Source organism: Velazquezella soli, from assembly GCF_977018685.1.
In genome coordinates, this window is the sequence record NZ_CDRNXF010000003.1 from 1 (window position 1) to 45,212 (window position 45,212).

The 45,212-nt window shown below is 57.0% G+C and carries 52 protein-coding genes; 18 read left to right on the forward strand and 34 right to left on the reverse strand.

Annotated features, from left to right (window positions below; genetic code table 11):
* Positions 1-230 precede the first annotated feature (230 nt).
* A complete protein-coding gene (locus AC0JZ8_RS03325; RefSeq protein ID WP_471891784.1) occupies positions 231-1,403 on the reverse strand; it encodes a CDP-glycerol glycerophosphotransferase family protein in 1,173 nt (390 codons plus the stop codon).
* A 4-nt stretch (positions 1,404-1,407) separates the two neighbouring features.
* The gene (locus tag AC0JZ8_RS03330) at positions 1,408-1,806 is read right to left on the reverse strand and encodes an FAD synthase family protein (protein ID WP_471891785.1); all 399 of its coding nucleotides are present in this window, start codon (positions 1,804-1,806) and stop codon (positions 1,408-1,410) included.
* Between the two features lie 692 nt (positions 1,807-2,498).
* On the opposite strand from AC0JZ8_RS03330, the gene AC0JZ8_RS03335 reads away from it, so the two are divergent.
* A complete protein-coding gene (locus tag AC0JZ8_RS03335; RefSeq protein ID WP_471891786.1) occupies positions 2,499-3,272 on the forward strand; it encodes an ABC transporter permease in 774 nt (257 codons plus the stop codon).
* 31 nt (positions 3,273-3,303) lie between these two features.
* Here AC0JZ8_RS03335 and AC0JZ8_RS03340 read toward each other — a convergent pair whose 3' ends face one another.
* On the reverse strand, positions 3,304-3,915 hold the full coding sequence (locus AC0JZ8_RS03340) for a hypothetical protein (RefSeq protein WP_471891787.1): 612 nt from the start codon (positions 3,913-3,915) through the stop codon (positions 3,304-3,306).
* 431 nt (positions 3,916-4,346) lie between these two features.
* Between AC0JZ8_RS03340 and AC0JZ8_RS03345 the strand changes: the two genes are divergently transcribed.
* Positions 4,347-4,550, forward strand: coding sequence for a hypothetical protein (locus AC0JZ8_RS03345; protein WP_430244935.1), 204 nt, complete (start codon positions 4,347-4,349; stop codon positions 4,548-4,550).
* Positions 4,551-5,614: 1,064 nt separating this feature from the next.
* Here the strand turns inward: AC0JZ8_RS03345 and AC0JZ8_RS03350 are convergent.
* The 3 genes from AC0JZ8_RS03350 to AC0JZ8_RS03360 form a co-directional block, all read right to left on the reverse strand.
* Positions 5,615-5,839 (reverse strand): hypothetical protein, encoded by a 225-nt coding sequence (locus AC0JZ8_RS03350; protein WP_471891788.1) that lies wholly within the window; start codon positions 5,837-5,839, stop codon positions 5,615-5,617.
* Positions 5,839-6,717 (reverse strand): lysozyme, encoded by an 879-nt coding sequence (locus AC0JZ8_RS03355; protein WP_471891789.1) that lies wholly within the window; start codon positions 6,715-6,717, stop codon positions 5,839-5,841. Before AC0JZ8_RS03355 ends, AC0JZ8_RS03350 begins: the two co-directional genes overlap by 1 nt.
* 278 nt (positions 6,718-6,995) lie before the next feature.
* Entirely contained in the window at positions 6,996-7,982 is a 987-nt protein-coding gene (locus AC0JZ8_RS03360) for a phage baseplate protein (protein ID WP_471891790.1), read from the reverse strand.
* A 913-nt stretch (positions 7,983-8,895) separates the two neighbouring features.
* On the opposite strand from AC0JZ8_RS03360, the gene AC0JZ8_RS03365 reads away from it, so the two are divergent.
* Complete coding sequence (locus AC0JZ8_RS03365; protein ID WP_471891791.1) at positions 8,896-9,870, forward strand: glycosyltransferase family 32 protein; 975 nt, start codon at positions 8,896-8,898, stop codon at positions 9,868-9,870.
* Positions 9,871-9,878: 8 nt separating this feature from the next.
* Positions 9,879-12,038 carry a bifunctional glycosyltransferase/CDP-glycerol:glycerophosphate glycerophosphotransferase gene (locus AC0JZ8_RS03370; RefSeq protein ID WP_471891792.1) on the forward strand — a complete coding sequence of 720 codons (2,160 nt, stop codon included), beginning with the start codon at positions 9,879-9,881 and terminating at the stop codon, positions 12,036-12,038.
* 271 nt (positions 12,039-12,309) lie between these two features.
* On the opposite strand, the gene AC0JZ8_RS03375 is transcribed toward AC0JZ8_RS03370, so the two are convergent.
* From AC0JZ8_RS03375 to AC0JZ8_RS03390, 4 genes are read right to left on the reverse strand one after another with little or no spacing between them, the layout of a single operon-like run.
* Positions 12,310-14,352, reverse strand: coding sequence for a hypothetical protein (locus tag AC0JZ8_RS03375; RefSeq protein ID WP_471891793.1), 2,043 nt, complete (start codon positions 14,350-14,352; stop codon positions 12,310-12,312).
* Positions 14,353-14,388: 36 nt separating this feature from the next.
* Positions 14,389-14,781 carry a hypothetical protein gene (locus AC0JZ8_RS03380; RefSeq protein ID WP_471891794.1) on the reverse strand — a complete coding sequence of 131 codons (393 nt, stop codon included), beginning with the start codon at positions 14,779-14,781 and terminating at the stop codon, positions 14,389-14,391.
* A gap of 2 nt (positions 14,782-14,783) precedes the next feature.
* Positions 14,784-16,868, reverse strand: coding sequence for a phage tail protein (locus AC0JZ8_RS03385; protein ID WP_471891795.1), 2,085 nt, complete (start codon positions 16,866-16,868; stop codon positions 14,784-14,786).
* Entirely contained in the window at positions 16,869-17,318 is a 450-nt protein-coding gene (locus tag AC0JZ8_RS03390) for a DUF6950 family protein (protein WP_471891796.1), read from the reverse strand.
* Positions 17,319-17,349: 31 nt separating this feature from the next.
* Here AC0JZ8_RS03390 and AC0JZ8_RS03395 point away from each other — a divergent pair, with 31 nt between their 5' ends.
* Positions 17,350-17,625: a hypothetical protein gene (locus tag AC0JZ8_RS03395; RefSeq protein WP_471891797.1), complete on the forward strand. Its 276-nt coding sequence runs from the start codon at positions 17,350-17,352 to the stop codon at positions 17,623-17,625.
* A 69-nt stretch (positions 17,626-17,694) separates the two neighbouring features.
* Here AC0JZ8_RS03395 and AC0JZ8_RS03400 read toward each other — a convergent pair whose 3' ends face one another.
* The 23 genes from AC0JZ8_RS03400 to AC0JZ8_RS03510 form a co-directional block, all read right to left on the reverse strand.
* Entirely contained in the window at positions 17,695-18,270 is a 576-nt protein-coding gene (locus tag AC0JZ8_RS03400; protein ID WP_471891798.1) for a hypothetical protein, read from the reverse strand.
* Between the two features lies 1 nt (position 18,271).
* The gene (locus tag AC0JZ8_RS03405) at positions 18,272-18,994 is read right to left on the reverse strand and encodes a hypothetical protein (RefSeq protein WP_471891799.1); all 723 of its coding nucleotides are present in this window, start codon (positions 18,992-18,994) and stop codon (positions 18,272-18,274) included.
* Entirely contained in the window at positions 18,994-21,150 is a 2,157-nt protein-coding gene (locus AC0JZ8_RS03410; RefSeq protein WP_471891800.1) for a tape measure protein, read from the reverse strand. Before AC0JZ8_RS03410 ends, AC0JZ8_RS03405 begins: the two co-directional genes overlap by 1 nt.
* Before the next feature lie 115 nt (positions 21,151-21,265).
* Positions 21,266-21,694, reverse strand: coding sequence for a gene transfer agent family protein (locus AC0JZ8_RS03415; protein WP_471891801.1), 429 nt, complete (start codon positions 21,692-21,694; stop codon positions 21,266-21,268).
* Positions 21,694-22,152, reverse strand: a complete 459-nt coding sequence (locus AC0JZ8_RS03420) for a phage tail tube protein (protein WP_471891802.1) — start codon at positions 22,150-22,152, stop codon at positions 21,694-21,696. Before AC0JZ8_RS03420 ends, AC0JZ8_RS03415 begins: the two co-directional genes overlap by 1 nt.
* A gap of 274 nt (positions 22,153-22,426) precedes the next feature.
* Positions 22,427-22,882 carry an HK97-gp10 family putative phage morphogenesis protein gene (locus tag AC0JZ8_RS03425; protein ID WP_471891803.1) on the reverse strand — a complete coding sequence of 152 codons (456 nt, stop codon included), beginning with the start codon at positions 22,880-22,882 and terminating at the stop codon, positions 22,427-22,429.
* Positions 22,879-23,286, reverse strand: coding sequence for a DUF3168 domain-containing protein (locus AC0JZ8_RS03430; RefSeq protein WP_471891804.1), 408 nt, complete (start codon positions 23,284-23,286; stop codon positions 22,879-22,881). The genes AC0JZ8_RS03425 and AC0JZ8_RS03430 overlap by 4 nt, the downstream gene beginning before the upstream one ends.
* On the reverse strand, positions 23,283-23,624 hold the full coding sequence (locus AC0JZ8_RS03435) for a head-tail adaptor protein (RefSeq protein WP_471891805.1): 342 nt from the start codon (positions 23,622-23,624) through the stop codon (positions 23,283-23,285). Before AC0JZ8_RS03435 ends, AC0JZ8_RS03430 begins: the two co-directional genes overlap by 4 nt.
* Entirely contained in the window at positions 23,621-23,926 is a 306-nt protein-coding gene (locus AC0JZ8_RS03440; RefSeq protein ID WP_471891806.1) for a head-tail connector protein, read from the reverse strand. The genes AC0JZ8_RS03435 and AC0JZ8_RS03440 overlap by 4 nt, the downstream gene beginning before the upstream one ends.
* A 1-nt stretch (position 23,927) precedes the next feature.
* Positions 23,928-24,788 (reverse strand): hypothetical protein, encoded by an 861-nt coding sequence (locus AC0JZ8_RS03445; protein ID WP_471891807.1) that lies wholly within the window; start codon positions 24,786-24,788, stop codon positions 23,928-23,930.
* The gene (locus AC0JZ8_RS03450; RefSeq protein ID WP_471891808.1) at positions 24,788-26,134 is read right to left on the reverse strand and encodes a phage portal protein; all 1,347 of its coding nucleotides are present in this window, start codon (positions 26,132-26,134) and stop codon (positions 24,788-24,790) included. Before AC0JZ8_RS03450 ends, AC0JZ8_RS03445 begins: the two co-directional genes overlap by 1 nt.
* A gap of 2 nt (positions 26,135-26,136) precedes the next feature.
* The gene (locus tag AC0JZ8_RS03455) at positions 26,137-26,412 is read right to left on the reverse strand and encodes a hypothetical protein (protein WP_471891809.1); all 276 of its coding nucleotides are present in this window, start codon (positions 26,410-26,412) and stop codon (positions 26,137-26,139) included.
* A gap of 60 nt (positions 26,413-26,472) precedes the next feature.
* Positions 26,473-28,485, reverse strand: a complete 2,013-nt coding sequence (locus AC0JZ8_RS03460; protein WP_471891810.1) for a phage major capsid protein — start codon at positions 28,483-28,485, stop codon at positions 26,473-26,475.
* 33 nt (positions 28,486-28,518) lie between these two features.
* The gene (locus AC0JZ8_RS03465; protein ID WP_471891811.1) at positions 28,519-30,219 is read right to left on the reverse strand and encodes a terminase large subunit domain-containing protein; all 1,701 of its coding nucleotides are present in this window, start codon (positions 30,217-30,219) and stop codon (positions 28,519-28,521) included.
* Entirely contained in the window at positions 30,206-30,694 is a 489-nt protein-coding gene (locus AC0JZ8_RS03470; RefSeq protein ID WP_471891812.1) for a hypothetical protein, read from the reverse strand. The genes AC0JZ8_RS03465 and AC0JZ8_RS03470 overlap by 14 nt, the downstream gene beginning before the upstream one ends.
* A 195-nt stretch (positions 30,695-30,889) precedes the next feature.
* The gene (locus AC0JZ8_RS03475) at positions 30,890-31,219 is read right to left on the reverse strand and encodes an HNH endonuclease (RefSeq protein ID WP_471891813.1); all 330 of its coding nucleotides are present in this window, start codon (positions 31,217-31,219) and stop codon (positions 30,890-30,892) included.
* 245 nt (positions 31,220-31,464) lie between these two features.
* Positions 31,465-32,142 (reverse strand): transcription termination/antitermination protein NusG, encoded by a 678-nt coding sequence (nusG, locus tag AC0JZ8_RS03480; protein WP_471891814.1) that lies wholly within the window; start codon positions 32,140-32,142, stop codon positions 31,465-31,467.
* Positions 32,126-33,343: a helix-turn-helix domain-containing protein gene (locus AC0JZ8_RS03485; protein ID WP_471891815.1), complete on the reverse strand. Its 1,218-nt coding sequence runs from the start codon at positions 33,341-33,343 to the stop codon at positions 32,126-32,128. Before AC0JZ8_RS03485 ends, nusG begins: the two co-directional genes overlap by 17 nt.
* Positions 33,340-33,642 carry a hypothetical protein gene (locus tag AC0JZ8_RS03490; RefSeq protein ID WP_113110252.1) on the reverse strand — a complete coding sequence of 101 codons (303 nt, stop codon included), beginning with the start codon at positions 33,640-33,642 and terminating at the stop codon, positions 33,340-33,342. Before AC0JZ8_RS03490 ends, AC0JZ8_RS03485 begins: the two co-directional genes overlap by 4 nt.
* Positions 33,639-35,186, reverse strand: a complete 1,548-nt coding sequence (locus tag AC0JZ8_RS03495; RefSeq protein ID WP_471891816.1) for an MT-A70 family methyltransferase — start codon at positions 35,184-35,186, stop codon at positions 33,639-33,641. The genes AC0JZ8_RS03490 and AC0JZ8_RS03495 overlap by 4 nt, the downstream gene beginning before the upstream one ends.
* Entirely contained in the window at positions 35,183-35,377 is a 195-nt protein-coding gene (locus tag AC0JZ8_RS03500) for a DUF6525 family protein (RefSeq protein WP_471891817.1), read from the reverse strand. Before AC0JZ8_RS03500 ends, AC0JZ8_RS03495 begins: the two co-directional genes overlap by 4 nt.
* A 4-nt stretch (positions 35,378-35,381) precedes the next feature.
* A complete protein-coding gene (locus AC0JZ8_RS03505; protein WP_471891818.1) occupies positions 35,382-35,888 on the reverse strand; it encodes a phage regulatory CII family protein in 507 nt (168 codons plus the stop codon).
* A gap of 266 nt (positions 35,889-36,154) precedes the next feature.
* The gene (locus tag AC0JZ8_RS03510) at positions 36,155-36,340 is read right to left on the reverse strand and encodes a helix-turn-helix domain-containing protein (protein WP_430259828.1); all 186 of its coding nucleotides are present in this window, start codon (positions 36,338-36,340) and stop codon (positions 36,155-36,157) included.
* 67 nt (positions 36,341-36,407) lie between these two features.
* On the opposite strand from AC0JZ8_RS03510, the gene AC0JZ8_RS03515 reads away from it, so the two are divergent.
* The 10 genes from AC0JZ8_RS03515 (at position 36,408) to AC0JZ8_RS03560 (ending at position 43,233) form a co-directional block, all read left to right on the forward strand.
* Positions 36,408-37,034 (forward strand): S24 family peptidase, encoded by a 627-nt coding sequence (locus AC0JZ8_RS03515; RefSeq protein ID WP_113110255.1) that lies wholly within the window; start codon positions 36,408-36,410, stop codon positions 37,032-37,034.
* A gap of 183 nt (positions 37,035-37,217) precedes the next feature.
* The gene (locus AC0JZ8_RS03520; protein ID WP_471891819.1) at positions 37,218-37,454 is read left to right on the forward strand and encodes a hypothetical protein; all 237 of its coding nucleotides are present in this window, start codon (positions 37,218-37,220) and stop codon (positions 37,452-37,454) included.
* Positions 37,455-37,525: 71 nt separating this feature from the next.
* Positions 37,526-37,690, forward strand: coding sequence for a hypothetical protein (locus tag AC0JZ8_RS03525; protein ID WP_471891820.1), 165 nt, complete (start codon positions 37,526-37,528; stop codon positions 37,688-37,690).
* Positions 37,690-37,932 (forward strand): hypothetical protein, encoded by a 243-nt coding sequence (locus AC0JZ8_RS03530; RefSeq protein ID WP_471891821.1) that lies wholly within the window; start codon positions 37,690-37,692, stop codon positions 37,930-37,932. Before AC0JZ8_RS03525 ends, AC0JZ8_RS03530 begins: the two co-directional genes overlap by 1 nt.
* Positions 37,922-38,125 carry a hypothetical protein gene (locus tag AC0JZ8_RS03535; RefSeq protein WP_471891822.1) on the forward strand — a complete coding sequence of 68 codons (204 nt, stop codon included), beginning with the start codon at positions 37,922-37,924 and terminating at the stop codon, positions 38,123-38,125. The genes AC0JZ8_RS03530 and AC0JZ8_RS03535 overlap by 11 nt, the downstream gene beginning before the upstream one ends.
* Positions 38,118-39,242, forward strand: coding sequence for a DNA polymerase III subunit beta (dnaN, locus tag AC0JZ8_RS03540; protein ID WP_471891823.1), 1,125 nt, complete (start codon positions 38,118-38,120; stop codon positions 39,240-39,242). The genes AC0JZ8_RS03535 and dnaN overlap by 8 nt, the downstream gene beginning before the upstream one ends.
* On the forward strand, positions 39,242-39,754 hold the full coding sequence (locus AC0JZ8_RS03545) for a hypothetical protein (protein WP_471891824.1): 513 nt from the start codon (positions 39,242-39,244) through the stop codon (positions 39,752-39,754). Before dnaN ends, AC0JZ8_RS03545 begins: the two co-directional genes overlap by 1 nt.
* Positions 39,751-40,374, forward strand: coding sequence for a hypothetical protein (locus AC0JZ8_RS03550; RefSeq protein WP_471891825.1), 624 nt, complete (start codon positions 39,751-39,753; stop codon positions 40,372-40,374). The genes AC0JZ8_RS03545 and AC0JZ8_RS03550 overlap by 4 nt, the downstream gene beginning before the upstream one ends.
* The gene (locus AC0JZ8_RS03555) at positions 40,367-41,116 is read left to right on the forward strand and encodes a DUF5131 family protein (RefSeq protein ID WP_471891826.1); all 750 of its coding nucleotides are present in this window, start codon (positions 40,367-40,369) and stop codon (positions 41,114-41,116) included. Before AC0JZ8_RS03550 ends, AC0JZ8_RS03555 begins: the two co-directional genes overlap by 8 nt.
* Positions 41,113-43,233: a hypothetical protein gene (locus AC0JZ8_RS03560; RefSeq protein ID WP_471891827.1), complete on the forward strand. Its 2,121-nt coding sequence runs from the start codon at positions 41,113-41,115 to the stop codon at positions 43,231-43,233. Before AC0JZ8_RS03555 ends, AC0JZ8_RS03560 begins: the two co-directional genes overlap by 4 nt.
* Positions 43,234-43,238: 5 nt before the next feature.
* Here AC0JZ8_RS03560 and AC0JZ8_RS03565 read toward each other — a convergent pair whose 3' ends face one another.
* Positions 43,239-43,418 carry a hypothetical protein gene (locus tag AC0JZ8_RS03565; protein WP_471891828.1) on the reverse strand — a complete coding sequence of 60 codons (180 nt, stop codon included), beginning with the start codon at positions 43,416-43,418 and terminating at the stop codon, positions 43,239-43,241.
* 36 nt (positions 43,419-43,454) lie between these two features.
* Between AC0JZ8_RS03565 and AC0JZ8_RS03570 the strand changes: the two genes are divergently transcribed.
* The 3 genes from AC0JZ8_RS03570 to AC0JZ8_RS03580 all read left to right on the forward strand — a co-directional run bounded on the left by AC0JZ8_RS03570 (position 43,455) and on the right by AC0JZ8_RS03580 (position 45,175).
* Complete coding sequence (locus AC0JZ8_RS03570; RefSeq protein WP_471891829.1) at positions 43,455-43,802, forward strand: hypothetical protein; 348 nt, start codon at positions 43,455-43,457, stop codon at positions 43,800-43,802.
* A 1-nt stretch (position 43,803) separates the two neighbouring features.
* Entirely contained in the window at positions 43,804-44,022 is a 219-nt protein-coding gene (locus tag AC0JZ8_RS03575) for a hypothetical protein (protein ID WP_471891830.1), read from the forward strand.
* A gap of 202 nt (positions 44,023-44,224) precedes the next feature.
* A complete protein-coding gene (locus AC0JZ8_RS03580) occupies positions 44,225-45,175 on the forward strand; it encodes a hypothetical protein (RefSeq protein ID WP_471891831.1) in 951 nt (316 codons plus the stop codon).
* Positions 45,176-45,212 lie beyond the last annotated feature (37 nt).

The window sequence follows — 45,212 nt, forward strand, 5'->3', positions numbered from 1 at the left end:
TTCGAGAACAATCAGGAAAATCAAGCCAGCGTTTCACGAGGCGGAGACCCCGTTGACTTCTAGTCAGCGGGGTTTTCGACCCTGCCGGCGTTCTCGCTCACGACAATCGCAGGCACTCGAAGCTCGCAAGCCCACCAGGCGCGCTAGCAGTTTTGCCAGTCGATCGCATTTCGCTTCACCGCTATGGTTCATCGCGAAAGGGAGACAACGATGCATGACCGCGGCCGAAATTAGGGTAGGAAGACACGTTGCCAAAACGGTCTTTTCAGCTGTTTCTCCGCTACGGTTAAACGTCTTTCCGTAGTGCGCTGCTGTTTTACTAGTTCACGCACGTAAAGCTGCGTACGAGACATAGGTTCTGACCTTCCAGTGAGAAGGTTGTCTACCGCCTGGCGGGCGGAACCCACGGGGTCCACAGCCCGACAATCGATCATAAGTTCTCTGCGAATAACATCGAGTTCGGCGGCCTCCAGATGCATCTTTTGCTGCGCAACTTCAACAGCCGCTGCTAATGCATCTGGAGTTTCACAGACGATGCCGAGCTCGTGCCGACGCCTGTACTCGATGGAATCAAGATCAAAGTTCTGGGTACCGACAAGCTGTTCAGCGCCCTCTTGGTAAATCACTAAGGGCTTTTTTGCGTAGAGGGCGTCGAAGATCGCGCCGGAGAAGTCACTGATAACCACATCAGATACGGTGAGCAGGTCAGCTTGGTTAGCGTCTGCGCCGAATAGGTGGTCAAAACCCAGGGATTTGGCGTATAACCTCCAGTCGAAATTACCGTCCGACTCTTGGTTGTGGTGCATTTTTATCACGACATTATAAGTCGCCATCAAATGCGAAAGCGGTCTAATTATTCGCTCAAACGAGCCGAGCTCCCGGTACGTCGGCATATAAAGAAGAGTTCGCTTTCCAGGATGGAGGCCAATTTTAAGAGCAAGCTCATTCTTGGCATTCGGCTCAAGAAACAGGTCTACGCCAGCGAACTTTAGATTGCCGACGGCGACTGCGGGAGAGAAATGAGAGACGAATTGTGCCGAGTACGGTCCATACATCAAGTTCAAGTCAGCAAGTGACCGCCAAACGCCGTAGTTATGGCGTTCTTTCGCAAGCCCATATTGAACGCTGATAAGCCGACTCTTGTTGAATTCTTCTATCAGCGGGAACGGCGTTTGGAAGAAGATGGCATCGTAGCTCCCGTCAAGCTTAACAGCGTTCCGGTAGTTTATTTTTCTGAAGCGATGTCTTACGGGCGCGTCTTGGCGAGCAAGAAACCCATCCCAGTCTGCCATGGAGCCCAAAAGCAAAACGTGAGCATCAGTGTAACTCCTCCAGAGCTTCTCGACCTGGAGGAACATAAACTCATTACGAGCAACAAAGGCAAGTCTGGCTTCGGATGCCATATGATTAGGAGGCTACTGCTCTAATTTCCTGGAGAAGCTGAGTTGTTGAGATACCCTCGGTACGCGGCAGATAAATCACCTCGCATAGAGATTTCCACTCGTCAAACCGCCCAGCCCAATCGTCGCCCATCACTAAGATGTCGGACTGGTGCTCGATAATGTACTCGCCTTTCTCCTCAAGCGAGTTTTCGAAGAACACGTGGTCTACACCAGCTATGGCTTTGACGATCTCAGCTCGGTCATACTGGGAATATACAGTCTTCTTCTGCTTCTTCGACCAGTTCAAGGCGTCAGTCGATACGCCAACCGTTAGATGACCGCCAAGCAGTCTGGCACGCTGCAGTATCCTGACATGCCCGATATGCAAGACGTCAAACGTTCCAAACGTGATAATACGCTTCATAGACCGACCCTTTTCGATAGAGCGAAGCGAGACTTATGAAGCGTTTACGACAATGAGGCAATAGACAATGCCCGTCGCGCTCGCAGCACGTGCAAGATCGAGTTGGGGTTAAGTTTCACAACAATTTGGCGATTGACTTGGGATGGCTCGCGGGAGCCATGCACCGTCACGTTCAACAGTCATACAGATTTCACAGAAGTGTGCCATAGAATGCAAATAGATTTTGGAGCCATTATGATGGAAACGAAAATGACAGCAATCGCCTCTATCCTCGAGAACTACTTTCCCATGGCACAGGAGGAAACCCTCCACGAGATTGCGGAGGAGATTTACGGCGCCCTTCGGGAGAATGCGCCGTCCATTCAGCGACACATGCGTGGTAAAATTGAAAGTATTGCGGGTAAGCCGCGGAACGCTCTGTCAGCAGTAAGCCGATAGAACAGAGGGAACGGCGACAACTTTGCGAAACCCACCTTCTCTGGGCTAAGAACAGTCCTTTGATCCGTGTATGCTCTTGCCGTACGACGTCATTCCGTCCGCAATCGGTCGTGATCAAAAATTGTTCTTCTCATCGAGACCACTTAAGCTCCGGCGATCAATGAGCACCCCCTCGACGTTGACCATTGGGGCTTCCAGGCCTCGATGGATCGGTGTAATCGTGCCGCTCTGTTTTAGAGCTTGTGGATCAACACGTGAACGCTATCCAAGTACACCTTCGAGTTGTTTGCGCTTTCATAATCCGTGAAACCGCTACACGTTACGGAACGAATGCCGGTGGCTATATCTGGGCGTTCGTACAACCAATCGCGTTCATTGCAATTATGGCCGCGCTCATGGGGTCTTCAGGACGAATGCCCGCACTAGGCGATAGCTATCTGCTCTTCTACTCCACCGGTTACATAGCATTCAACATGTTTCGCGCCATGGAAGGCTACCTTACTTCATCCATAAGCGCCAACCGCGCCCTGCTAACTTATCCAACTGTCGCGCCGATTGATGCTGTAGTTGGGAGGTTCGCTTTAGAAGCTTTGACGTCAATTTTAGTGGCCGCGATAATTATCGGATCAGCTTTCCATTATGCGAAGCATACATCGCCCATCGTTTGGTCTGACGTTTTTGGGGCGATCATAACTGCCTGGATGCTCGCAATTGGCATCGCAATGATCAACATGGTTCTCTTTTTCCATTATCCGCTTTACGCGAAGCTCTACGCGATTGTGACCCGGCCGCTGTTTCTACTGTCTGGTGTTTTTTACGTCCCGTCTGCGATGCCTGGCCCGATCGGCAACTACCTGCTCTACAATCCCGTTACGCACATTGTTATTTTGTTTCGAGAAGGCTTCTACGGGGAGTCGCCTGTAGACGGCCTCGACATGAGATTTCTTATAGAAACGTCGGGTACAGCACTTGGGGTCGGGTTCATCCTCTTTACGTTCTTCAACGTGTCTAGACTGCGCGAAAAGTGAGAGTAGACAGCGTTGACCGCTGTATGGTTATTCAAGGTTGACCGATCCGCTCCCGCTCGACGCGATCGAGCCGCTGCCTGAGATCCATGATGACATCACGGGCGCCATAGACACTCCCCTGCGCCTGCTTCAGCTCATCGACCTGCCGCTGCTGATCCTGAAAGCGCTGATCATAGTTTGCCCAGACGCGCTCATGTTCTGCCCGCGGCACTAGCCCGTCGCGAATATCCTTAATGGCTGTCTCGGTTCGCTGGCGGTCCTCTTGTCCACGTGCGGTACGCCACTCCATTTCTTTCTGCGTCACCATGGCGGAAACGATAGTCGACAGGCTGTCCTTCGTCTCGATCGACCGCATGCGCATGTCCTCGCGCATCGTCGTGATGTTGTCCTTGATCGGCTGCAGCGCCATGAAGCCAAGACCGCCGAGAACCGTAATGGTCACCGAGCAAAACCCGATGATGATCGGCCACTGCGTTTTCGAGCCGCCCCTGATGTCATCGACCAGCGAGCGGATCTGGGAGGCAATTTCCGAGAAGCCCTTGCCCATCCTGTTGTCGAGGTCGCCTATCTGGCGCGATTGGTTCTCGACGCGTTCGCCGAGCTGCGCATACTTCGCCTCTGGATCAAAGCCGCCGTTTGGCATGTCGTTTCTCCCAGTCATTCGTTTCTAGCCCTCTGGCATTTTCGCGCGATGGCGGGTGTTGACTCATGTCAAAGATTGAGAACATAGTAAGAACGAATACGCCGCATGACGTCGGCATCACCATCCTTATCGAAGGCGAACACGTGCACCGTGCGCGAGCGAGAACCCGTGTCCGAAAGACAGACGAAACCTGCTATGCCGCTTCCAACGCTCCAAGACTATCGCGCCGAGACGATTGAGATGGTTTGCACCCCCTGCGCTCGCCAAGGCGTTTTTAGCCACAAGAGCCTGGTCAAGAAATTCGGAGCGAACGCGGAGTTCGTTCAGATCCGGCGCGTGCTGGCGATGGGATGCGAGCACGCCGGAACTGAGAAATGTCGCGCAAGGTTCCCCTGCCTTCTGCAAGCACACGTCCTGTGGGAGCCACGCCAATGAGCGACGAGACCAGGACAGTCTTGAACGGACCGACGAAGCTTTACGTCCATTGGTGCAGCGTCCCCTCATGCCGGGAGTGGGGCGGCTTTGGCTTTTCGAATAATCGCGGAGAGCCGCAATGGTGGTGCTGGGAGCATTACCCGCACAAACCGAACCAGGCGCGCAGCGAAGCGGCCGAGATTGCAGAGATGCTGCGTTGAGTGTCGGCGACTAAGACCTACAGAGTGAGTGAGAGTACCATGCCGAAATCGGATACAAATGCAGGCTTCAATGCATGGTGGGACTTGCTTCCAGACGAAACCAAGAAGGGGATCGATCGGCGCGTGGCGTGGATGGCATTCGTAGCAGGATCTAGACACCGGATGTATCCCCCGAAAAACACTTATCGGTTTCGGGCCGGTCGGTGGATCGTCACAGTGACGGCCGACTCTTATGAAGACGCCCGGGCAAAGGCTGCGGAGAAGCTGGACCAGCGCGCGGAAAAGCTAGGGGCAACGCCACCGCCAAGCGGCCGGCCCCTAATGAAGATCGCAGGTTCGGCATGAAAGATGCGATGGCGTAGTATTGTAGCACACTAACGTTCATGCTTAAGTCGCGACCAGCAAGAACCAAGGTCGCTCTCATTGTCAGTTCTGAAGTTTATATTGTCAGCCTGGAGAACTCCTGTTCCAGGTGATGCTTTTTCATGGCATCAATGTGTAGTGCCTCCATTCAGAAGGCCTCGATTGATAAACGGCAAGAGAGCAACCACGCACGGTCAACTCTGGCGCCGAAGGTCTAACGATGGGCGCTGGGAGTATCGACAGGACCCAGAAAGCTCTGATTCGTACGAGCAGCGGCAGTGGTAGCGACTCGGTCCGGTTCATTCAAACGCAGCGTTATTTGCCGCTGGCTGTCTTATGCTGCCATCAGATCTTGGTGGATTATGCTAATTACGTTTGCGATAGCGCTGATTCTTCTGAGCGCAATCGCCTTGGCTGCGTTCGGCCCACTGCACAAGTTGAGCAGCCGCTGCCTCAGCGGCCTCATCCGCAATTAGAGGCTTTTGCTTAGCGCGAATCCCCTTCGACTGCGGCGCTTTCCTCCGGGAGGCTGACCTCATTGCAGTTAGTCATGGTGCGCCTGGATGGCTTTGTCGTGCTGTCGGCATTGATCCTTGCTCCAGACGGACGCTGCGCAGAGAGAGGCCACGGTACGGCCAATGTTGCGCTTATCCTTGGTCGTCAGCCCGCGTGTGCCGATCAGGTCCGTGCCGACAACCCTCTTAAGGCCGTCTGCACTTGCCGGAGCTGCTGTCGAACACCCCGCCAGCGTCGAAGCACTCATCAAAGCTGCTGCGAGCACGATCAGATGCATTGCCTGCTTCATTGTTCTGCCTTTCGATTGAGTTGAGAGTGCCAGCGCCGCCGGCGTTGTAGAGCCACGTCGCCGCGCCAATGGTGGCGGTGACGATCGCGAAGATGATGATGATGCGCAGCGTGGACGACATCAGCCGACCTCCGCCTTGATCTCACGAACGGCCGAGATGATCTGGCTGCGAAGCAGGATAAACAGCAACAGCACGACGACCAGGATCACGCCGCCGGCGAGCACTGCTTGCCAGTTCATTCCCGTCAGCCAGCCAAGGCCGATCGTGCTCAACCCGCCGCCGCCGGTGAGCCAGGTCAGCCAGTTGGATTTCTCCTTGACCTTCTCCTCGACCTTCTGCGGGACGACTTGCTTCTCGACCGAAACCGGAACTGCCACCAGCTTCTCTTCGGTCACGATCACCTTGTCGGCGTCAGGGATCTCGCCGGCGAGCGCCGCCTTCAATTCCTTCTCGACGTTGATGCGCTTGGCGCTGCCCCAGTCCGGCGTTCCCTTGGCAGTGACGCGAGTGTACTCCACCATCTGCCCGGTGTTCGACCACTTGAAGGAGAAGAACAGATCGCGCTCTGCCTGTCGCCGCGGGACGATCGCCTTCGGCTTCGAGTAATTCATGAACGCCTTCTTGGCTTCCGCAACCTTGCCGTCTTTGAAGAGCTTGACCCAAGAGGCCGAACCGATCTTCCCAGTATTCCAGTGGAAAGACAGGGCCGCGGCGAACTGCTCCTTAGAGATCTCGACGCCGGCGAAGGCTTTGCGGACGGCGTCGGCGTAGTTGTCCAGCGCCCAAACATAGACGCGCAGGCAATGCTCGAGCGACTGAGGCTTGCCGATGTAGCGCTCGACGACATGGCCGGTCGCCGAGGTGAGGCCTACAGACCAGGTCCATATGCCTTTACTGTCCTTGTAGGCTTGGCGGATGATCGCCTCATGGCCGGCGACTTCCATCGCCACGTCATAGTCGACGACCAGCGCCGCACCGGTGGGCACGTTTCTCTCCATTGCAAAGCTCCTATTGTGAGGGATCTCGTCCGAAAACGGTTCCGCGCTTCATCAGACGTGAAATTTAAGATTTTCGAGCTGGTGAGGCGGTGACGCTGTTATCTTGCCAATCGATCCTGACGACAAGTTCTCAGGCACGTGCGGTTGAGGCTCGTTTCGCCAAAGTTTCGCGTCACACCGGATCTGACTCAAATCGCCGCATCGACTAAAGCGATGTCGGTGCTTGCGCCTGGACAGCGATAAACGACAAGGATCGGCTCAGTGGCGCACCTCGGCCCTTATTTATTTAAAATATCGGCATCTGGGATCGAAGCCGAAACGTCTCCGATAGCGACTACCCAGTTAGTATTTCCATTACTTCCGCCGGTCCGCATTCCCATCAAGAGCTCCAGCTTCCCACCCGCAGAACTGAGCCATTCCAGACCTTCGGGCTCATATATCGTTCCGGCTCCAGCGGCGGCCGCAACGTCTCGTCCGCTCTCAACCAATTTCCGCAACAGCAATGAGCCATTGTGCCTAGAGAACACATTCAGGTACTTTGGAGAACTGAGCTGCCAATGACCATTGACCGCATAGACGTAGTTCTTGTCGGCCGTGACGCCTTGCAAATGCTGTCTATTTTTTACCGACCCATCGTATCCTGGGCTGTCGGAAAAGCAGATTTCCTCAATTGCCTCAGTTGACCTATCCCCTTGCGGCCCTGTCAAAAGCGTTTGTAATCGAAAGAGCCTAGCGTACGACTTGCCATCTGAAGGTCTCGTATAAGCGGCGACTACTATATCCTTGTCTGAGGACAACCCAATGGTTGTATGTTTATTCTTCCCTGCATCTGTTAATTCGTATTGACCTTCTAGGACAATCTTACGGCCTTGGCCGTACTGGTAGCGAAAAACAGATACGCCATTTCCAGCAACGTTCTGTGTGAGGAATTTTAAAGAACCGTTGACGTAGAAATGTTGCAGGCCTTGCCCATGACCAAGAGTTAAAGGTTCGTCAGCGGAATAGTCGAGCAGCCGCCCGGTCCCATCCGAGCGTGCAACTACATTGGCGGTATTATGCCAATCCTTCCCATTGCCTAGGACGTAATACCACTCGTTCAGCTGAGGAACATATGTGAAGCCCTGCATCACCCGAGAAGAAACGACGGTAGGTGTCTCAAGAAGCAAAGGCTTGAAACCAGCTTCAAAAATCGGGGTGATCTGCTTAGCGCCGATCGCGCAGGCGCAGACTAAAAAACACAAAGCGACTATACGAAGCGATCTCATCTTTGGTTATAAGCCTCTCGTCTATTTTTCACTGCGACATTGATTGCCGGAGCTCGCATCCTGCCTGATTGACGCCGTTAAAAAACTGTAACAAAAAACCAACCGCAATCAATGAGGAACGAGTATATGGACCTTCGAAAGCTCATCAGTGCGCTTCTAGACCTTGAAGGACCATCGCGTGCCGTCGATGACAATATCGCCGAGGCGTTGGGATGGTCCAAAAGGTTCGCTACGATTTCTGACACTGCAAGCGACAGAAGCAGGACAGTTCAGCAGAGCATGTGGTTGGTCCCCTCTGGTGAGGTTCGCGAAGTACCTCGTTACACGCAAGGCGCTCAAGAGGCGCGGGTGCTGGTCCAGGAAGTGGCGCCGGATCTGGCATGCGCTCTAGTCGTTGAGAGCGGCAGTGTTCGAGCCCAGCTGGAAGGCGAACCGCCGTGCCAAGGAAAAACTAGTGCAATTGCATTGTGCATTGCGGCCATTTCACACCTGGAAAAAAGGCCGGAGCCATGACCGATCTTCCTGCGATTGACGCTCTCATCAAAAGGCTCATGCTTGATGATAATCCTCATCGCGACCTAGATGATAAAATTGCAGAAATTCTGGGGTGGTCGCGGGCATACGAAACCGTGACAGACATGAAGACCGGCGAGACGTCACAAAAGCTCCTCAAGCGATGGTACCCGCCCGGAAGTCAAACTCTGCGCCGCGTCCCCAGTTACACCAGCGACCTTCAGTGCGCTCTTGATTTGGCTTCTGACGTAAGTGGCGGCGCAAGAGTTGGATGTTCGTGGGATGAAACAGGCGCCCATAGCGTCATCGGGATGCGCCCCCCCGTCCGGGCGAGAGACGTATCAATGGCCGTTTGCGCCGCATCCCTCATCGTCGTACGACAGAAGAGCGTTAGTAACTTATGATGAATATATTTCGACGGAGAAGAACGCAGCAGGTCGCGCTTGCACTTCAAGCATCCCGAGACACGGAGGAAAATTCCGCCAAGCGCCGCGAGAACCTGCCTTTGCAATCGATTACTTGGCGAGGTGCTGGGCCATGGCAAACACTAACGCAGAAAATACCGAAGAAGATCTGGGCTTACTGGGACGACGACGACCTGCCGCGGTTAGTCGAGGCATGTTTGACTTCGTGGCGTAGGCATAACCAGTGTTACGAAATCAATCTTCTGACGAAGTCGACCATTCGGGACTTTCTGTCAGATGCTCCTGAAAGCATCTTTGATGATGGCGTCCATAGAAGGGCCGACTGGTTACGTCTCGCCCTGCTTCGCAGATACGGAGGCATTTGGCTTGATGCCACAACAATCGTTCGAGGCCCCCTGGATTTCGTATCGGAAGCGCAGCAGGTCTGCGGATCTGACTTCGTAGGATATTACATAAAGAGCAAAACTAAGGATATGACCTACCCGCTCGTAGAGAATTGGTTCTTGGCATCTCCAGCGGGAGGAGGATTTATTGAGGACTGGTATCATGAGTTTATGAAGTCGATCCTGCATGGATCGGACCAATACATCCGAGACCTGCGCAGCCAGGTCAATCTTGATGACATTCGTCACGGGATAGAGAAAGTCCGACATTTTTCTATGCATATCGCGGGGCAGATGGTCCTGCGCCGCCAGAACAGCCATTCTCTATTGCTATTCAAAGCCGAAGACGATCCGTTTCTCGTGCAAAGTCAAGTGCGCTGGAATGGGGAGAGCATCCTGAGAAATCTGACCGATATGCCCGCGTCTGCGAACCCGTTCTGTAACCTGATAAAGTTGAGAGGCGTCGATTGGACGCCGATTGAACAGAAGGCATTGGCGGGAAACGTTGGCGAGCATTCCCTGATTGGAAGCCTCATGCACAGCCACGCCGCATATAAAGAAAAGTAGGTTCCGTTATGACAGCCATCAAATTTTCGATCATCGTCATTGGTTTCAATGTCGAGAATTTCATTGAACAGGCCATTGCCAGTTGCGCCTTCCCAAATCGAACTGATTACGAAGTGATCTACGTCGATAACGGATCGACGGATGCTACGGCTTCAATGGCTGAGGATACCGCCGCTGATCTCGCCATACCCTATCGAGCACTGCTTCTCGACAGAAACTACGGTCCCGGTCACGCGCGCAACGAAGGCGTTAGAGCTACCACTGGAGAGTTTATAATCTTTTTAGACGGAGACGATTTCCTCACGTCGCATGCGCTTGATCGGCTCAATGATATGACATTGCAGAATCCGGCCGAAGTATACCTCTATAACTATGCCCGCTTCCATGAAAATGGCTCGCGCGTTAACAACATGAATACCAAGCTTCTCACTGAAGGCTACCGTAGGCACCCAGCAGAGATAGAAAAAATTCTAAGAAACTTCGGTGTTGCATGGAATAAGATGTACCGGAGAGATTTCCTTATCAAAAATTCGATCGCGTTTGGAGAAGGACTTTACGAAGATATCGAATGGAACTTTAAGGTGCTAATTCTTGCGTCGCCACTTTATGTGACGCCTGACGTGCTGGTTTACTACCGGCACCGAGCAAAATCAGTTCTACGCAGTAAAGACATTCATCACTTTGACGCCATAGCCCAAGGTCACAAGATGGTGGATTTCTACACTAGGGAAACTGAGTTGGCGAGTTTGTACGGCGCGCGAACCTATTCCTATATCCGTGATGTCATTGTACGAATCTTAGCTGAGAACCGGCTACCAGTTGCTGCACGAGGCAAGTTCGTGCGTGAGGCGTCCGGCTTGTTGAGAAATTTCCGAAGGCTCATCGGAAAAACGAAAAAGACTTGGACCGAGCGGCTCATAGATACCCAAAGCTATGTGGCATACGCTGGTGGTCTTAAAGCCCTCCGATATTACGACATGGCAGAGAAAGCCATCATCAAAGCAGCAGAGCCATACTATAAGAAGTACAAGCAACCCTATCTAGAATTCCTCTACAGAAACAAAATGGTGCGGCAGCCTATCCAAAACAACCTGGTCTTCATGGATGCTTTTTGGGGTCAAAAGATTGACTGCAATCCATTGGCACTTGCCATTGAACTCGAAAAACGCGGCTTTGAAATTGTTTGGGATCTCCAGAAAGACGGGAAGCGCCCTCCAGTATATCCTGGTAAAGTCGTACGTCGGCACAGCCGCGAGTTCTTCCAAACTATGGCGCGTGCAAAGTATATGGTCTCGAATGTCAATTTTCCGGATGAATGGGTAAAGCGGCCGGAGCAAATCCACCTGCAGACTTTCCACGGCACACCGCTCAAATTTATGGGCCTAGACCTGAGAGAGACAAATCCCAAAGAGATGAACTGGAACGGATATGCGCGCCGCTCCAAGCGGTGGGATTTTGGCGTTTCGTCGAACCGCTACTCTACGAGAATTTGGCGCCGCAACGCTCCGTACAATTGGAAGGTCCTCGAGACCGGCTACCCTCGCAACGATATTTTCTTCAATCACACCGATGAGGATGTGGCTCGGATCCGACGTGCAGCGGGCGTTCCTGAAGGTAAGAAAGTTGCTCTCTATGCCCCGACCTATCGCGCATTAGATAAAGGGAAAAGCAAGAATGTTGCAGATACTCAGGCATTTGACGCTGAACGTGTCCAGGCCGCATTAGGTGACGAATATGTGCTTCTCATCCGGGGCCACTACTTTTTGAAGTCCGCTGCAAGCGCGGCCAGCGATAAAATTATTGATGTTTCGTCCTACGTTAACAGCAACGAAATATGCCTGATCGCAGACCTACTTATAAGCGATTATTCGTCGATCATGTTTGATTATGCATGCCTTCGCCGGCCCATAATCTTGTACACTTATGACTATGATGATTATGCGACAGAAAGAGGGATGTACTTTGATATCAAGTCGGAGCCACCCGGGCTGGTGGCCTTTAATTTAGAGCATCTGATTTATGGAATTCAGTATAGGAACTTTTTGTCTCCGGAAAATAACGCCAAGCTACAGACCTTCGCTGACAGATTCTGCTCGCTTGAAAACGGAACCTCTACAAAGAAAGTCCTAGAAGCCGTTTTCGACCTTAAGGATGGTAAGTCCTTGTGACCTCATTGACGACTCAAGTTTGGCTGTGGCGCGCGTGATCGCGCGCCACGAAGATTTCAGGTATCAATGACGCTTGATTGAATATTAGCTTGACCGAATCTTAGAGGTAGTTACATCGACGAAAGAGGCTGCCGAAATGCTGCGTGGCCGCACTCTTTCTGATGAAGAACTGAACAACGATATAGAAGCTTGGCCCATCATATGGACGCGTATCCCAGACCAGGCTTCATTGGTCGTTGACGAAACTGGGTTTGCCCAGCTCGGCAAAAATTCAAGCCGCCAGATACGTGAAGCTCCCCCGCAACAAGGTTGTTGCACTTAAGTTCGCGTCCGTCACGGCCGCTCGCCCAGTCGCCCCGTTCTGGTAGAGTGTCATCACACCAGACGTAAAGCACACTCCCATTACTGGCGACGTCAGCCCTGCCATGTTCTGCGCCACGAGCACAGCCGACCCATTATTGCTAGCTGGGGTGACAGGCAGATCGATCGACACGTTGCCGGTTAGCGCGCCCTTCGCGGCGAGCTCCAGAATAAACTCTACCGTCACAACATCACCCGTGCGCTTCCACACGCCGGAGCGTTGGGAGGAATAGGTGATTCCCGTGGTGGCGTTGTTGATCTTCACCGTCGGCGTGAATGTTCCTTCGTCGCGCACGACCACCATCAGCTGAACCCGTGGGTTCCCGCTGATCTGGTATTCCTTCTCGACGGTCCTGTTCCGCGCGCGAATGCGCCAAGAGTAGTTGTCGAGCATATGGATCTGAACCAATGCAAAGCTTGGATAGTCCACGCCATTCAGGTCTTTGATGGTAGGCCAGTGAGCCGCCGCGAATTGAACGTGAGTTTCATCCGTAGCTGTCATGTAATCCAGCAGATCACCTAGTCCCGAAAATGTCGCCCCGGTCGCCGGGTTGGTCAGAGACACAAGTCGTCCGTTTTTGAAAGGTGAGATGGCGCTTCCAAACGAACCTACAGCCTTGTCCTTGATGTTGATCGCATCATCGGTAGAGGCAAACCATTCAAGCAGGACCCTAGCTATAGCGCCGTTGTTGTCCACGGAGCCGGAGCGGATCATGGCGAGTGTGAAAACGCGGTTGTCGCTCGTAATGAACCCGCCCTCACACTCAACTCGTGCCACCGTCGGTGCGCTCGGCAGTGCCTCGATGATAGCTTTCAGGTCCGCTGCCCTGATCATAGCTTCAGAAATCTGACGCCCCTTGAAGTCGAAAACCTTGACCCCATGGCTTGAATAACCAAGCTCCGTAACGGCTGGGTCCCAGTATCCTCCAACAGTATGGATGATGTAGTCGTCGGCTAAAATGATGCCTTGCGACTTTGGGAACGAGTTGGTTATAGCCGCAGCCGTGCCGGTCGTTGCGGTTCCTGCGATAGAATCAGCATCGTTGCCGGTCCCCGCAATCCCAAAGTCCACCACACCTTTAGCGGTGTAGGTTTCATCGTAGAAAGTATGAATGTACTTGCGGCGGACACTGACCGGAGTGTCGCTACTCTCAACGATTCGGCGACGACCACGCCCAGCGATCTGAACCTTAAGCGGCACAGTGAATGTTGCTGTGGGAGCGAGCCTAGCCTTGTTTGCTGGCAGCGACGTGATGTTGTAGCGACCAATCTGGTTTGATCCGTTGCCCATGCCGATGTCGAGATATCGAGTGCTACCGTCACGCCAGATAACGGCTCCTTCATTGTACTGAGCGCCTGCGGAGAAACATGAAACATAAAGAAGCGCAGGCCATGTTCGGACTTCAATCCAGCACCAATCATTAAGACCGGCGCCACCGTCATACAACGTGAACAACTGCCCCGCCGCCTCATCTAGGACGACCCCCTGGGGGTACAATCCATTCAGCGAGTACTGAGCGACAATCGAAGGTGCGTCCGGGAAACCGCCTTGCAGGCGTGCGTGGACGCGCATGCGGTGACGACTTTGAAAATCCGGACGAAGCTTTTCTTTTATGATGTCTGTTAGCCGAATCTCACCGACGTCGGGACTACGGTACCAAAGGCGCCCGTTGGCCGAAGCGAAAGTGTCACTAGAGCCGTTGTCGTAAGCGACGAACAGGCCGCCTAAACCATCGCCCGCCGCTGCTCCAGACACTAAAAACACTGCCTCAACAGTAGTGGGGATATCGTCAGCCATTGCTTCGCCGCGAGAAGCGTAAGACCATCCTTGAGCGCCACTCTCAAGGCGCTTCCCCCAGGCGCGAGCTTCTGATTTTTTGACTTTATAGGCCCCAGACGACGGGACCCCAATAGTGTTGAAGTCGCGAAAAATCTCTTCAGCAGATTGGGTCATAGTAACTCTCATATGATGGTAACACTAGGGAATTGATCAGGCCGCGACCGGCCGGTAAGCGATGAGCTTGAGCGGAATGGTCAGCACCTGATTGATGCCGACAGCCGGGATGACGTAGTAGACTTCGACCTTCGTGGCCTCTACGACGAGCCCAGTCCCTTCGAGTATGATACCGCCGACATTCAAGACGCCGGTCATTGTTGGCCGACCACGTCTATGCACATAGACACGGTCTCCGACCTTTGCGGCGGCAATTGCGAACTCCTTAGTCCGAGGCGCCAGACTGAGAGCGGTGACGGTGTTGTGGACGATATCCACGTCCAACTCCCAAGCGACGTTGGATTTTGCAGCTTCCTTCATGGCGGCGGAAGCCACATCATCCGCCTGCTTGACGCCAACGCGCCAGTCGGTTTGTTCGGTCGGGATCATGATCACACCGTGATAGATTGCGAGACCTGAGATGCAGACGGCACACCGGAAACGTTCGTCGCGCCGCACCAGTACAGCCAGGTTCCAGCACCGGGCGTATCACTCAGCGAGATGACCTGGTTGGCAGTGGCCTGAATGCGTCCGATTTCAGCTGCCTGAGCAAAGGTCTGCGTTACCGTGCCGCGCTTGAAGACGAGATAGCGACTGTTGTCATTCGCTGCACGTGCACTGACTGAGACCGTGCCCCCGGCGTTGCTCAGGAGCAAGTTCGTTGGTGACGCAGGCGCGACGGCGTCAGCCGTAGCAGTCACGATTACATAATCAGTCCAATCGGAAGATGTGCCCCCACCCCAAGCGCGAGCACGCACGCGATACTCTTTGCCATCGGCGAGGTAGCCGGTCCTGACCTGATCATCTCCCTCGTCGGAATAGACCGACTGAACGCCATTTCCTCCGCTCGTTCGCTCAAACTCCAGCTCATAGGTCAGGCTGTCATCGACATGCGTCCAGGTACCGAGGATGAAGGCGGCGGTCGATCCGCCAGAGACCACCTCGTTTTGCACCGAGACAGAAAAGTTGCCAGGAACCGGCACGCCGTCTTCAGGTGCAGGCTGCGCTACCTCTCCGGGCTTGCCTTCCTCGGTCGCCGCATCGAAGTCGTAGAGCGAGCTCGAGACAATGATGCCGGAGAATGAAAGGCGCATGCTTCTCAGGTCGATCGTGACACTCGACGTAATCTCGACGACTGCATTGACGAGACCGCGCCGCGGATGGTGAACCGACACAAATCGGCGATATGGAAGATTGCGAAGATTGCTTGCGGTGTAGTCGGCAATGATAGCGACTTTTCGGGCATTGGCGCGAATGAAAGTCAGCTTCTGTTTGCGCTGGCAATGGTTATGGCTCTGGACAGCCTCATTGTCGAATGTCTTGGTCCGCTCGGTTTCGTCCTGCTCCCCATAGGGATCCCCGAAGATCGCCGCATCCTCTGTATTATAGTCATTCGCCGGGTTGACCCAACGGCCACGAACGGCAAGCACAGTGTTCGACCGACGTTTATTCTTGTCGACGCGGATGCTGTAGATGCTGTTGGCATCGAGTGTGACATCCGGCGCGACGAACTCGCCGGCATGCACGCCGATCTTGCCGTCTGAGCGCTCGTAGACGACGAGTTCTGCCGCTTCGTCAATGATACGCCCGACGTCGGTCGGATCGTTGTTGGCTCTGAACCAAAAGCCGCCATGGTAGCGCTTTTCCGTTCCTCCGGAGCGGTTTGTGACGTTCTGATCGGAGACGTTTGCCGCACGCGCCCAGTCAGGGAGATGCATCGCGGAGTACGACATCTTGCCACCAGCCGGATGGCAAAGATGCCACAGGCGCATCAGCGCGAGGTTCGTCGAGAACTCCCAGCTGTTCGGATTACCAAACCGATGCGATCCGGATCCGCCCTGCGTGCTGTCCTTTCGCGGATCGTAGAGAAGCGCACCCTCACCAACGGCAGAATGCTCTGGCATCTGGTTCGGGTAGATCTTGAGAAAGTTCTTCTGCGACACGGTGTGGCAGCGCATGTAGACGCTGGCGAGCCCGTCGCCACGGTGATTGGCATTCCAGATGGTCGGAAACGCAGCAACGATCGCTCCGTATGCGGTGCTGCTGTCGAGACCCAGGCGCGTATCGATCCGGACATTTGCGCTACCATCGTAGAAGAAGGGAGGCGTGGTGACGGACGTCCCGTCAATTGCAACCTTCTTGTCGTGCAGATAGTGAGCAACGTACCTGTTGATGCGGTGAGCGGCCCAAACCATCACATGGTACGCGTAGCCGTTGCGCTCTTCGAGGAAGACATAGTCCCCGCCCTTCTTCACCCGGCCAAGCACATAGGAAAGCGAAGGCACCTGCTGTTTGAGGTTATAGGAGCCGTCTTCGGGCTTTGGCACCGACGGCTTCTGCACATTCAGACTTTGGACCGCAGCATATCCGAGAGCGCCGATGGCCAATGCATAGGTGCCGAGATACAGCGCATTGGCTGCAAACACGGTCGACGCCAAAGACGACACGACCAGTGCGATCGACTCGATGATACCCATTCAGATGATCCAGGCTGCAAGTGTGCGTGCGGTAATTGGCTCGAACCCGATTGCAGTTCGGGTGAGCCAGCCATTGCCATCGTGGATAACCCCGAACTGGCGGGTGATATGCTTGTGGCTGCCGACAACTCCGACATCCCCCCGAGCTGGCGATGCCGTGGGCTGACATCCTATACCAACCAGGCAGGACCGAACGAGAAGGAGGGTGCCGCCATTCCGTTCAAGCAGGTCAAGCTGCCCTTGACCCGCGGAGTAGGTTCCGCGCAGATGCGCTGCCGGGTCAGGCCGGCCGTTCCAGATCGCCCAGGCTGCAATGGCGAGGCCGCAATCGACCCATTCGCCTGGCGACCAGGGTAAGGCTTCATAGTGGCGCAGAAAGAGCGAGAGCTCATCGTCTGCGAGGAATGACGGCGGATAGACCACGACGACTCGACTCTCATGATCCCGCATGATTTCCTTTGGCTCGGCAATGGAGGGCTCGATGAAGGAAGAAAGACGCTTGGATTTACAGGAGTTCGCTCAGTTCACGATTGACAAGATTGAGCGAATGGAACGGCAGATGAAGGGAATTCACATGGTCATGAACGGCTTTGCGAACGAACTCCGCAACACCGATCCAGTCACGGCTCAAAGAGTCGCCACGTTCATTTCGACCATGGCCGAGAAACAAGGCGCGCCAGAGCAGACCAGAAAGATCGTAGACATGTACGTTGGCATCCTGACCCACGAGTTTCGCGACAAGTCTGAGCTTCAGTGACCATTGCCTCCCAACTCTCGGAAACCGGGTCTATCTGCACCGTCACTTCTAATTTCATCGCGTCAACTCCTACCAGTTCGGCCATTTGATCGTCTTGTCGCGCATCCGCGGAACACGCCCGCAAAACTCGTCGTCTGGCGCGTTCGGGTTGAGAAGCTTTGCACGCGCACGCTGGTCGACATCGGAGAGGACAGCCCCGCTTGTCAGTGTCCGGAGCGTGAAGCGGTTTGTGATCTCCAGGTTCACCCGCGAGGTGATGCCGCTCTCAGACGTCTCGTCGACAACATCGAGGTTGTCGATCTCGCCCGTGAACACAACGATCGGCTCCTGGTCGTCAGGCTGTTCGTTCTCGTCGAGCACCTTCAGCTTAACGACGAAAACAGAACCTTGGATGGTCTGCGTTTCGTCATAATCCCAGATCTGATCTGCGACCGACGCGGCCAGCGATATCAGGGAGAGCTGAAGCGTATAAGCTTCCCCGTTGATGGCGGCCTCGATTTGCTGAAGTGCATCATCGGTGAATTGCGCCGGCCGGTAGAGGCTGCCATCGTCATCGACGAATACGCCGCCAGAGCCGTCCCAAATCCTCACCGTCTTATCCGGCAGGATTGCATCGCAAAGGATGCGGAGAGACTTGATTGTCATTTCAGGCTCCCGCTAGAGCGAGGTCTGCCCAATAGTCTGTCGCCTCGACGAAACTCAAGGAAGGGAACGAGTTGCGTGAGATGGCGTCCTGCGAAACGTCCATTCCAAGATCGTCGACCAAACGGCAGATGCAACTTGGCTGGTCAAACTCCAGCTCACCGCCGGCCGGGATCGTTGCCCTGATCGAGGGAGATATTGGAAGGGTCCATACGTCGCCATCCACATCGATCACCGGGCCAGTCTCGTAAAGCGCATGCTGATAGGAGAAACGAACGCCAACCAGGTCAATCGCTGCGTTCACGATCCGCAGCCGGATCGTAGTTGCTGAGATCGGAGTCACTCCTTCCGTAACGACAGAAATTGCGCCTTGCACATAAGGCGTCCCGTCGTCGAACAGCGTATCATCGTCATGTGGTGTTTCGATCACGGGTTCGAACTTGCCCGAGACGTAGGGCGCCGAAAGTCCCGCACGCACCCGCACTGCAATCAGCCCTGATTTCCCGCCGAGCTTTTGGCGGATCGCATTCCAGGTCTGCCACTGCTCTCGGCGATTGTTGCGTAGAAGGATGTTGCCATAGTCAATCGACCAGAAGCCAAGATCCGTGCGAGTAGCGGGCTCGATGCCTCCCAAGGTTCTCCCGCCGGACCGAGTGAACGGGACAAGCTTCACATTCATACTTTGAGGGGTAAGCACGCAAAGCGGCCACTCGATAACAGCTGCCATCAACGCCACTCCGATCCGGCCTTGTTGGCCTGATGCTTCGCCATTGTCGGAACCACGTTTTGTCCAGCAGCCGACACGATGCGCGGGGCAGCTTTCTGTACCCGGTCATCACTGACCGACTGCACGAAGGGCAGCAGGTTTCCGTTGTTGTCTGCAGCGACACCGAAGGTGACGTGCGTGCTCCCAGACCCCGCACCTTGGCGAGACGGCATCCTCAAATCGACCGGGATCCGGCGACCGTCTGGCAGTGGCACGGCAGCTTCCGGTCCAGCCTCCCCAAACACCGCAGCAGAACGCGAGATCCCGCCGCCAGCAAACGTCTTCATAGGTCTTCCACCCGATGCGATGCCGCCCGTCGCAAATCCGAAAATCTTGAACAAGCCTCCGAACAAGCCGCCACCGCCGCCGATCCCGGCGAGCGGGCCTTTGCCAAGAAGAGCCGATTGCGCGACCGCCTCGATAAGTGTGTTCAGAAATTTATCGAGTGCCTTGTTGCCCGTCTCGATCTGCGGGATCAGCTCCGAGAAGCTATCATAGGCCGTCTGCGCAAAAAACTCAGCCTGCTCCCGTGCCTTCGCCTGCGTCGCCTGGAGCTTGTCCGCCGCAGCGCTCGCCTCGGCATAGCCCTTCGCCATAGCTTCGATGCTAGCCTGGACTTGCGGAGTTATTGCAACGCCCGCCTGTTGGGCCGCTGTCAGGAGATCCTGCTTCGTCCGGGCAAACTCCACCGAATATCCAAAGTCGTCGACAAGCGGGTTGAGCTGCGCCATGGCCGCAGTTTCAGCCTGGACGGCTGCGGTGCGCTCTTTGATCTGCTCAATCTCGCGCTGATATTCGTTGGCACCTTTGCCACCGCCCCCGCCGCCAGCTTTGCTCTTCTTGCCGGTTTTGGACGACGCCGCCGGCACGGCATATTTCGGGTCGCTCAGCGAGATCGTGCTTGGCGCAGCGGGAACGCGGCCTGCCTTGCTGGTGGTCGTAACGGGACGTGCATCGACGCCACCAAGGACACTCTTGCGAACAGCATCAGATGTCAGCTTGCCAGCGTTCTCGATCTGGCCTTCGAATGCCTGGTTGATCCGGTCTGTGATACCTGCGGTGGACGTGACAGTGAGCGCGCCACCCAGCAGGCTCTTGCTCGCCCCGTCGCCTGGAAGCATATTGACAATATCGCGCCCGATACCGTCATAGCCGGACAGCCGCGCATAAGCCGCCGCGAAGCTGTTGACCGTGGATATGCCCGAGTTCATCGCCGCTATAACGGACTGAATCTGCGAGATCAGACTGTCGAACTGGATGCTGTTGACGAAACCTGCGACCTGATCGATTGCGCTGCCAAAGGTCTCGCCCGCTTTGGCCGACGTATTGAACTCTCTCGCTGCGTTGATGAGCGCCGTGTTCAGGTTCGTCAGGCGCTGGTCAATTGTCAGTACAGCGCCGGCAACCTTCTGCTCCAAGATCGGTGATCCGGCCTGAAAGCCGTCAAAGAAGGCTTTGGACGAAAGCTGTCCGTCCAGCATGAGCTGCCGCAGTTGGGAAACAGAACCGCCGGCCTCCTTGATCCCGGCCGCAGCGGCCAGGAGGATTGTCGGAGCACCTTCGAGGACCTGATTGAAATCCTCTGCCGTGACCTTGCCGTTGCCCAGGGCCTGAGACAGGCCAAGGAGGGCGCCGGATGCCTGCTCGGCGCTGACGCCGCCCACACGTAATGCAAGTGCAATGTTTCCGGCAAAGCCGACAATCTGTTCAGACGAAACGCCAAGCTCTTTCTGAACAAGAGAGAGACGCCCATAGAGCTGCACGAGAGCTTCGATCGGCGTCGCGTTCTTCGTCGCAGCCTGAAACAGCGACTGGTAGACGGTTTCGAGTTCCTGCCCGGAGAGACCTGCGACCTTGAGAGCGTTGTTGATCCGCGTTCCAGCGTCGGTCAGCTCCTTGGCGCCGGCCGCACCACCGATAAGGGCAAAAGCGCGCGCAGCAGCGGTGGCAGCAACAGTGAAACTGTTTTGCACGTTTCTGTTCATCGCCTTGAAGCGACGCTCGATCGCGTTGGCACGCTGGTTTGCGGTGCCATTGGCTTTCGCCAGCGCGTTCTCAAACGCCTTGGTGCGCGCTTCGAGAGCGACGATCAGCCGTTCGATATCTGTAGCAGCCACTAGAAGCCCTCGATGCCCAGTTCGGCAAGACGTTCGTCACTCATAGGTGGCGCACTTTGCTTGCCACCCTGCGCCTGCTTGAACCCTTCGGTCATGCAGGAAAACTCCCATACGGTCATTCGCCCGATGTCTCGAAAGACGACGCCTGACCATTTGTAGAAATCGGAGAAACGCCATTTTCCTCGTGGGAGCGGGTTGAGGTCTGGCTCTCCTCCCCCGCTTTGATCTCCCCCGGCATATCGTCCTCGGATCCGAACAACGAAGCCATGAGGACCGCCTGTGCGATCATGACCGATTCCGTAAGAGGACGATCCTCGACGAACTGCTTGACCAATCGGCGAGCCTGTTCCTTATGCAGTCCACCGCCTTCGAGGCCAAGCCGGATCGTCTCGATGATATCGTTGATATACCAGCGACGGGCGCCAAGGCGCTCCAGAATGAACAAGGGGCCAGCGTCGCACTTGTCCTGCAGGGCACGTAGTAGCTCGATGGTGAGCTTGAACTCATGCTCACCACCGGCCCATGTCAGCTCGACGCCCTTCATCAGGCAGCCTTGGCCGTGCGTACCGGCTCGCCGTCGAAACGGAGCTCGATCTCGCGTGTGACGATCTTGTTTTCGCCTTCGATCTCACCGCTGTCGTTCAAAGCGGTCATGTAGGCGTACCCCATTTCATACTCGGTATCGCCGGCGGCTGCAGCAACATGACCGACGCGGACCATCTTGCGCTGCTTCAGATAGATCCAGTCCATCATCATCTCGTGTGACTGGCGAGCCCAACGCGCCGTACCGCTGACAGTCACGACGAGAGCGCCAGGCTCGACGAGTGTTTCGGTACCAGCCGACTCGTCCTCGCAGTCTTTGGGCACCGGGATCTCGTCGAGTGCGAGTTCGCGGTTTACGGTTCGACCGGTAATGCCGCACATCTTGGCAAAGGTACCGGGCGTCGCCGTTTCGACTTCCACCACAAACTCGTGGAAGCGTTGGAAATTTGGACGAGCCATGTTTTTCTCCATGAGAAAGCGGGTCGGAGATCTTCCAACCAGAAAGGGCTTGAGGCCCCGGTTTCGGGAAAGGGCTATTCGCCCCTGGCGCTCTTTCGAGCCTTCGCCTTGCTCCGGGGCGGAGCTGGGACTTCGGTGGCCATGCCCTTTGAGACCGCATAGTCGACGACATCACGCGGTCGCTGTTGCGGGTCGGGGCTCGTCTTAAAATTGAACGAGTAGATCGAGCGAGGGCGCCGGAAATTGCCCTCACGGTGCACAATCATCCAGGCCATCATACAGACGCCTCCTTGATTGCCTTGCGGATGCCTCGTGTTACCCGCGACTTCGCCCGCCGCTGCACAAGGCGCCATCCAGGATAGAAGAATGGACGCGCCATCGTGCCGGGGTGCTTCGACCCGGCAAAAAGCCCGCCATTGATATGCGGGTTCGTGCCGAACTCCACGAAACGTGCGTAATAGGCATCGCCACCGCCCGCATAGATCGTAATGCGAAGGCCGCTGCCTTTGACGTTCTTGCTCGCGATCGCAAGCGTTCCCTTAGGCGCATCGCCCCAGGTCCATGCAATGCTGTCACGCAAATCTCCGCTTTCGACAGGGACCAGGCTCTTCATAACCGCGACGGCTTCATCCGCACTCTGCGCCATCGCCTCCTTCACGCGAGCAATGACAGCTTGCGGGATGGTGTATTTCAGCTTGTGCTGCAGCCGGTCTAGGCCAGTGACGGTCATGTTGGCTCCTCGATCACCGCTGTCACCTGCACCACGCCGTGGCCGGTGATGTTGTCTTGATCGATGAAGGCACGGACTACGCCGACATTCAGCGTCACAAGCGAGCCCGTGATCATTTGACCTTCCCTCTCGTTTAGCGCTCCGGCGACCGCGTCAACGAGCTTTCGGCAGGGCCAGAGCTTTCCCTGATCGCGCGTCCAGCAATCGATCTGCAGTGTTTCTTCCCTTCCCGGGATGCACTCGGCGTCCGCCCGAACCACGTCGCTAGATCCAAGCGTGATGTTCGGGAAAGCCACATCGTCATACGCACCGTCGACAATCCGGTCGCCAACAATCGCCGTCACTGCGGCGTCCCCATTGAGAAGTGCGAGGACAAGATCCTGAAAGGCAACGGAAACGCTCATATCGCCACACCGCTTTCAACCGTGAATTCGAGGAACTGTCTGTCGTCGGTAGGGACGGGGCCGGACCGGACGGCATAGGGCATGCCGGTCTCAACGTCGCGCACGCGCCAGCTGTTGGTGACCTGTCGGGTGCCGGGATTGTTGCGCACCGTCAAGACAGCCGGCTGTTTGCCTTCAAGACGGGCAGCCTGCACGGTTTCGGAGCCGCGCAGAAAGCGAAAGTGTGCCCTTTCCTCGACCGGATTGGACCAACCATCGACCTTGCCGCCGTGGCCGTCGTTAAGCTTGGCCGGCTGCTCGAAAATCACCTTGTGGTAGAGATCCTGTGCGGTAATCATGCGACTGTAGGAAGCCGCATGTTGTAGAGCAGGCCCACCAGCGGGTTACGCGGATCGTTGCTCGCCAGGCCAGACAGCACGTCAGTCTTGCCGGGAGAATAGAGCGCATCCACCGCGATGATTACGGCGACCCGCACAACGGCCGGCGCAGTCTCCTCCGTCCAAGTTGGGTCCGCAGCTTGTTTCAGATACTGGGCGACCCGTTCAGATGCTGCCTCGATATAGCCGGTCAGAACAGGGTCATCGTATGCGTGGGTGACCCGAAGGCCCTCCTTGACGAAAGCGAGTGAAGCCAAGCCCATGTCAGACCTCCTTAGCTGGAACGCCAACGCGAACCGGCTGCTGGGGCTTAGCATCCTTGACGAAGCCGTCTTTGCCGTCCCTGCCTTTCTTGGCGCAGAGCGTCCAGTCCTTCGAACCGTCTCCCGGCTTGCTGTCGGTGCTGTTCGCATCGCAGTGCCACAGAGAACCGCCCCAGGTCACCGTGTCGCCTTTGCAGTACGATCCTTCGGTGAACACGCCGCGGTACAGCATTACTGGGAAGCCAAGCTCCACGCTGTAGTCGAGATCGTTGCCAGTGAAGGCCAGAAGCACGGTGCGTCCGTCATCCATCACTGAAGCGTCGAAATTCTCCAGAGCAAACCCATCCCGGCCAGGCTTGCCCGGTTCGCCATCTTTCCCAACGACAGGGCCGAGGTTCTTCGTCGCACCGTTCGTCAGCGTCACGACGAGCTCCCCGTCACGGTCGATCAACGCGCCAGCCAGGCCAACGCCATCTTTTCCATCGATTCCGTCTTTCGCGACAGGAATTCCACTAACGCGCTTCTCAACTTCGGAGACAATGAGAGGCGCAACATCCTCGACAGTCACTCCCTTGCCATCCTGCGGGGCAGGAATGGACGCTACGGCAGTCTTCACCGCCTCGTCCACCATCCCGCGGATGTCTGGCAGCTCCGGAGCCTGCGGAAATTCAGGAATGACGATCCCTTCAACGGTCGCCTTCAAAGCGTCGAGATCTTCCGACAGATCAATAGGCGCGGGAATTGCATTGATCGCCCTCTCCAGCGCCTCGATGCGGGAAAGGAGAGGTGCCATCTGCTTCTCGAGATAGCCTTTGACTACGCCGACAATTTCAGTGCCGAAGGCTTTGCCGTCGAAAGTCATCAGCGCAGTCCTTTGTATATTTCGATCAGCGCTGCCCTAGCTTGCACCTCGGCAGCATTATCATTGGCGGGTTCGGATGGCTCGACGGGCTTAGGGACTGGCGCAGTGCCAAACGGGTCTGCTTGGGCATCACGCTTTGCCAATGCCTCGAGGCTGAAATTCTGCTGTTGAAGCATGGGGCTTTCGCCGCCAGCCTTCGGCTTCAGGTCCAGCTTCCGTCGCTGCTCGTTCGGAGACATGATGCCCTTCGACTTATCCAGCATCTCCATCTGTGTGACACTGTCCATTCGCAGGAGGTTGTCGGTGTCGAGCTCCGTTCCGATGTTCTCGCCCATGCCCAGACCTTCATCCAGGCAAAGTTCGATCGACTCCAGCAGAACCTGGAGGCACTGAGAATAATATTCAACGTTCAAGCTCTGGACGTTGCTCGCCGTTGGCATTGGGCCAAGGCCGATCTTGTACGGAGGGACATGGTAGGTCGAGCAGACAACCTCGCCAGACCATTTCAGCTGCTCGATCAGCTGGGAGTCCGTCGCTTTGGCCCTCATGGCTTCGTACTTCAGCCCATCGCCGAGTACCGCGACCTTGCCGGAATTCTTGCCAGAGAAGTTGGCGTCCCAGTAAGCCTTTAGACGTGAGGCGGTATCGTCGGCGATAGCACCCGGAGCCGTAAGCACACCGCCGGGGCGGGCCCCATTCTGGAAAAATAAAGTGCTGTCGTTTTGGACCGCCAACCCCTGCATGGCAGCCAGACCTCCCGCAAAAATTGGCGAGAGCCCAACCAGCGGATGAAAGAAGCAGTTGAACCGGTCATGGATGATCTCCCGTGCCGGAACGATGACGCTGCCCTCGACGCCGCCGAGCGGATCCTTGCTCAACTGATAGAAAACGCTGCCGTCATCCGAGACCAGAGGCGTCACCAGAGTGGGATCGAGCACATAGAGTTTGACCACAACGCCGCGGCCGTCGCGCTGCTTCAAAATGTAAGCATTGCCGCGCTGCAGCTTAGAGAGAACCCACGACTCCATGAACTGGATCCGGTTCTGGAAGCTGTTCGGCTTGCGTAGGACCGGCGAATAGGCCGCATTGCTGGTCTCGCTCCAGATCCCGTCGCTGTCCTTCGCCACGAGCTTGATACGAAGCTTCGAGATGTCCGAAGCGATCAGCGTGCGACAGGCAAAGTCGGCATGATTGGACAGAACCGAGTCATAGCTTACTTCGACATTCTGCTGCCAGTTTCCGGGCGCGGCTTCGAGGATAGACCACCACCCGCCACGCCCCCTAGAGGCAGGCGACAGCGCTTTTTCCGTCACGGGGTCGCGGCTGAATAGGCGGGGGAAGCGCATGATCAGTCCTTCGCTTCAGCGATCTTGTTCTTGATCGTGTCGACATCCCAGCCGTGATAGGCCCTCTTGCCGACAGTTTCATTGTATTCTGCACGAAGGGCGTCCAGTTCCGTGGTTTTGCTGTCGCCCTTCCGTTCGTCCCCGGCATGGTCGAGAGAATCGCCCGATTCGGTACCAGCAACCACGTCGGCACGCTCATACCCAAGCTTCCCGAGAACCCGTGCGAAGCGTGGATCGCTCACCTTCATGGCGCGGGTCATGTACGAGGACTTTTTCATTGCCTTCTCCTTGCTTGGACGAGGGAAGCCAGCCCCACGAATGAGGCTGGCTCGTTGTCGTTACGGAGTAACTGGAGTTGGGGTGCCCCAGGTGGCGCCGGTGAGGATGGCCACAGCCGAAGGACGGCGGCGTGCCCAGTTGATGAACCGCTCGACACGGAAGGCCACGCTGTTGGTCTGGAACATCGAGACGAGCGACGTTGCGCCGGTCGGTGTGTCAGAGTTGTGCGCCGGGTTGTCGGCCATCTCAAGCGAGGCTTCGCGGGACATGTCGACCTGGATGCCGCCTTCGTCAGCGAGATAGATGTCGCTGGCGTTGGCAAGTACGACAGTGCCTGCCGGGATGTAATCCGACACGATGACCGGTAGGCCCGCGAAGGTGCCGCCAGTCATAGAGATGCCTGGGAATTCCGCCTGTCCGAGCGGATTGGTCATCATCGACAGCGCGAGGGCCGTAGTCGAACCCATGATCCAGACACCGCTCGTCGGAGCGTTCTGCGCCGCGATGAATGTCGCCATAAGGGCGCGAATATCCGTCCGGATGGCATCAGCATCGCCACCAGACGACGCAACCGGGGTCAAGCCGTTGGTGATGGAAGCCGGGGATACACCAGCGACAGCTGCCTTGGCGGGGTTGACGAAGTCAGTGTCGAGGCGAGCGGCGATCGCAGCAGCCAGACTGTCGCGGAGGAGGCCTTCAGCGGCCGGCGACGACCGACGAAGGAGTTCTTCGGTCACGACCGCAATGTTCGCCACCTTGAAGATGTCGAGGATATTGCGCTCGAAGCCGAAGCTGGTGAGCGGCTTTGCCTTACCTTCCCCAACCCAGTAGCCCTCGCCGCCTTCCGTCTGCCCGACCAGCGGGACGTTGAAGGGAACGTTGCGAAGGGCTGGCACACCATTCTGGCCAAAACGACCGAGGATGGTGCGCGGACGGAGGTATTCAACAAAGTCCGCGATCACATCGGTTCCTTCACCAACGAGAGGCGATGCCCAGTTGCCGTCCTGAGTGGTGCCTGCCGGCACTGCGGCCTTCATGACGATCCCGTAAATGGACGAGTCCTCGCCATAAAGTTCCTTGGCGACGGTGCGCACGCTTTCGCCGTCAAGCTTCGCCAGGGCCTTGACCTTGGCGAGACGAGCAAAGCCGATGCCCTTTTCGAGCGCCGGAGACTTGATCACAATGCCAAAGCGGGCGGCAGAGCCGTCGGCCGAAGTCTTGATCTGGTTAGAGACGACCGGCTTAGCCGAGGTGGCCTGCATCTTCTCCATGGTGCGGAGACGCTTCAGGTCGCCGTCAAGAGCGTCGACTTCCTGTGAGAGCGTGTCGAACTCTTCCTGTTCGGACTGGTCCGTCGAGCGGCCTTCGTCCATGGACTTCTGCATGACTTGCGACATGCGTGCGGACTTCGCCTGGCGAGAGGCTTCCAGCGCCGCGATCTGTTCAGCAATGGTCTTCATAGCTGGGTCTTCCTTGAGTGTGAGATTGACTGAGTGCTTGGATTTTCCCGTGGCGCCGGGAGCGGTATCGGCAGGGCGCTCGATTTTGCCTGTCGCGGCAGGAGCGTTTGTGTCGAAGGACTTGATGACCGCGACACCTGCCGCGTCCATGTTCTTGATGCTGGTCATGATGGCTTCGGGCTGGGCCGGAATGGTTACGGCAGAAAGCTCATAGACCTCAGATTTGATGAACCTGATGCCTCCCTCGTCCAGGAAGGCATATTCGACGGCGCGAAAGCCGATCGAGACGGCGCGAACAAGACCAATCTTGATGGACTGCCAGGCTTCATCGATCCGGTCCTTCAGCTTGCCGTCTTCGGCAATTATGGGGATCTCCGCCTCGAATGTGATGCCGTCCTTGGTGGGCTTGTCGAACTTGACGGTGCCGATCGGCTGATGAGCGTCATGCTGCCAGAGAAACGCCATCGGGTTGGTGAACTTGACGCCGAGGGGCTCGACGATATCCCCGACACGATCAACGGCCGGAGTGGTAGCAATGCCGCGGATGATGCGTTTTTCTTCGTCAACTGCCTTGATGGTCAGAAACGAGTATGCGCGGCGCGTCACTGTCATGACGACCTCCAGTTCTGATAGAGATGTGGATGGTTAGCCGAATACCAGCATCTGGTAGCTTGGCGATTTTTTGGGTTCCGGATTGAGAAACATCAGCATGGCGGCGTTGAAAAGCGCCATCAGGGGATCGATTTTCGCCGCACCTGATACTTCCTTGGTCACCACGTAGTTGCTGCCGCGTAGGGTCTGCTTGGCATTTCCAACGGCCCAGGCCATCAACGCCTGATCACCATGAACGAAACGTCTGTCTTCCAGCTTGAGCGGGACAGACGAAATGGCGGTCTGGAGCTTCCACCCTTGCGCAACAGCTTCAAGCTGTGGCGCTTCGAGGTTTCGTTCCTCCAGCGCGTCGAGGAGCAAAGCAATCCCAGCCGAGTCCAGTCCAATACCGCGCGCTTCAGGTAAAAGACCCGTGTCAGCAATCCTCCTACAGATATCAGCTGCAGAAGCAGCCTGATCTTCGCTGCTCTTGGAGATAATCAGTTCGCCAAGACCCTCAAATTCTCTAAGTCGCGACGAGATGCCCTTACGTCTTTCAAATACACTCTGCCGAGCCCAAGCCTGACCCCAACCGAGCCAACGCTTGGTCACCTTTTCCCGTCCGATGACATACAGAGCCGCGAGATCGTCAGCGCCGCCCCAGTCAATACCGATGGTGCAAACCTCGGATCGGCGGAGAAGATCATCAAGTCCTGCCAACTTCGGATCAACGCAGTCGGACCAGTGGACAGCTCCCGACCATCCGTCACCGCCGATCCCGACCCCGATCTGAATATTCAGATGCTGGCTGGTCCAGATTTGTTCGGCTTCAGGGTTGGCCTTGCCGTTGTTCTCGTAGTCGGCGACCAGGAGTTCGGGATCAATCGACCGGCCGAGATTTGGAAGCACCGCGCCCCAATTGGTCTGATTGCGCCAGTATTCCTGATCAACCTGCTTCTCGACGGGAAACTCGTAAAGGACCGGAAGCATGATCGGCGCTCCACCGCCCTTGCCGTCGCGAATGGCCCGCGCTTTGTCCAATTCGATCTTCCAGATCCCGGTTGGCGCCTCATCGGATTGCGTGGTGATCATGAGAACCTGACCGCCTTGCATCGTGATGCCGCCGCCTCTGATCTGCTGCATCACGGCTGCTGCCTTGTTCTTCTTCCCCAGCTCGTGCAGCTCATCGATGATTGTGAGGATCGGTATCTCACCGGTAATGATGCCAGTGTCGAACGTCTTAACGTCCAGCTTCGTGCCGGTCTTAATACGCGTGATCCGTTTTTCGCTGTCCTGCACGTCGAAGATGCTTCTCAGCCTCGGGTCGATGCGAATCATGCCCTGTGCCTGCTCGAAGCAGCGGGTTGAAATATTTTGGCTCGGCGCAACGATCAGCATCTGTCGATTTGGCGCTTCCTCCATGAAGAGAGCCGTCAGCCCGAGGGCCGCAACGTAGGTCGTCTTGGAGTTCTTCTTCGGGACCATGCAAAGCAGCTCCCGAACCAGAATTTTCTTTGTCTCTGTATCCTCGCTTGCCAAAAACGCGCAAAGAATTTCACGGAACCAGTCGCCGCAGGCTTCTGACAACGGCGGATTGCCAGCGATGTCAGGCAGACGTAAACGGTTGAAGAATGCAACTGCCTTCGCCGCCTTTGCTTCGTTCAGCGGAACGTCCGCCATTGGCGTTTGGCCGGCCTGCAGTCTTTCCCACCAATCCAGACAGGCAAACCGCGGCAGATCTTCAGTGGCGTGCATGCTGTTGAGCTTCCTGCTCCAGCTCCGCCATCAGATCAGCGTCCGCATCGATCGCCTGGCGCTCTGTGAGAATTTTCTTGCCGACGCGTTCGGTTGGCGCAGGCTTGGTGTCCTTCGGTGTCGTCGCCATTTCACGCTCGATCTCCATGCGATCACTGCGCTCCATCAACTTGCCGAATTCCTTGAGCGCGCCAACATTGCCCTTCTCGGACAACTCCCAGGCTAACTCGATACGCCGGAGCTCCATTCGGTCCCGAGCAACTTCACGGCTGCGAAGCTCGTAAAAATAATACTTGTGCAGCGTCGGCAAAGTGACGCCGAGAGCCGATGCAATCCGAGGGTTTGTCCACCCTAGCGCCAGCAACATGCTGACCCTGTTGCGGTTTTTCTTGCTGACCTCATGAGAGGGACGCCCGCGCTTCGAGGGCTTGTCCACGAAAGGCATTCCGAAGAGGTCGAAATTCTCATCCGACATAAAAAAAATCCCTGAATGCGGGGGACGCGGGTGCGGGAGGCGGAGCGGTTCCAGACTTTCGACCCCCCCTCCCGGTCGATGAGGTGTGGCATTTCGGTCACGTGTCGGTCGAGGGTCAGGGTCGAGGGGTAGGAGATCCCGATTTTCGGTCTCAACAGACGGGGTTAAGCCTCATAACTTTTCTATATTTTTAGGCTACCAACCGGGCTGAGCCCGCTCCTGCTTCTGTTTCTCGCTATCGTGGTAGGCTTTGGTCACGGTCTGCAGGTTGTCGATGTCCCAGAACAACTGCTCGTCCCAGTGATGTGGCTTGACATGGTCGCACACTGGACTGTTAGGAGCGGGATGCGTGCCGAGACAGAGCGCTGCGGTCTGCCTGCATGTGTAGCTGTCACGTTCGAAAACCTTGAGCCGCAGCTTCTTCCACCGTGCGCTGTGATACCAGCTGCGGTTCGGCGTGTTGATCTCGCGCTCTCGCAACCTGGCCTTTTCGTCACCAGGCGCACGGCCAAGACGAGGTGGCATCGAGGTCAGTCGAGGTGGCAAGGACTTGAGACGAGACATACTCTAAGACGACAAAAGGCGACCTTCCGGCCGCCTCATCATTTGTCATCGCATAGCAGTAGCACTTGCCTTGAGTCGATCCCTACAAGCGAGGGCGTCAAGGTTGGGGCTGACCGGTGTACCGACCTCGGGATTGCTCCCCGCTGTTTAGGCGTTCTCAGAGGCTCACTGCAGGATCATCAGCTCATCCAGTGCTGCAATAGCTCTCATACTTTTTCGACCTGCGCAACATCCAAATCCACCGGCGTTGGCCGACCGAAGATCTCAACCTCAACCGTCAATCGGTTGCCTTGCATGTCCTGCGAGACGACTTCGGCAGGGAAAGAGGCGAAGGGTCCATCTACTACCTTGACCCTCTCCCCAAGCCTGTACTCAGTCGGCGATGGTGGCCGATGATCGTAAGTCCCGTCCTCAACTTTCTTGATGAACTTGCTCACAAATCTTTCGGGGACTCGGAACGGTTTCTCCGCTGTTCCGACAATATCAAGCACCCGCTCAAAGCGCCTCAGACCGGCCATCGCAGCTGCGGAAGGAACGCATCTGACGAGCACATATCCGCGCAGGACAGGCACGAGCGGTGCCTGAACAACCCTCCCACGGCGCCGTATTTCCCCGCCTTTCGCAGCTGGTACAAGAGCCTCCACACCAGCTTTTTTCAAAGCTTCTTCCACAGAGAATTCACGGCTGCCCATTATTTTGAGGCAGAACCAGCCCGCAAGCTCAGGATAGTCGTCAGCGATTCGCTTGCTGGCCATGCCGATCTGATCGATTCGAATCTCTTGAGCACGCCGTGCGTTGCCCATCTTGAGAAGGGCGTAATCCCGGATCTCCACTTCCTTGCCGTCGAACTGGAAGAACGTCCCGCGCTTATGCTGCATCGTCATTGCCCGCCTCGCCAATCATCGAAAGGAAATTCTCAAGCGCCCGCTCGACTGCCTCTATGGCGCTCAAGGCGCCCTCTGGCGCAGCCGGAAACCATGGATGCTCAGTCAAATATTCCGGGAATGGCCAGCCTCTACGCTCATGCAGATCCTCCCAGGCAAGGCATAGAGGCCCACCCCGCTCGATGGCCGTGAACCCTGCCACGTGAGGCAGGAGAGACAAAGACGTAATGAACGGCTCAGAGCGCCTGGCTGCGTCCCGCATCGCCGTCACGACCGGCCAGCCATGCTCAAGCCGCTTCTCGTGCAGCAGCGTCTCGCGCGAGATCTCGCCGTCGCGAATACGCTTTTCGTCGAAGCTGGTCAGAACGATCCGGCCCGTCGGCTCCTTGGCCAGCGTTGCTAGCCTTGTTCCCATCCAGAGCTTTCCGCAGACCTTGGCGATGCCACGCGTTGCAGAGGTCTGAGCCTGGTCCGGTACGTTCTGCCAATGGCGGTTCTTGAGGTAGACAGCCGCTGCCATGATGTCGTCAGACTTGGCCCACCGCAGATAGGCCGGTGTGCGCTCGATGCAGTCAGCGCGATCTTCCGGCGAAAGTGCGAACCATGCGTTCCGAGCGTACTCGACATCGCCCTTCTTCCAGCTGGCGTACCAGAGCGTAAATTCCCGCTCTATCTTTTTTCGATCAACCCGCTTCAATCCTCCCTCTTCCGCGACAGCGGCTGGAGAGTTAGTTGGAATGTTAGCTGGAAGAATCTTATCTTGGTGGAGCTCCTCCACCACCTTATGGGCGTCATTTCCACCACCTTCGGGCGCCATTTCCACCACCTTATCCGCGCAAGGTGGTGGAGCAGTTCCACCACCTTCGCTCTCGGATTTGGCAGTTTCACCCGTCAGATCGCGCCCTGGCCAGCGAGCGACGTACTCGTTTCGCTTCCATTTCTGACCACGGAAACCATGCTGCGACACCTCGATCCAGCCGTTCTGTTCCGCAACGTCGAGGTGCTTCAGGACCGTCTTCTTATCGAGCCCGGTCAGCTCGACGAGTTCGGAAATGGGCGGATAGCAGGACCCTCCAGTTTCATCCATCTTCAGGCCGAGCGTGTGCAGCACCAGCCGCGTGATGGGCGGCAGGCCGGACTTTCCTACAGCATGACGCCAGGACCACGCCCTTGACGCTGAATGGCGGTCAGGCTCGTTCATGGAGCGTCTCCCGCAACAGGAGAGATGCCCGCTGCCACGCGCGCCAGACGCCCTCTGCCGACCGTCATCGCCATGTAGCTGACCGTATGGCCGTCATCGCGGCGCGGCTCGCGCAGGATCGAGAGTTCGTTGTCCAGATACTGCAGGCCAGCACGGAAGCCCGCCTGTTGCAGCCAGCGACGGATATAGCCCTGGTCTAGGACTAGACGCATCAGAGGGCATTGCAGGAGCCACAGCGCGCGTTCCTGGTCGTTGCTGCATTCCGATATGTCGGATGTCTCTGCATCGAAGCGCATCATTCCGCAGCCTCCTGCACCTCTGCCTCGAAGCCCCACGGCGTCCAGTGAGGACGCGACGAGCGCGAGAACATTTCGAGCTTCGGGACGCCCGGATAGAGCCGATCGATAGTGTCCGCGTAGAACTCCGGCTTGGCGCTGTGGCGGCCCTTGGCTTCACGGTGGACGGTATTCGGCTGTGTTCCCGGTAGGGGCGCCACCGGCTCGCCTCGACGGCCAATCAGAAGCAGTTCGTGGCGGTCGCGGCCCCAATAGCCAGTGCCGGCGATCTCCTTGTCCCATATCCAGTGGTGCACGTAGGTGAAGCCCCACGCGTCCATCACCTTGAGCGCGTCCGTCAACATCGGATTAGTCGCCCAAAGGAAGAGAACTGCGTCCTTCTTCGCAGGCGCGCCGATCTTCTCGAACAGCGCCATGATCTCCACAGTCGGCATGGTCGGGTAGTGATTTTCCGGGCTCTTGTCGCGGCCCGTCACCTCTGATCGCACGCCGAACTGCCACGGCGGGTCGGCGTAGATAATCGGGAATTTCTGCGCCACCTGGCCGGCCTTCACTTCACCCTGCGTTGCCACATACGCCATATGGGCAAGACGCACGGAATGGCGGATCTTGGACTGAACCTGGCGGTTCTCCTTGACCTCGTCCGCCTTACGCTTTTCGTCGGCGAGCGCCGCCTTGACGTAGAGCACCTGGTTTTCGGCGGGTACTGTCTTGAGGCGATCAAGGAACGTTCCGCTATTAAGGCGAGATCCGCGGATCATGTGAAGAGCCATGTCGTCGATCTTAGCGCCCCGCGCGGCGTCCCTCCGGACTGTCCGGGCGTCCTGACCGGTCGCTTCCGCTGTAGCTCGATCAAAAGACGGCACGTCATGGACAGCTTGTCCGTGACGTGCCGCATTAGCACCGCGCGCCTGCGCTTTCCCAACCGCTGTTTCCGGATGCTTCAGCAGGTAGATTTCTTTGCGGCGGTATGTGAACAGCGCGCGGTCCGCAGGCGTCAGCTCAGATCGCGCAAGGTTCTCGTCGATCTCCCAAAGCTCGGAATCGAGTTCGTCTCCCGTTTCGTGGAAGCACTCGATGAATCCTGCACCCAACTGCCGCATGGCTTCCAGGCGGTGGCCTCCGGCGGAAAGCTTGACGCGCTCGTGAAGTGGACTACCAAAGACGCTGATCGGCGTCTTCAGCCCGAGTTCTCGGATTGATGCCTTTATGGCCTCGACACGCGTCGGATCGACGGGGCGCAGACGGTCGCCAACGTCAATGCTCTCGATCTTTCGACGGAAAGCCGTCCTTTCCTGATCTTCGCTGACCGTAGGTAAGTCGCCAACACCTCGCTGCGGCGCAATCTCGTTGAACTTTTTTCGACCTCTAGCGGAAAAGATAAAAAGATTGCCGTTCTTTGGATCGCGGTCGAGCAGCCCCTTAACGTTCATACGGATGCAAACCCGAAGGTGGCCGCTGTCTTCGCACATATACGAACCATCGCGCTGGATCGCCGCGATGACGGTTTGGGCTCGGTCGCCTGCGACCTGGTGCGCGTTGATCATAGCGTTGCCCTCTTCTCGATGGATCTGGCGACGATCTCCGCCCGCCGTCCCTTGGCCAGGCGGTCGGCAATCTCCGATGGGTCATAGGGAAAATCCGCCTGCGCGATGGCGCGGCGGATGCGGTCTGGCAAAGCGTCGAAGACGCGCATGGTCTCAAGGCGGTGCGGAGGAGATAGGATGCGAGCGGTCACGGGGTCATTCCCCGCCGACGATTTTCAGAGCCCGCGAAGCATCGCCGCCCTTGGCGACAATTCCGGCGTACCGCCGCATCTGTTCGGTCGCTTCCTCGACGACTTTCTCCAGATCGCGCATGCCCTGCCTTGCTTCGGCTGGACTGACTTGAAGGTCGGAATAGGCGATCGAGGCATTGCGCTGGTACTCGTTCGCCGCGGCGCCGATCGCGAGGGAGCCGCGCACCAGGCACGTGCCATCGCGGTTCTTCTCTTCCGGATCAGTGAGCTTGCAGCCGTGCAGACCGGCCATAACCCGCGTGACGCAGGGGTCGCCGCATTCAGCTTCAAGCCGGAGCACGGCCGGGATCGGTAGCAACTCCGTGTCCGAATCTGCATTGCAGCGGCCGACCTGGCTTTTCGAAAGCGAGCAGGTTTCCGCCGCAGCTTCAATGCCGCCGTTCTTCTTGATCAGCAGACGGTTGGCGGCTTTCAACTGATGGAACCAGGCGTTCGTCAAAGTATCCTGCATGGGGTTTCTCCAGACACAGTTTTCCCGCGCCGGGAAAAGTCCCGCGCGTTTCCCATCGTGGGAAGCATTCGAAAGTGAGAAGGTCAGCGCATCAGATCACGGGGGACCGCATGCACGAAGCTCTAGAAAGGAAACCGGCCGAGACGGTCCGCAAGACAAAGTCTGCCTCGGCCGGAGATCGCGCCAGGTCAGGGCACACACCCTGGCGCGTGGTTCGGTGGACAAGCGGGAGGAGGAGCTGCCACCGTATGAATTTTGGTCTGAAATCACTCTGCCGCCTCCCTCGAAAGAAGGGACAAAAGGCGCTCGACTGGGCCGCTAGGTCGTATCTTCCCAGTCTCCATTTTGGAGACCGTTCCCTGATCAACGCCCAACAACTCCGCCATCTCTCGCTGGCTTAGGCCTCGTTCTGTCCGAAACTGGATGATGCTGCTGGGCGTGAACATATCCATGTTATGCGTTACGCATAGATCGTGTGTCAATGCCTAACGCATATCCAATTATGCGAAACGCACACACATGAGCGACACAGTAGAAATCGGCAAGCGTTTGAAGCTTGCTCGCGAGCACGCAGGCTATGCGAACGCCACGCTGGCGGCCCAATCCCTTGGCATGAAGTACCCGACCTATGCGGGCCACGAAAACGGCAGCAGAGGCGTTGTCCGAAACGCGAAGCAGTATGCGAGACGCTACAGAGTCTCACTCGACTGGCTTTTACGCGGAGTTGGTCCTGGACCAGGGGAGGCAGACGAGATCATCTCTGACAAGGCAATCGATATCCCCATTCTCACAACGGTCAGCGCCGGAGCGCTTCAGCGCGATGACGTTAGCGACGAAGCAAAAGGAACGGTAACTGTCGGCCAGCTCCCGATAGGGGACTGGATAGCACTTGAGGTTTCCGGCGACTCAATGGATCGCATCTCGCCGCCTACCTCGATCATCGTCGTCAATCGCGCCGACAAAACCCTCGTCCCAAATGGTTGTTACGTAATCGCCGACGAAAACGGAGACGCCACTTATAAGCGATACCGGCCAGCTCCAGACCGCTTCGAACCGGTGTCGACGAACGCTGAACTCGAAGCAATTTTTCCCGACAACACGCCCACGATCATTGGACGGGTCCGCATGTCTATCCTCAAGATGTAAGAATAGCTGATATCGAGCCACCGAATCAGTCTCATAACCTCATATCAAAGCTGCAATTTTCTACGCGCAGCGCATAATATGCATTACGCATATTTAGAGCTTGACGCAAAACTATGCGAAATGCATATTCGCTTGGGTCGGCAGACCTCTTCTGAGGCTTGCCATCATCACCAGGAGAGAACTATGCGCTTTGAAAACCACAACGCTTATCCGCTTTGCCGCAATCGCGAGGAGCAGGTTGCCTGCGTCGGCGAAGCCATGCGCCGCCTTGGCGAAGGCTGCACCGAGAGCGACCTCAAGAACAGCCTCGGCATCACCGCCAGCCAGCTGAATGAAGTTGCTGACGACGCTCGCGCCTATGCGGTCGCCGCAAGCACTCATCAGCGGCGCGTTTCCGTTCCGGCCCAGCGAGCCGCCTGATCCGCTTCGGTGTTCGCCGCGCCAATGCCTGCGGCGGCATCCCAAACGGATCACCCGAGGAGTTGAAGGCGATGATCAAAATCACCCCCATGACGCCGAACGTGCAGCGCAAGGATCTAGGCACTTTCAAGAAGGCGATGATAGAGGCAAACGGCGCCGTCTTTGACGCCGTTACCGGCCTCGCTCTGTTTCTCGTGATCCTTGCGATCGGTCTCCAGGTTATGGCGAGGCTCTGATGGATCGCAATCTCACTCAATTTCGCTCAGCTCTTGCTGGCCCGAGCATCGCCACCACTAATCATCCCGCACCGCGCCCGCGGGTCGCCATGTTTCAGTTCCGGGTTCATTGCCCCGGTGAACTGAAGTTCGACGTACAGGCCGCATCACAGGATGATGCCGTTGCGCACGTGAAGAAGCGGCATAGCAAGCGGATCAAGGCAGTCGAGCTGATAGGGGAGATCAAATCCAATGTCGCTTAAGCTTGGCAGCGATCGCTATCCCGATCAGTCGGACGTCGAAGCCCTCTATCGCGCAGTCGCTGACGGCGAGCCGACAATCGAGATCCTTCAGATGATCTACGACATGCATGGTGAGCGGTTCAACCTGCGCCCTCCAGTCGCAGAACTGCGTCTGGCAAACAGCTGCGGTGTTAGGAGTGTGAGCCGTGGCTGATCAACCATTCTTCCGCGTCCACCGCTCGGCAATCCTTCCGGCACTTGATGCAGTCTTCGAAGCGGTCGACACCCGCGCTACGATACCGATCCTTGGCAACGTCCTGCTTTCGCCAAGGAATGGAGAGCTAACGCTTCGCGGTACGGATCTTGCCATTGAAGTGGAGACATCCTGCGAACTGCTCGACGAGGGTATGCAGCGTGCAATCACTGTTGCCGGTGCCAATCTCCGTGACATCGTCAGGAACGTGCCGGAGAACGCCGAGATCACGTTCGCGGCCGGCGCCTTCCCCGATCAAGTCAGCATTCAGGCTGGTCGCTCCCGCTTTTCGCTGCTGACGTTGCCTGAAGCCGACTTTCCTTCGATCGCGGGCAGTGTTGTAGGCGAGGTAATCCAGCTGGAGATCGCTCCGCTGATCGACGCCCTGATGAAGGTCATCTACGCGATCAAGGAAGACAAGACGCGGAACTATCTATCGGGCGCTTTCTTGCATCCAGGTGCAGGCAACAGGCTCTCCGTCGTTGGTACCGATGGCCACAACCTTGCCGTCGTGCATCTCGATGCCGGCCGCAGCGTCGATTTCCCGGCGATCATCGTGCCTCTCAAGTCGGTCAAGTCCTTCAAGAAGCTGTTCGGTGAGGGCAAGGGCAAGGCTGACGTAACGATCAGCGATGCGACCATTCGCATATCGCTTGGTGGCGTCACCGCGATTTCCAAGCTCGTCGAGGGGACGTTCCCTGGCTACGAGCGCATCATTCCGGCTCGCAGCAGTCACAAGGCGGTCGCGCCAGTCGCAACTCTCAGGGCGGCAGTCTCGCGCGTTTGCCTCGTCGCCAACGATCTGGATCGAGATACGGTTCGCTTTCAGATGGAAGCCGGCTCCCTGCGCGTCGCGATGAAGACGACTGCAGGAGAGAACGCCGATGAAGACGTGCCTGTCGACTATGACGGAACCGCGATCGATATCGGCTTCAACGGCACATACCTGACGAAAATGCTGTCGAGCATCGGCACGCAGGATGTCGAGATGCATTTTGCGGATGCGACCTTGCCTGGCCTGTTTCGTCCGACGATCGATTGCGATGAGCACTACGTCATTATGCCGAGGAAGGGCTGATGGCTGACGCAGCGGTCCAAGAGCGGTTCGATACCGCTCGCAATCGACATGGCGAGGCCAGCACAGATTGGCAATTTATCGACAGCGCGCACCATGGTGAACAGATCGCGGCACGGCTGATACCGAACCTGCCGGCGGTCGCGGTCGTCACCCTGACGGAGGAGTGCGGCTATCAGGACCGCAATTTTCTCCTGCATGCCCATGCCGACATGCAGTTTCTGTTCGGCATGCTGGCAGAAGCGTTCAGGAAGATCCGCGAGCTGCAGAAGCTCCAGGAACAGCCGCGCCCGGACCTGGCGAAAGAATGCGGCAGGATCTGCGAGGACGCTCAGTTCAAGCAGTTCATGCAGCAGAAGCACGGCATCCCGTCCGACGACCGCGAGCGGTTTGCCACCGGCGTTCGCAAGGTCTTGGCAATCGAATCCCGTTCTGAACTCAACACGCACCCCGCCGCCGCCAAGCGCTGGGACGCTCTACTCGGACGATACCGAGAATGGAAGGATGCAGCATGACCCGAGATTACCTGGGTAAATCCGAGCTCAATACAGAGGCGCGCGCGGCGCTTGAAGACGACATCGATCGCTGCCCGATTTGCGACGTGCCGTTCAAGCCGGAGGATGTTTGCGCCGACGACATCACCGAAGGCACCTGCCATGCAGGTTGCTTGGAGGGATCGGCCGTCGTTGACCTCCAAACGGGAGACGAGATCCCAGGTGGGAAGATCGACACCTACCTCTACAGCGAGGTCATGGCGCCGCGGATCTTCGACGAGAGCGGAAAGGGTGCCGGGTTCGAGCTTACGCCTGAAGCAGTTGTCGCTGCCCTGACAATCCCACCACCCCAGACGCATGTGCGGGTAGAGCCTGACTATTGCTTCGACCCCGACGACTGGGAATTCACCTGCGACTGGACGGGCCGCAACCAGGTTCACGGACACGGCGATGCCTTGACCCGCAGCGACCCGATGAGGGTCTGCACCCTTATGAAAGGGCCAGATAAGTGGGTGGCAGACGTCCCGGTCACATGGGACGAGCACGGCGACCCAGACGAGACGGAGATCAAATGGTTCGACAGCGAAGCCGAGGCACGCGCTGCTCTCACCTCTACCACAGGGGGATCGGACAATGGCTGAGAACAGCAAGATCGAGTGGACCGACCACACCTTCAACCCATGGATCGGCTGCACCAAAGTCTCCCCGGCCTGTGACGGATGCTATGCCGAGAACCTGATGGCTAACCGCTATGGCCGCGTCCAGTGGGGAGCTGGCGAGGATCGTCAGCGCACAGGCAAGGCCAACTGGCGCAAACCGATTGCCTGGAACAAGGAAGCTGCCGCGACCAACAGCAGGCCATTCGTGTTCTGTGCCTCTCTCGCTGACGTGTTCGACAACGAAGTTGACGAGCCATGGCGCTATGACCTGATGAACTTGATTGAGGCAACGCCGAACCATGTATGGCTCCTGCTTACGAAGCGCATCGGCAATGTCTTAAAGATGACCGATCCAGCGCGCGGGCATCGGATGCTGCCGCGAAATGCCGCGGTCGGCGCGACCCTACCCAATCAACCGGAGTACGATCGCGACCGAATTAAGCTGTGGGAGGTCAAGCAGGCCCTCGAACCGCTATTCACGTTCGGCAGTCACGAGCCTCTTCTAGGACGGATCATTCTCGACAAGTACGCGCCCGATTGGATCATCACCGGTGGCGAGACTGATCAGGGCCCGCACAAGGCGCGATCAACCGACCCTGACGACTTCCGATATCTGCGGGATCAGAGCCGCGAGCTGGGCCGCGCATTCTTCATGAAGCAGATGACGCGCAAGGCGCCGATCCCGGCTGATCTTCTCGTTCGCCAGTATCCGGAGGTAGCATGACCACGACATACAGCCAGCAGGAATTCGATGAGGCCTACGAGATCGGCAAGCGCGAAGGATACGAGCAGGCCGTTCAAGAGATCGACATGCAGACCGGAGGGGATGGCGTCTACCGCACCTGCCTTGGAGGAGCCGACCCGGAGCGCCACACGCCGGACGCGCCGGCAATGATCCAGCGTATCGTTGATCGCTTCGAAATCCTCAACCTTCTGGACGAGGCGACGAAGACTGGCAGCGATCAGCCCGACGATAGCCCATCTTGCGGCGGAAGCGGTCGTTACGACGACGCGGCGATACGGGCTTTTGATAGTGTCACGCCACGCGAGAACCATTTGCTGGCGTATCGCTTCCTCGTCGAAGGCGACCTGATTGAGGCCACCGATGAGTTCATCGGCAATGACGGTCAGACGTGGGCGCGGCCGGACGGCTGGGAGGTCGGCATGGAGTACCCCTCTCGTGTGTTCAAGAGTGCACGTCGCCTAGTCAGCTCGCCGTCCCGAGATCAAGCGACAGGCTCGCGCCCAATGGACGAGGCGAGCCTGCCTACTACTTCTCGTCTCTCACAACTTGAAGCACGTACCTCATGCGCCGCTTCGGTTAACGTTCGGTTAACGTCGCCGAGTCCACAGCCCCAGAATATTATGGTGGAGACGAAATGGCTAAGGTTTCTCGAAACTCTTCAAGCTCACCTTGGCGATGCGAACGCCGCGATCATCTTCGAGCTCAAGCCAAGCGTTAGGGGCAAAGCCCTGCCCGACGAACAGAGCAGCAGCCACGAAGATCACTCGATAGGCTGCAAGAACGTCGGACTCCTCGAAATCATAATCTCCCACGACGCCTCTCTCGTCGTCGTGAACCCTGTAGTGGAACTTAGTCATGCCGGTCTCCAAGCACAAAGTAGACTCCGTATTGTAGAGACTACTTATAAAGGCGAAGGTTGCACCAAGCTTGACTTAATTCCTCAAGTTGGTGTCGCCGGCCCACCGACTCAGAAGCTTTCGCGAGGCGATGTCCCGTGCCCTTGCACGATCATCGAGCAAGACGAGGATTGCCCTATCGGCTATCCGTCTATGGTGTGCGGCATCTGCAAAGGCAAAGGCCACACAACGCAAGAACAGGTGACCGCGCTCGCTTGTGAGATAATCAAGATCGCGAGCGACGTTGGCGAGCCGGAAGACCCGTTCGCGGCTTGGGAGAGCATACATCTTATGATGAACCAAGTGGCGGGGGGGACGGGATTCGAACCCGTGGCACCTTTGCGAGGTGCGCCGGCTTATCAAGCCGGAGCTTTCGACCGCTCAGCCACCCCCGTTGGTGGGGGAGATATAGGCGACGTCGCGGAACACGGCAAGATGGCCGCGCCGCTGAACGATTTGCACGTGGCAACACCAGAACTGGGTGGCGTCGAACTGGCTGGCGTAGCAGAGCAGCTTGAACAGGGCGCTGGCGCTTGGAGGGCTTGCTCCGGTTGTCACGAGTTGATCGAGGGCCACCCGACCGGCCCATGGAGCGAAACGCTGAAGAGCTACATGGGCGGCGGCTGCCGTGAGTGCGGCGGCATCGGGGCGATCTGGGACAGCACTGATTATAGCCAGGTCAATGACCCTGCGCCAATGACAACTGTAGCCGGCATTAGCCTCGAGCTTATGGGCCTGATCGTTGACGAGGTCTTCGACGGCGCGATCGAGGACGCCAGCGTGATCGAGGAAATCTATGCGGTCATCAAGCGGCACGAGGCAGCGCCTCAACATCATTCGACGGGGACCGTTGATTGCCCTTGCACGACGTTTGAACAGGACGAGGACTGCCCTGTTGGCTATCCCTCCCTGCTTCGCGCCGCCTGCGACGGCAAGGGCATTGCGCCGATCGACAAGGTTGTCGCGTTCGCCGCCGAGATGATGAAGGTCGCCGAGCAGGTTGACGAGCTGGAAGACCCGTTCGCGGCTTGGGAAACAATCGACCTTATCAAGAGCCAGCACGGGCAGCTTCGGGCAGCACTGAAGCCTTTTGCGGCGGCTCCTTATACCGGCCCCAACAGCTTCAACCGTGCAGCTTTGTCGGATGACGATTTCCGGCAAGCTCGGCACGTCCTCGCAAGCACGGAGTGGCAGCTATGAGCCGTTCAAATATCTTCATCGGTGTCGCCGTTGTCGGCCCTCAAGTAGTCGTAAACCGAAACATCGCGACCGTCAGCAATTACCTGAAGGCGCTCTATTATCTGGGCTTCGCCAGGCGTCGGCTGTCTTCTAGCCAACTTCAGGAGCCACGCGTCCAAAATCAACTTAGCGTTTTCCGGGCTCATCAAGTCGTCTCACCAAAGCTGCAGGGAGGATAACGCATGAAAATGCCAATCGACAAGGACTGGTTCGAGAAGCGAGCAGTGGCCGAGGGCGATCACGAAATTGGCGCAGGTGGCAATCGCAGAACGATGACGCTCAATCTCACCGAGGAAGAGATTGCCGAGCTTGAACGGCTGGTTAATCCGAACCGTGATGCGATCCGCGCCGGTGCTTTTGAAGAAGCTGCGTTGCTGGTCGAGGGTCAATGGAACCACTGCTGGCCGAGCGACATCGCCGCCGCCATCCGCGCCCTATCCAACCCATCGCCCCAAACGAGTGAGGTGGGGCTCCCAGTGACTAGACGGGACACGATCTTGGCTCGTGTCCGTGTCGACGACAGGAGGTGAGATGATGAGCAGGGTCTCCTTCAAACAGCGCGACATAGAGACCGTCTTCAAGGCAGCCGCGAAAGCTGGAGGGTTCGTCAACCTCGACATGAAGACACTTATCGCCACAGTGGTCTTTAGCGATCCCGAAAAACTGGTTGACGGCGAAGGCAATTCGCTGGGCATGCTCCCATCGGGCAATTATGCCCCCGATGGAAAGGAACACTGGGATGAGGACTGACAGGCCAGGCTATCAATGCCGGCCGAAGAAGGACGGCACGCCCGTCCACTACTGGAATCCGGCGCGAGCGGTGAAGGGCTCCTCCAAAAGCCTTTCGATCATTCGACTACCGGATGATTGGACCGATGACCAAATCTCTGCCGAATGCCAACGACGGACGACCGAACTGCGAGCTGAAGTCCGGAAGTTGGGTGCGGAGCCTATGTTCGACGGGACAATCAAATCACTCATCGAGCGTTATCGCCATGACAAGACAAGCTCTTGGCATAGCGTCAAGCACTCGACACGCATCCGCGACTACGAACCGAGCTTGCGGGTGCTGATCAAACATGTTGGCGATCGCGATATCAACGCCCTTCGCGGGTCCGACTTCAGCCGCTGGTTTACCCAGTGGAAGAAGAAGGGCCATCGTCGGGCAAGCGGAGCGATGAAGCTTCTGCGCATTATCCTGTCCTACGGTGCCGGAGAACGGCTTCGCGGCTGCAAGCAAGCACGGGAAATCTTATCGGATATGCGTTTCGAACTTCCCGCGTCGCGTGATGTTGCAATGACCTACGAGCAGTGCCTCGCCCTTGTGAAGGCGAGCGCGGAACTGAAATGCCCGTCTATCGGCTTCGTTGAAGCTCTCAAGTTCGAGACGGCACTTCGCCGGATCGACGTCATCGGCGAGTGGGCACCGCCGGAAGAAGGTGGCGCATTCCGCTGGCGAGGCCTTACGGCGCAGAGCCTTTCGAAGGATCTGATCCTGAAGCTCAAGACCAGCAAGAATGGTGCAGAGGTTGCTCGCGATCTCAAAACCATGCCGCTCGTCGTGGAAGCACTCAAGGCCTACACGATACCTGAGATTGGTCCGATCGTGATCGATGAGGATCACAAGAAGCCATATTGGGAAAACCGCTACGCGGAGAAATACCGCAAGGTGAGAGACAAGGCTGGAGTTCCTTCGAACATCTGGTCGATGGACTCGCGCGCAGGCGCAGTTTCAGAAACTGTCGAGGCCACCGGGTCGCTGGAGCTTGCCAGCAGTCTCGCGACGCACTCGACAACGAAGATGACCAAGAAGTACAGCCGTGGCGACGGACTTGAGACGAGCCGCAAAATAGCCGAAGCACGAAACGCGAACCGCGCAAGTGTAACGGCAGTGAAACAGTGAAACGCTACTTCCTGTAAGCAATTGAAAAGTCTGGAGC

What these genes read in the sequence shown, in the direction of transcription:
- AC0JZ8_RS03350 (WP_471891788.1), bottom strand. Translation starts at nt 5,839, where the DNA reads ATGTCGTCCACGCTGCGCATCATCATCATCTTCGCGATCGTCACCGCC.
- AC0JZ8_RS03460 (WP_471891810.1), bottom strand. Translation starts at nt 28,485, where the DNA reads ATGACAGTGACGCGCCGCGCATACTCGTTTCTGACCATCAAGGCAGTT.
- AC0JZ8_RS03515 (WP_113110255.1), top strand. Translation starts at nt 36,408, where the DNA reads ATGAGCGACACAGTAGAAATCGGCAAGCGTTTGAAGCTTGCTCGCGAG.
- AC0JZ8_RS03510 (WP_430259828.1), bottom strand. Translation starts at nt 36,340, where the DNA reads ATGGATATGTTCACGCCCAGCAGCATCATCCAGTTTCGGACAGAACGA.
- AC0JZ8_RS03395 (WP_471891797.1), top strand. Translation starts at nt 17,350, where the DNA reads ATGAAGGAAGAAAGACGCTTGGATTTACAGGAGTTCGCTCAGTTCACG.
- nusG (WP_471891814.1), bottom strand. Translation starts at nt 32,142, where the DNA reads ATGACGATGCAGCATAAGCGCGGGACGTTCTTCCAGTTCGACGGCAAG.
- AC0JZ8_RS03545 (WP_471891824.1), top strand. Translation starts at nt 39,242, where the DNA reads ATGGCTGACGCAGCGGTCCAAGAGCGGTTCGATACCGCTCGCAATCGA.
- AC0JZ8_RS03560 (WP_471891827.1), top strand. Translation starts at nt 41,113, where the DNA reads ATGACCACGACATACAGCCAGCAGGAATTCGATGAGGCCTACGAGATC.
- AC0JZ8_RS03405 (WP_471891799.1), bottom strand. Translation starts at nt 18,994, where the DNA reads ATGGCAGCTGTTATCGAGTGGCCGCTTTGCGTGCTTACCCCTCAAAGT.
- AC0JZ8_RS03485 (WP_471891815.1), bottom strand. Translation starts at nt 33,343, where the DNA reads ATGAACGAGCCTGACCGCCATTCAGCGTCAAGGGCGTGGTCCTGGCGT.
- AC0JZ8_RS03495 (WP_471891816.1), bottom strand. Translation starts at nt 35,186, where the DNA reads ATGATCAACGCGCACCAGGTCGCAGGCGACCGAGCCCAAACCGTCATC.
- AC0JZ8_RS03465 (WP_471891811.1), bottom strand. Translation starts at nt 30,219, where the DNA reads ATGCACGCCACTGAAGATCTGCCGCGGTTTGCCTGTCTGGATTGGTGG.
- AC0JZ8_RS03340 (WP_471891787.1), bottom strand. Translation starts at nt 3,915, where the DNA reads ATGCCAAACGGCGGCTTTGATCCAGAGGCGAAGTATGCGCAGCTCGGC.
- AC0JZ8_RS03525 (WP_471891820.1), top strand. Translation starts at nt 37,526, where the DNA reads ATGATCAAAATCACCCCCATGACGCCGAACGTGCAGCGCAAGGATCTA.
- AC0JZ8_RS03535 (WP_471891822.1), top strand. Translation starts at nt 37,922, where the DNA reads ATGTCGCTTAAGCTTGGCAGCGATCGCTATCCCGATCAGTCGGACGTC.
- AC0JZ8_RS03430 (WP_471891804.1), bottom strand. Translation starts at nt 23,286, where the DNA reads ATGAGCGTTTCCGTTGCCTTTCAGGATCTTGTCCTCGCACTTCTCAAT.
- AC0JZ8_RS03420 (WP_471891802.1), bottom strand. Translation starts at nt 22,152, where the DNA reads ATGGCTCGTCCAAATTTCCAACGCTTCCACGAGTTTGTGGTGGAAGTC.
- AC0JZ8_RS03360 (WP_471891790.1), bottom strand. Translation starts at nt 7,982, where the DNA reads ATGAGATCGCTTCGTATAGTCGCTTTGTGTTTTTTAGTCTGCGCCTGC.
- AC0JZ8_RS03440 (WP_471891806.1), bottom strand. Translation starts at nt 23,926, where the DNA reads ATGGGCTTGGCTTCACTCGCTTTCGTCAAGGAGGGCCTTCGGGTCACC.
- AC0JZ8_RS03325 (WP_471891784.1), bottom strand. Translation starts at nt 1,403, where the DNA reads ATGGCATCCGAAGCCAGACTTGCCTTTGTTGCTCGTAATGAGTTTATG.
- AC0JZ8_RS03520 (WP_471891819.1), top strand. Translation starts at nt 37,218, where the DNA reads ATGCGCTTTGAAAACCACAACGCTTATCCGCTTTGCCGCAATCGCGAG.
- AC0JZ8_RS03505 (WP_471891818.1), bottom strand. Translation starts at nt 35,888, where the DNA reads ATGCAGGATACTTTGACGAACGCCTGGTTCCATCAGTTGAAAGCCGCC.
- AC0JZ8_RS03390 (WP_471891796.1), bottom strand. Translation starts at nt 17,318, where the DNA reads ATGCGGGATCATGAGAGTCGAGTCGTCGTGGTCTATCCGCCGTCATTC.
- AC0JZ8_RS03435 (WP_471891805.1), bottom strand. Translation starts at nt 23,624, where the DNA reads ATGATTACCGCACAGGATCTCTACCACAAGGTGATTTTCGAGCAGCCG.
- AC0JZ8_RS03345 (WP_430244935.1), top strand. Translation starts at nt 4,347, where the DNA reads ATGAGCGACGAGACCAGGACAGTCTTGAACGGACCGACGAAGCTTTAC.
- AC0JZ8_RS03425 (WP_471891803.1), bottom strand. Translation starts at nt 22,882, where the DNA reads ATGACCGTCACTGGCCTAGACCGGCTGCAGCACAAGCTGAAATACACC.
- AC0JZ8_RS03455 (WP_471891809.1), bottom strand. Translation starts at nt 26,412, where the DNA reads ATGAAAAAGTCCTCGTACATGACCCGCGCCATGAAGGTGAGCGATCCA.
- AC0JZ8_RS03400 (WP_471891798.1), bottom strand. Translation starts at nt 18,270, where the DNA reads ATGACAATCAAGTCTCTCCGCATCCTTTGCGATGCAATCCTGCCGGAT.
- AC0JZ8_RS03555 (WP_471891826.1), top strand. Translation starts at nt 40,367, where the DNA reads ATGGCTGAGAACAGCAAGATCGAGTGGACCGACCACACCTTCAACCCA.
- AC0JZ8_RS03570 (WP_471891829.1), top strand. Translation starts at nt 43,455, where the DNA reads ATGAAAATGCCAATCGACAAGGACTGGTTCGAGAAGCGAGCAGTGGCC.
- AC0JZ8_RS03470 (WP_471891812.1), bottom strand. Translation starts at nt 30,694, where the DNA reads ATGTCGGATGAGAATTTCGACCTCTTCGGAATGCCTTTCGTGGACAAG.
- AC0JZ8_RS03355 (WP_471891789.1), bottom strand. Translation starts at nt 6,717, where the DNA reads ATGGAGAGAAACGTGCCCACCGGTGCGGCGCTGGTCGTCGACTATGAC.
- AC0JZ8_RS03475 (WP_471891813.1), bottom strand. Translation starts at nt 31,219, where the DNA reads ATGCCACCTCGTCTTGGCCGTGCGCCTGGTGACGAAAAGGCCAGGTTG.
- AC0JZ8_RS03330 (WP_471891785.1), bottom strand. Translation starts at nt 1,806, where the DNA reads ATGAAGCGTATTATCACGTTTGGAACGTTTGACGTCTTGCATATCGGG.
- AC0JZ8_RS03385 (WP_471891795.1), bottom strand. Translation starts at nt 16,868, where the DNA reads ATGGGTATCATCGAGTCGATCGCACTGGTCGTGTCGTCTTTGGCGTCG.
- AC0JZ8_RS03530 (WP_471891821.1), top strand. Translation starts at nt 37,690, where the DNA reads ATGGATCGCAATCTCACTCAATTTCGCTCAGCTCTTGCTGGCCCGAGC.
- AC0JZ8_RS03575 (WP_471891830.1), top strand. Translation starts at nt 43,804, where the DNA reads ATGATGAGCAGGGTCTCCTTCAAACAGCGCGACATAGAGACCGTCTTC.
- AC0JZ8_RS03490 (WP_113110252.1), bottom strand. Translation starts at nt 33,642, where the DNA reads ATGATGCGCTTCGATGCAGAGACATCCGACATATCGGAATGCAGCAAC.
- AC0JZ8_RS03370 (WP_471891792.1), top strand. Translation starts at nt 9,879, where the DNA reads ATGACAGCCATCAAATTTTCGATCATCGTCATTGGTTTCAATGTCGAG.
- AC0JZ8_RS03365 (WP_471891791.1), top strand. Translation starts at nt 8,896, where the DNA reads ATGATGAATATATTTCGACGGAGAAGAACGCAGCAGGTCGCGCTTGCA.
- AC0JZ8_RS03380 (WP_471891794.1), bottom strand. Translation starts at nt 14,781, where the DNA reads ATGATCCCGACCGAACAAACCGACTGGCGCGTTGGCGTCAAGCAGGCG.
- AC0JZ8_RS03375 (WP_471891793.1), bottom strand. Translation starts at nt 14,352, where the DNA reads ATGACCCAATCTGCTGAAGAGATTTTTCGCGACTTCAACACTATTGGG.
- AC0JZ8_RS03580 (WP_471891831.1), top strand. Translation starts at nt 44,225, where the DNA reads ATGTTCGACGGGACAATCAAATCACTCATCGAGCGTTATCGCCATGAC.
- AC0JZ8_RS03450 (WP_471891808.1), bottom strand. Translation starts at nt 26,134, where the DNA reads ATGCGCTTCCCCCGCCTATTCAGCCGCGACCCCGTGACGGAAAAAGCG.
- AC0JZ8_RS03415 (WP_471891801.1), bottom strand. Translation starts at nt 21,694, where the DNA reads ATGAAGGGCGTCGAGCTGACATGGGCCGGTGGTGAGCATGAGTTCAAG.
- AC0JZ8_RS03565 (WP_471891828.1), bottom strand. Translation starts at nt 43,418, where the DNA reads ATGAGCCCGGAAAACGCTAAGTTGATTTTGGACGCGTGGCTCCTGAAG.
- AC0JZ8_RS03445 (WP_471891807.1), bottom strand. Translation starts at nt 24,788, where the DNA reads ATGACTTTCGACGGCAAAGCCTTCGGCACTGAAATTGTCGGCGTAGTC.
- AC0JZ8_RS03550 (WP_471891825.1), top strand. Translation starts at nt 39,751, where the DNA reads ATGACCCGAGATTACCTGGGTAAATCCGAGCTCAATACAGAGGCGCGC.